Genomic DNA, 57,671 nt, shown 5'->3' on the forward strand with positions numbered 1-57,671 from the left:
GCTGGGAAGAAAAAGCCGAGCGTCGAGCCGATCAGCACCCAATAGAACACGTTGCCGAGGCAGCTGCCGAGCCAGTACCCGAAGGCAGAAAGGAAGCCCATATAGTCGCCGAAGCCGGCCTTGGCATAGGCGAAGACGCCGGAATCGATGTCCGGCCGCCGCTCGGCCAACGCCTGGAACACGCGCGCCAGCATATACATGCCGGTGCCGGCGATCGCCCAGGCGATGATGGCGCCGAAAGGCCCCGTCGCGGTGGCGAAGCGCCCGGGCAGGTTGAAGATGCCGGCCCCGACCATCGAGCCGACCACCATGGCGGTGAGCGAGAACAGGGAGAGTTTGCCGACCGGCTTGTCAGCCATGATGCGCCTCACGACGTGGGGATGATATTGGTTGGGGCAGGAAACAGTAATCTTTTGTCATCTCAATAAATTGACCCTATCCAATTGACGGCATGTAATCCCAAACGCTAACGCTTGTTAAGCCTCGAGGCGACAACAATTATGCTGCATATGCGAGATAGATTTATGTACACAGAAGTAACAGCGACCGAAAATGGCGGGTGATTTTGCGCCGCAGCATTTTCATGTCTCCAGCGCGCGCGCCGCTTGCGGAAGTCGCCCGCTGTAGCTCCCAGAGGTATGATTTACCGCCAGCCGCCAGCGCCCACCCCGCCGGACCGCGGCTCGCAAGGTGCGTCCTTGAGCGGCAAACCGGAGGCAACGGAACCCATTCTTTGCCGAGCCGTCGCGTCGCGCGCTTCGGCGGTGCACCCAGGTACTCAGCCTGCTGCACTGCCCTCATGCATGAGATTTGTGAGGAGGCCCGCCGAGGTCATCCATCCGTCGAACGAGCCCTACTGCCGCCGCATGGGACTCTCGGCATTTCTCTCCGGGAATGTCTCGACATTCCACACGCCCTGCCTGGCCGAGTTGCGAATGCCCGGCAGCGTCCGAACAGCCGAAGCGCCCGGTGGCCGGCTGCCTCAGGCCTTCAACTCAAGCCGATAGGCATAGCCGTCGCCGCGGAACAGGCTCTCGACATACTCCACCATGCGCTGCTGCCTGTCGAAGGAGCGGCATTTAATGAGAAGGCATGGCCGGGGTTCGGCGAAACCGAAGACCGCGCATTCCTCGGCGCTGGGCGAGGTGGCCTCGATCGACTTCTCGCAATGGCCGAGCGGCACGCCATTGTCGGCGAGATAACTGTAGATCGAGCCTGACACATCCGCCTCGGCGAGACTCGGGCAGCATTCGAGATCGTACCAGGCGACCTCGCGGGCGAGCGGCACATCGTCGCCATAGCGGATGCGGATGAGATTGAGGAACATCGTCGTCGAGGGACGTCCGAAGATCGAGGCGATGGATCGATTGGCTACGACCAAGCGCTCGACAACACGGCTCGACGGCTTGCGACCTAGTTCTTCCATCTCCTCGGTAAAACTTCTCAGCCGGTTCAGGGCCGGCCCCAGCACCGGATCCGCATCCTGAACAACATGGCCGAGCCGCCCATGCGCCGCCAGTAACTTCCGCTTGCGCAGGGCGTCGTAGGCACGCTGAATCGTGGTGCGGCTGACGCCCAGATCCGCCGAAAGCTGGCGTTCCGCCGGCATGGTGAAGCCGACCGGCAGGGTCCCCGCCGCGATCATCGCAGCGACCTGATCTTCGAGTTGTCGATAAATAGGCATGGCGGTATCGGTGTGCACGAAAAGGCTATCAACGAGCCGTGGCGCAATAATCATGTTAACCTTGATTAAAACGGAGACATATGAACCAGTCGAGCAGGCTCAAGCAGCAACCGCTAACGGCATAAACCAATCGCCCGATCAGCTGAAAACCAGGACCGGGCGAGCAATGTTTGGGTCTTGGAAAATTATTTGGTCGCAAATAAGGCTAGTGACAATACCATATGGGATACGAACCGGTATTGCCGGTCACTTCCCTGAAGCACGATAACAGACAAGCACCTTCCAACAGGCCTAGCTACGCAGAGCTGCCAGCGCCTGGCCAATACCGTTGAGAGGAACCTTCAACCGTACCGGTTGACCGTTCGTCATCATGAAGCCGACGAACGCCTCGGTGCCGCCGGCAAGTTCGCGGGAGAGAGCGGCGTCGAAGAGTCCCGCCGCCTCGCAACCATTGGCGTCGCACAATATATAGTCCACCTTGCGCGTCTTGCCCGCATCAATGGTAAGTTGCACCCCGTCCTTGATCATCACCCCGAGCGGGGTACGCAGGGCGAAGATGGGCTTGCCTGCCCCGTCATTGCCGATCTCCCAGATCAAGATGTTCTGACGGTTCTGGTTGCTGGTGATCCGTAGATTGGCCGAGCAGATTTTCTTCGCGCCCTTGGAGAGATTATCGCGGCAGGTCACCGTCCAGTTCTCATAGACGACGGTTTCGGTCCGGGGCGGGGCGGCGGGGCTCGGCTGCGCCGCAGGCGCCTGGGCGGAGGCCGGGGCGGCAATGGCCATCCCGGCCAGCGACAACACCATGCCGAGAAATCCGAGACGACGTGGAGAAGATTGGCGGGTCATGTAAGTGCTCCTCTCGGGCACACGCTTCCAGCACGGCAACTACCGTTGCGCACGGTCGCAACGAAACAGGCCGATCCGGCAGGATCGACCTGTCGCTCTGCGATCCTATGGTCAGATTACCACTTGTAGCGCACGCCGGTAAGCGCCGTTCCCGAGGTGAAGTCTCCGTTGAACTTGATGTTGGCGTTTACGAAACCGCTCCATCCGCTGTCCTTGGAGAACCAGTTGAGATTGCCCCCCACTTCCCCGAAGGCACCGTCGAAATCGTCCGCCACGTTGAACGGCGTGCCCGGATTGACGATGGTGACGGTGTTGTCGCCATCGAACTCGTACCACAGGCGACCAACGGCCGAGGCCTCCATCCAGTAGGTGTCGGTCTCATGCAGCCGGCCGCCAATGCGGGCGCCGAGAGCCCCGCGCAAGCTGTCCCCGTCATTGAACTGCACGCTGGTGTCGGACAGGCCGTTCAGATTGTCGATGCTGGTGTTGACATAGGCCAGCGTGGCGACGGGCTCGAAATAGAGCTTCTCCGTCCAGGCCATGCGATAGCCACTGTCGAGCACGAAGCCGACCGAGGTGACGTCGCTGCTCTCGTTGGAATAGCCGAAGCCGCCCAGCGTCGGCGCGCTGTAGTCGAGGTCGAGGAAGTCGGCCTTGAGCAGCGCGTCGAAGAAGAAGCCGCCATTGATATAGGTGCCGTACACGCCCACCGTTCCACCCGAATAGTCGCCGGAGGTCGGCGAATTGTCGAAGTCGAGCGAGGAGGTGACGTAGCCGCCCATGACGCCGAAGATCCACGCCGTGCTGTCGGTGGTCTTGCCGAAATCGGCACCGACGATGAAACCGTAGGTATCCTGGCTGTAGGAAGTGTCGAAGCTGTAATTGTTGCCGAGAGCGTTGTAGCTGGAGGTGTTGTCACGCGACATCCAGCTGCCGACCGCCTTCGCCCATACACCGGGCGTGACGCTCTGCGCCGCGACGGGTGGCGCCTTGGTGACCAGCCCGTGCTCCTTGGTCACGATGGCGGCGGCCGGACCAGCCGGCACCGGATTCAGCAGATAGGAGCGCAGGTCGGCCTGGCGATCGAGCCAGAGACCGGCGGTCTCGTGCCAGATCGTCTGCGCGCCGGTGATGAAGGACGGCAGTTCATAGGCCTCCTGATCCGGCACGCCGACCAGATATTGCCCGGTGCCGCCGCCCGCGACCGGCGCCACCGCGAGGTCGTAGATGAACAGGCCCTTGTCGATGACACCGCCAAACTTGTTCACGTAGTTGGCGGAGCCCGGATCGATCACGAAATTCGAGGCGTTGGTCGTGCCGTTCTGAGCGGTGACCACCAGGATGCCGTCCGGGTTGAAGCTTCCCGGCCCGGCATTGAGATCGTTCACGAAGATCTTCGTCGTGCCGAGCGTGGCGGCCCCCGCGATCGGGTTGCCGTTCACATCGAGCCCGCCGATCACCAGTCTGTCCGAGGTCGAGCCCGGGCCGCCGAGATAGGCGTCGACGCCCAGCCCGCTATTGCCCACCCCGGTGAAGGTGCCGCTGGTATAGGTGACGTCGCGCGTGGCATTGAAGGCGAGCGTGCCCGGTGCCTCGTCGACCATCGTCAGCAGGCCGGCGCCGGCATTCGCCGGGTCGCCGTTCACGAAGCTTTCCAGCGAGAGGAAGCTGGTCTGCTCGGCGACATTGCCCTGCAGCGCGGTGACGATGCGGCCGGGATTGGTCAGCGTGTCGGCGCCGGCGCCGAAGCCGCTGTTGCCGACTACCACCCAGCTGTTCGAGCTGAGATTGTTGACGCTGTCGGCATTGTCGGTGAGGCCGATGCGGCCGACGAGGGCGCCCGAATTGTTGATGGTGGTCGCGCCGCCATCGGTGTCGATGGCGATGCGGCTGGCGGCGGTGACGAGATCATTATTCGCCGGGACGCTGCCATCGAAGGCCCAGGCCGTCACCAGCGCGGCGTTGCCGATATTGATCACCGTGGCATCGTCGCTGGTGACCGAGATCACCGCATTGGGCCAGGTCTGGCCGGAGCCGGAGACGATGGAGTTCTGGCCGATAGTCACCGTCGCGACATCGGCATTGATGACGCGGATGGCGCTGCCGGTGCCGGTCGCATCGGAGTCGCCGCGGATGAAGCTGTTCTGGCCCGTCGTGACACCGACATCATCCCAGCTGCCGGCGACGATGGCGTCGGTGCCGGCGCTGACGGAACTGCCGAAACCGGCCGTCACCGATGCGTCGTTACCGCCGCCGCCGATATTGTTGAACGCCGAGATGCCGGTACCGCCGGAGACGATGCGGGACGTGTCGCCGGTGATCACCACCGCATCGCCCGATCCGCCCGAGAGTTTGGTCGCCGCAATGCCGGCATTGGTAGCGGATATGACCGTCCCCGAACCGGTGATGACCGCGGCATCGCCGTCCTGTGCCTCGCCATAGGCTGCCACGCCATCGCCGGCAGTGATGTTGCCCAGAACGAGGACGCCGATCTCTCCGGCGCCCGAGGTCTTGGCGACATTGATACCCGTCGCGCCGGCGTTGATGGTGCCGAAATTCACCACGGCAACATCGCCGTTGCCGACCTCATGGTCGATGTCGATACCGTCCTCGGCGGCGATGATGTCGCCGCCGGCGCTGACGACAACCGCCTCGGTGCCGTTGCCATCACTGGCGAACTTGTTCACCGAGATGCCATCGTCACCGGCGTTGATGGTGCCGAAGCTGTTGGTGGACACCGTGACGACGCCCGCCCCGCCACCATTCAGCACGAAGATGCCGTCATTGCCGGTCGCCGGCCCCGACAGCCCGCCAATGGCGCCGTTCACACTGATGGTGGTATCGCCATCGCCGCCCTTGAGGGCGAGCACGCCGACGCCGTCGGACTGGATGGAGCCGGCGCCATTGACGTTGATGTTGACGTTTCCGGTGCCGATATTGCCGCCGAGGATGCCGGCGGCCGTCGCCTGCACATTGGCGTTCACATTGACCGTGGCGTCGCCGGAACCGATCGTGAAGGCGCCGCCGCCCACCACCGGCGGATCGATCTCGGCATTGATGGTCGTGGTGGCGTTGCCGCTACCCGCCGCGAGTGCGAACACGCCGACATAGCCGCCGCCCGGCACCGAGACCTTGGCGTTGGTGGTGACGTTGGCATCGCCGCCGAGATTGAAGCCGACCACGCCGGCGATCGGCGCCGTGACCTCGCCAAACGTGGTGACATCCACCGTGCCGCCGCTGCCTATGGCACCACCGACCACGCCGACACCGGAGGTGGCGACAACGGTGCCATTAGTGACGAGGTCGACATCGGCATTATCGCCGATCTGCAAGGCACCGACGCCCAGCAGATTGCCGGTCACCGACGCCCCGGTGGTCACGCCGAGCACGCCATTTTCACCGATGCCCAGCCCGAGCACGCCGAGCCCATCACTCGAAGCGACCGCCGCCTGGGTGTTGATGAACAGCGAACTGTCGTCGCCAACCGCGATGCCACCGACGCCGAGATAGCGGCCCTGCACCGTGCCGCGCGTCAGCACCGTGACCTCGTTGCCGGAGGCCCCGATGGCCCCGCCAATGACACCCAGCCCATCGGTGGAGGTGACGGCGCCGTCGGTGGTGACCGACACCACATTGTCGCTGCCGAGCGTGAGGGCTCCGACGCCGAGATAGCGGCCGTCCACCGTACCGCCGGTGACGACTTCGATGACATTGCTGCCGAGACCGATGCCGGCCACGCCAAGCCCGTCGCTCGAGACGACCGGGCCCGCCGTCTCGACGGAGAGCGAGCCACCCGTTCCCGCGATAAGGCCGCCGACGCCGAGATAGCGGCCGTCCACCGCATCCCCGGCGAGAACGTTTACCGACGTGTTGTCGCCAAGGCCGATGCCGATGATGCCGAGCCCTTCGGTCGCAGTGACCGGACCTTGCGTCGTCACATCGAGGGTGCTGCCCGTGCCCGCCACGATGCCGCCGACGCCGAGATAGCGACCGGAGACCGCCGCCTCGGTGAGAATGGTGGCGGAGTTGCCGGACGCCCCCACCGCACCGCCGAGGACGCCGAGACCGTCGGCCGACGTGACCGCCTGCTCGGTGGTGACCACCACGGTGCTGTCGTCGCCGAGATTCAGCGCGCCGACGCCGAGATAGCGGCCGGACACGTCGCCCTGGGTCCGCACATCGATGGCGTTCGCGTTGCCGACGCCCAGTACCGCGACACCCAGGCCGCCGGCGGAGGTGACATCGTCGACCGCCGTCAGGCCGAGCGTGTTCTGGCTGCCGATCAGCAGGCCGCCGACACCGAGATATTCCCCTTCCACCGTATCGGACGTGAGGATCTGCACCTGGTTCTGGTTGCCGATGGCCCCGCCCAGCACGCCGAGGCCGCCTGTCGCGACCACCTCGCCGAGCGTATCGACCGTCACCGTGTTGCCGTTGCCGATCGCCAGCGCGCCGACGCCGAGATACTCGCCCTCGACATCGCCTAACGTGTCGACATCCACCACATTGCCGTCGCCGAACGACAGCGCGGCGACGCCAAGTCCATCTGCCGAAGCGACGTCGCTTTCGGTGAGGATCTTGAGGGAGCCATCGTCGGTGCCGAGCAGGCCGCCGACGCCGAGATAGCGGCCGGTGACCTCCTGCTCGGTGGTGATCGAGACATGGTTGTTGGCGTTGGTGCCGATCGCCCCGCCGAGCACGCCGAGACCGCCCGCCGCATGCACCTCGTCCTCGGTGAGGATGGTGACGGTGCTGTCGTCGCCGAGATTCAGCGCCCCCACACCCAGGAGATCGCCCTCGACGCGGTCGCGGGTGGTGACGTCCAGCAGGTTGTTGTTGCCGATGCCGAGCCCCGCGACGCCGAGACCATCCGAGGACGTCACGTCGGCGCGGGTCAGGATGGTGAGATCGCTGTCATTGCCGATGATCAGGCCGCCCACGCCGAGGAAATCGGCATCGACGGAGCCATAGGTTTCGATGTCGACGCTGCCATTGGCACCAATGGCGGCACCGACCACGCCCACCGCATCGGACATCACCGAGCCACTGCTGGTGGTGCCGATATCGACCGTTCCGTTGTCACCGACGACGATACCGGCAATGCCGACAATGCCGGCATCGACAGGACCGGTGGAGGAAATCGTGACGCCATTGCCGGCGCCGATAGCCGCGCCGACGACACCGAGGCCGTCGGTGAGGACAGGGCCGAGATTGGTCACGCTGACCGCGCCGGCTCCACCATTGTCGCCGACGAGCAGGCCGCCCACACCGAGAATGTCAGCATCGACCGGGCCGGTATTGACGACGGAAACCGTGTTGCCGGCTCCGATGGCGACGCCGATGACGCCGAGCCCGGCGGTGGCGACGACGCCCTGGTTGCCGACATCCACCGCGCCGTTGTCGCCGACGAGCAAGCCGCCGACCCCGACAATGCCGGCGTTGATCGGGCCGGCATTGTTCACATCGACGACGTTGTTGTCGCCGATCGCGGCACCGATGACGCCGAGGCCCGAGGTGGCAATCGCGCCGGTATTCGACACGGTAACGGCGTCGGCTCCGCCATTGTCACCGACCAGAACGCCACCGACACCGAGGAACTGCGCCTGCACCGACGCGGTGTTCTCGACATCGACCTCGTAATTGTCGCCGACGGCAAGGCCGAGCACGCCGAGGCCGCCATTGTTCTTGATGATGCCGCCATTGTCGACGACCACCGATTTGCCGCCGGCACCGCCGGCACCAAGCGCGACACCGGCCACACCGACCAAGCCACCATCGATGGTGCCGGTGTTCTCGACCAGAACGTCATTGCCGTCGCCGACGGCGAGGCCGAGCACGCCGACGGCGAAATCGGACACGTCGCCACGGTTGTCGACCACCACGTCCTGCGGACCGGCGGGATTGTCATCGCCGATCTTCACCGCGCCGACCCCGAGCAGCGGCGTGGCGCCGGTGCTGGAGAACACATCGGCACCGTTGTCCACCACGGCGTGGCCGTCACCCACATTGAGGGCGATGACGCCGATCAGATCGGCATCGATCGTGCCGGCTGCAGTGGTCGAAGCGGTGCTGTTGCCGATGGCGAGCGAGCCGGCGCCGATGAGCGGCGGATCGATGGTGCCGTTGAAATTGACCGTCGCATCGCCGCCATTGGAGATGGCGCCGACGCCGATCAAACCGCCCGGCGCCACTTCCACCAGGCCATTCACCGTCACGGTGGCATTGCCATTGGTGTTGAAGCCGAGCACGCCGCCGGCGGTGCCGGCGACGTCGTTGGTCTGCACGTCGACCGTCCCCGGCGTTCCGCCGGTGGCGAGCGAGCCGGCGAGCACGCCGAAGCCATCGCCACCGACCACGCGGCCGCCGCGCGTATCGACATCGACATCGTTGCCGCCATTGCCGATAGCCAGGGCAATGATGCCCGAGCCGTTGGTACCGGTGACGTCGCCACTGGTCGCTACATCGACAGTCGCCTTGCCCTGGCCGACCGGCCAGGTGAGCGGATCGCTCGGATCGAGGCCGGTAATGTCACCGCCGACGCTGCCGGCGATCGCCACCACACCGAGTTGGTCGCCGGTGATAGTGGCGCTGCCCGTCACCTGCGTGGTGGCATCGCCCTCATTGCCGCTCAGCGACCCGGAGGCCGACACCGCAAGAAGGCCGATCCCCGTCGTCCCCGTCACCGATGCGCCATTGGCGGCCACCGTGGTGGACGTATCGAGATCGAGGCCGGCGGACAAGGCGCTGATTCCGTTGACATTGCCGACGACGCCGGCGCCGGAGGTCGTGGTCACGGAGGTTGTTCCACCCAGGCCGAGCAGGCCGATCGAGGTGGCGCTGATGCCGTCGCCGCCCTGTCCGGTCACCACGCCGCCATTCACCAGCACCGTCGCCGGGCCGCCGAGGGTTGTGACATTGATGCCGTTGTCGCCGCCGAGCACGGTCGTGCCGGTGGTGGTGACGGATGTCGTGCCGCCGCTCACCACGATGCCATCGCCGGAAGTTCCGGTAACCACGCCCCCGATCAGATTGATGCCGGAGGAAGCCGAGGTGACGTCGATGCCGTCATCCGACCCCTGATATGTGGTGTTGATGCCGGAGATGCTCACCGTTCCGGCGGTAACGTTGAGCGCATCGCCACCGCCGCCGATGACGACGCCACCGGTGGTCGTCACGCTCGACGAGGCGGCAACGATGTTGATGCCGGTTCCAGCCGTCGAGGCGACGTTTCCAGTGCCGGAGTAATTGCCGGCACCAGGGGCCAGGATATCGACCGCGTTCACCGCGCCCGATCCGAAGGTGTTGCTGATGCTGCCCTGGTTATCGACGCCGCCGATCGAGCCGACGCCGCGTCCCGAAACCGCAACACCCGCCCCCACATTGGCCGGAGGCGAGAGGCAGTTGCGGCCTCCCAAGCCGAAGATGCCGGCATTGGTGGCGCCGGTGGCGAAGTTGCAGGCGGCTTGCGCCGGCGTAGCGCCCACAAGCGCCGCCGCGGAGATCATGGCGACCAGCGTGGTCGCCATCGCCGTGGAGCCAAGGAGCCCACCGCGCCGCGCCTCTGATTGACCGATGATGGCCGGCGACCTGCGCGCAAAGCCTGCGCGACGCGTCTCGAACGTCATATTGTTCCCCAACCCCACGCCGCTTTTCCGGACGGATTCCCCCGGATGCGACGAATCACAGCTGATTTTGTACTATCTGGCCTCATCTATCCGCGAATGGCCATAACCAAAATCAGTCCATGAATCGGGTATCAGCGAACTCTTGATGCAACAAGCCGGCAGATGTTCATTCGCTTGTCAGGCATTGGATTGGTTATGTTGCGTGGCGTTTGTGACACGCCCCGTTGCGTAAAAGGCCTTTAGCATCGACCGCCCGGCAAATTGCCCACAATAACGAGCCCGCCAGGCAATGTCGCGCCATGGCGCATTGCAACAATCCGACCGCACAATCAGGGGTGCCGATTTAAAGATGATTTTCACGGGACTTTTAGAGGGGATTATGGCCCGAGACACTTGCCATCAACTCCCTGTAGGGAATGGCGGTCAACGCTCAAACCACCCACTAACAATCAATGATGTTGCGGCGCATCATTGCGTGGGATCAGCGGTTGGCGAGGCGGTCTTCGGCGCCGGCGGAGCCTGATGCAGAGCCGGATTTTCTTGGCCTGGCTATCGATGGCCCTTGCCGTTCCAGAGACGGGGAGCGCGAACTCACATGGTGCCGCGCCTTGTGCTAAGGGATCATCGCGGTGCACTCGGCGACTGAAAATAACCAGATCGATCAATTTGATAGGACGAGAATATGGACGTCACACTGACGGCGAAGCTGTTCGCTGCCTTGTTCGCGATCATGAACCCGCTCAGCACCATTCCCGTGTTCCTCGCCCTGACCGCCGATCTTACGCCGGCACAGCGCCGCAGCGCTCTCATCGCCATGATCGTCACGGTGACGGCGGGGGCGCTGGTCTGCGCCCTCGCCGGACAGGCGGTGCTTTCCATGTTCGGCATCGACGTACCGCATTTTCGACTCGCCGGCGGCCTGATCGTGCTGATGATCGCGCTCTCCATGCTGAGCGGCGACGATCATTCCTCGCATCAGGGTACCGAGGCCGAGCAGCAGCATTTCGAGACCGTGGCCAATGTCGGCGTCTACCCGCTCGGCCTGCCCATCGCCCTCGGTCCAGGCACCATGGCGACGTTGATCGTGTTCGCGCAGGAGGCGAATGGAGCCGCCGGCGTTGCGGGCTACTATGCCGGTCTCATCGGATATCTGGTCTTTTTTGCCGCCGCGATGGCACTGGCGCCGGTGATCGGTGGCAAGCTCTCGCCCACGGCGCTGTCGATCTCCAAGCGGCTGATGGGCATCATCCTTGCCGCCATCGCCATGGAAATGATCACCGGCGCGCTCGGCGGCGTGTTTCCCGGTTGGCGTGGCTGAGACGCCTCTGCAATCGCGCCGGCTGGGGGTAAGATGCCCGGCATAGCGGTCGCCGAGTACGCAACGGGAAACGGCGTTATCCAGGCGCCGTTTCTTCGGCCCCTCGCCGGGCGCGACACGGAAGGCTCGGCAACCTCGCACGCACGTAATACCGCCCCTGAAGACGGCTCGGCGTGCGACTATTCGGCGGGCGCCGGCGCGTGCACCGGGGTCGGGGTCACCTCGACCGCCGGATGGGTGTGGATGCGCCCGATCAGCGAATAAACCGTCGGCACCACGAACAAAGTGAGCAGCGTGCCGAGCGTCATGCCGCCGACGATCACCCAGCCGATCTGCTGCCGGCTTTCGGCGCCGGCACCGGTGGCCAGCGCCAACGGCACCGCACCGAGCACCATGGCGCCGGTGGTCATCAGGATCGGCCGCAGGCGCAGCACCGCCGCCTCGATCACCGCCGAGCGGCGGTCGAGCCCGGCCTCCTGCTGCTGGTTGGCGAATTCGACGATCAGGATGCCGTGCTTGGTGATCAGGCCGACCAGCGTCACCAGGCCGATCTGCGAATAGACGTTCAAGGTGCCACCGGCATAGTAGAGCGCGGCGAGCGCCCCGGTCATCGACAGCGGCACGGTGAGCATGATGATCACCGGGTCGCGGAAGCTCTCGAACTGCGCCGCCAGCACCAGATAGATGAAGCCAAGCGCCAGCACGAAGACGACGGCGAGGCTTTGGCCGGCGGCGCGGAATTCACGGCTCTGGCCGGCGACGTCCGTGCGCACCGTATCGGGCAGCACCTCGCGCGCCGCCTGATCGAGGAACGCCAGCGCCTCGCCCTGCGAGAAGCCCGGTGCCAGATTGGCGGAGACGGTGGCCGAGCGCAGCTGGTTGAAGCGCTTGAGCTCCTGCGGCGCCACCGTCTCGCGGACCGAGACGAGGTTGGCGAGCTGCACCATCTGCCCGTTGGCCGAGCTCAGATAGATGGTGTCGAGCGTGGTCGGCGAGGCGCGGTCGCTGGCGTCGAGCTGGACATAGACATCGTATTGCTCGCCGCTGACCTCGAAACGCGTCACCTGCCGTCCGCCGAGCAGGCTCTCCAGCGTCCGACCGAGCACAGCGACATCGATGCCGAGATCCGCCGCCTTGGCACGGTCGATGGTGACCGAGATCTCCGGCTTGTTGAGCTTGAGATCGCTGTCGACACTGACGAGGCCGGGATAATCGGCGACGCGGGCCAGGAACTGGTTCACATACTCGTCCAGTTCCTCATAGGTGCCGGAGGTCTGCAGCACGAACTCGATCGGCCGGGAATTATTGGAGGCACCGAGCGAAGCCGGGTTGTTGGCATAGGCGTTGACGCCGGCGATGCGCCGGAGCTGCGGCGAGGTGGCGGCGACGATGTCCTGCTGGCGGCGCTCGCGATCGTCCCAATCCTTCAGCCGGCCCATGACCAGGAAGCGGTTCACCTCCGGCATGCCGTTGATGATCAGCACCGAATCCAGCTCGGGAATCTTGCCGAGTATGGTGTCGATCTGGCCGGTGTAGCGGGAGGTGTAGGACAGCGTCGAGCCTTCCGGCCCGCTGCCTGTCACGCGCACCGTGCCACGGTCCTCGACCGGCGACAGCTCGGAGGGCAGCACGACGAAGAAATAGGCGCTGGCGCCGGCGACGACGAGCGCCAGCAGCAGTACCAGTGCCCGCATCCTCAGCACGCCGCCGAGCATGCGCCGATAGCCTTCCTCCAGCCCGCGCAGCCCGCGTTCGACGAAGGCGGAAATCCGGCCGGGATTGGCCTCGTGCTTGAGCAGACGCGAGCACATCATCGGCGTGAGCGTCAGCGCCACGAAGCCGGAGACCAGCACCGCGCCGGCGAGGGTCAGCGCGAACTCGGTGAACAGTCGTCCGGTGCGGCCGGCGGCGAACGCGACCGGTGCATAGACGGCGGCCAGCGTCAGCGTCATGGCGATGACCGCGAAGCCGATCTCCCGGGCGCCTCGGATGGCGGCGGGGATGGGCTTCATGCCGTGCTCGATGTGGCGGAAGATGTTCTCCAGCACCACGATGGCGTCATCAACCACCAGCCCGATGGCCAGCACCATGGCGAGCAAGGTCAGCGTGTTGACGCTGAACCCCAGCGCATACATCAGCGCGAAGGTGGTGATCAGCGAGATCGGGATGGTGATCACCGGGATCAACGACGCCCGGAACGAGCGCAGGAAGATCACGATCACCAGCACCACCAGGATGACCGCCTCAAGGATGGTGTGGAACACCGCACGGATCGAGCGGTCGATGAACACCGAATTGTCCTGGCCGATGGTCGCGCTCATGCCTTCCGGCAGCGTGTCGTTGATCTCCGGAAGCACCGCGCGCACGCCGGACGACACGTCGAGCGGGTTCGCCACCGCCTGCTTGATGATGCCGACGATGATCGCCTGGCCGCCATTGAAACGGCTGGAACGGCGCTCGTCCGCCGCGCCAAGCTCGACACGCGCGACGTCGGCAAGCCGCACCTGGGCACCATTGGCCCGCTTGACGATGATGTCGTCGAACTGGTCGACGGTGGCGAGCGCGGTGCGCGAGAGCACGTTGAACTCGCGATCCGCGCTTTCGATGCGTCCGGACGGAATCTCGACGTTCTGGGCGCGCAGGGCATCCTCGACGTCCTGCACCGTCAGCTCATAGGCGGCGAGGCGCTCGCGGTCGATCCAGATGCGCATGGCGTAGCGCCGCTCGCCATAGATCTGCACATCGGCGACGCCGGTCAGATTCTTGAAGCGGTCAACGACGTAGCGATCGATATAGTCCGACAGTTCCAGCGCGTTCATGCGGCTGGAGCTGAACACGATGAACACCACCGGCTGGGCGTCGGCCTCAACCTTGGAGATCACCGGTTCGTCGATCTCGTCCGGCAGGCGCTGGCGCACGCGGCTCACCCGGTCCCGCACATCGCTGGCCGCCACGTCCGGGTTCACTTCGAGGCGGAAGCGCACGGTGATGCGGCTCGATTCCGAGCGGCTGGTGGATTCGAGGACGTCGATACCCTCGATACCAGCGATGGAACCTTCCAGCACCTGCGTGACCTGGCTCTCGACGATGCTCGCCGAGGCGCCGGGATAGCGGGTGACCACCGACACCACCGGCTCGTCGATATTGGGATATTCGCGCACGGTCAGGCGGCTGTAGGAGACGATGCCGACCAGCACCATCAGGAGGCTCAGCACCGTGGCGAAGACCGGGCGGCGGATGCACAGCTCCGATATACCCATTGCGCCGCCTCAGCTCTGCGTGGCCGGCGGGGTCGGCACGACCTCGACCGTGGCGCCATTGCGCAACCGGCCCTGCCCGGCGACCACGACGCTGGCATCGACGGCCACGCCCTTGAGGATCTCCACCTCGCCGGCGCGGCGCCGGCCGAGCTCGACCTTGGTTTCCTTGGCCTTGCCGTCGGCCACCAGCCAGACGAAACGCTCCTGTCCGCGTGGTACGATCGCGCTCTCGGGCACGAACACCGTCGGACGGCTGTCGAGCCCCTTCACCACCACCCGCACGAAGAGACCGGGCCGCAGCACCAGATCCGGATTGGGAAGGTTGGCGCGCACGCTGATCGAGCGACCGTTGACATCGACCATTGGATCAATGGCGTAGATCGTGCCGGTGAAGCTGCGGTCCGGCATCGCGTCGACGGCGATCTCGACATTCTGGCCGGGACCGATCTGGCGCAGAAATATCTCCGGCACCTTGAAGTCGACCTTGAGCACGTCAATCTTTTCGAGGTTCACCAAGGCGGTACCAATCGGGATGTAAGCGCCGACCGACACCGAACGCAGGCCGACGACGCCGTCGAACGGAGCGCTGATCGTGTGCTTGGAGATCTGTACGCGCTGGGAATCGATCAGCGCGGAAGCGGTGTTGAGCTCGGCCTTCGCTTCGTCGAGCGCGCGGGCGGTGCCAGAGCCCGACTGCTGCAGGCGCTGGGCGCGATCATAATTGGCCTTGGCGAGTTCGAGACGCGCTTCGCTCTCTTCCAGAGAGGCCTTGACCAGTGCGGCATCGAGCTGGACGAGCACAGCGCCGGTCTGTACCTGCTCGCCTTCCTTGAAGGCCAGCCGCTCGATCCGCCCGGCGACCTCGGAGGCGACCTTGACCGATTCGTCGGACTGCAGCGTACCGATGGAGCGGATATCGGAGGTAACCTGCTCCTGGCGGGCGACCGCCACCTCGACCGGAATGCGAGGAGCTTGACGCGCTTCCGGCGCGGCGCGCGCCTCGCCCTTCACGGCGGACAGGCCACCCGCGATCCAGCCCTGCCGATGGGCGAGCATTCCGGCCCCCGCCAGCACGGCCAGACATAGAAGCAGGCCCGTCACGCGTCGCATGCAAATTTCCTCGCCTATCGCCGCGCTGCACAAAAAGCGCCCCAGGATGCGACAGTGCAGAACTCGTAAAAAGTTCCAACTTAAAACTTTGTCATAAAGGCCAGTCGGCGATCACATCGGCGCTGGTCACGATCATTGTATCACAAGCGGCCGGTTCAATCCGGCAATGCCTTGAGGAAGGTACGCATCACCGCTACGGAATTATTCGCTGCGAGATCCATGAAAACATGCATTTCGTTCTCGCCCGGCCCGCCGCCGGCGAGATCCGACAGCGCCCGGAAGACGATGAACGGCACGTCATTGGTCGTCGCCACATGGGCGATGGCGGCGCTTTCCATGTCCAGCACCTGGGCCTTGAAGGTGTCGAAGGTGAAGCTGCGGAAGGCGGCATTGTCGACGAAGGCGGGGCCGGAGACGCCGTAGCCGCCGACCCGCACCCGCGGCGCCTTCAGCAGGCACACCTTGTCGGCGCTGCACCGCTGAAGTTCGCTGTCGGTCACGGCCTCGCTCCTGCGGGCCACCTCCAGCATGACGGGGTCGACATCGAACCAGAACTGCCGGGGCGAGGAAGCCCGGCCCTCGCGAAACACCCGCACGCCGCGCGGAAACATCATGCCGAAATTGGCGAATTCCGGCGTATCGTCGGAGGGTAGCCGAAAGCCCTGCGGCGTCTCGCGGGCCAGGATCACCTCGAGATACTGCCCCCAGCGCTCCGGCACCGCGATGTCGCCGATGTTCAGCGACGGATCGACGCCGCCAGCGATACCCGAGACCACGATGCGGGTCACATTATAGCGATCCAGCGTCATCTGGGTGGTCATCGCGGCGTTGACCATGCTCACCCCGGTCATCACCAGCACCACCGGCTTGCCCTCGATCTCGCCGGTGACGATGGGAACGCCCTTGTAGTCGCGCTCTTCCATATGAGTGGCGACGGCGCGCAAGGCCTTCCATTCGGGCTCGAAGGCACACAGCACGGCGATGCGGGGCGTCGCATCGACCGGCTCCGCCGCCGCCGGCAGCAGAGCGATCAGCAGAACCATGGCAGCGAGACAAAGGCGCAGCGGCGAGACGGCAGACGACATGATGCCCCCCAGGATCGAAACGGCGCGCCACGGCAACGGCGCGACGCAGCGATCCTACAGGGCGGCGGCACCGGCGCACCAGCCGGCTAAGCGTCCTCAGCCATTCTTCACCATCACATGGCGCACCACGGTGTAATCCTCCAGCGCATAGGCGGAGAGGTCCTTGCCGTAGCCGGACTGCTTGAGCCCGCCATGCGGCATCTCGCTCACCAGCATGAAATGGCAGTTCACCCAGGTGCAGCCATATTGCAGCCGGGCGGCGGTCGCCATGCCTCTGGAGATGTCCCGGGTCCAGACCGAGGAGGCAAGGCCGTAATCGCTGTCATTGGCCCAGGCCACCGCATCGTCGACATCGGAAAAGCGCGTCACCGACACCACCGGCCCGAACACCTCGCGCCGAACGATCTCATCCGACTGCAAGGCACCGGCGACCACCGTCGGTTCGTAGAAGAAGCCTCGGCCGGACGCCGGTTTGCCACCCGTCGCCACCTCGATGTGGTCGAGTTCCGAAGCCCTTTCGACAAAGGAGGCGACGCGGGCGCGCTGGCGGGCGGAGATCAGCGGGCCGATGTCGTTCTCCTCGTCATTCGCTGACGCGAATTTCAGCCCGGAGACCGCCGAGGCGAGGTCGGCGACGAGGTTGTCGTAGATCTTGTCCGCCGCATAGATGCGGCAGGCGGCGGTGCAGTCCTGCCCGGCATTATAGTAGCCGAAGCTCTTCACGCCCTCGACCACCTCGGCGAGATCAGCATCGTCGAACACGATCACCGGCGCCTTGCCGCCGAGTTCGAGATGCGTGCGCTTCACGCTCCTCGCAGCGGCAGTGAGCACCTTCTTGCCGGTGGCGATGTCGCCGGTGAGCGAGGCCATCGCCACCTTGGGATGGTTGATCAGCGCATTGCCGACGCTCTCGCCGCGCCCGACCACCACATTCACCACCCCTTCCGGGAAGATGTCGGCGATCAGCCTGGCGAGCTTCAGCGCGGTGAGCGGTGTCTGCTCGGAGGGCTTGATCACCACAGTGTTGCCGCCGGCAAGCGCCGGGGCGAGCTTCCACGCCGCCATCATCAGCGGGTAGTTCCACGGCGCGATGGAGGCGACGACTCCGATCGGGTCGCGGCGGATCATCGAGGTGTGACCGGCCAGATACTCGCCCGCTACCATGCCGTGCTGGATGCGCACCGCACCGGCGAAGAAGCGGAAGCAATCGACCACGCCGGGGATTTCGTCGCGCAGCACCGCGTGGCGCGGCTTGCCACAGTTCAACGCCTCCAGCGTCGCGAAGGCTTCCGCCTCGGCTTCGATGCGGTCCGCAAGCTTGAGCAGCAGAGTGGACCGCTCCACCGGCGTGGTGCGTGCCCAGGTCTTGAACGCCGTCGCAGCCGCATTCACCGCCGCGTCGATCTGGTCGACGGAGGCTTCCGGCAGCTCGATCAGCGTCTCTTCGGTCTTGGGGTTCAGCACCGTCTCCGGCGTCTCGGTACCGGCGACGAAACTGGGCCCGATCAGCATCTCGGTGTCGAAAGTGGCGGTCATATCGGGCTTCTCCCTATTTGCCGGTGCCGGCCGCACCCCTTGCCTGCCCTCCCTCGCGGGTGAGGTAGTAGGCGGCGAGGATCGGCAGGAAGGTGACGAGGATGACGAGGACGGCGACGACATTGGTGACCGGCCGTTGGCGCGGGCGGATCAGCTCGGACAGCATCCAGATCGGCAGGGTCGACTGTTGGCCGGCGGTGAAGGTGGTAACGATCACCTCGTCGAAGGACAGCGCGAAGGCGAGCATGCCGCCGGCGAGCAGCGCGGTGCCGATGTTCGGCAGCACGACGAGGCGGAAGGTCTGGAAGGCGTCCGCGCCGAGGTCCATCGACGCCTCGATCAGCGAGGGCGACAGCCGGCGCAGGCGCGCCACCGCATTATTGTAGACGACGACGATGCAGAAGGTCGCGTGGCCGAGCACGATGGTCCAGAAGGAGAAGGGGATCTCCATCAGCCCGAAGGCCTGGCGCAGCGCGATGCCGGTGACGATGCCCGGCAGCGCGATGGGCAGCACGAACAGCAGCGAGATCGGTTCGCGGCCGAAAAACTTCGCCCGCGCCAGCGCTCCGGCCGCCAGCGTGCCGAGCACGAGGGCGATGAGGGTGGCAATCGTCGCGACCTTCAGCGACAGCCCCACCGCCGCCCAGATATCCGCCCGCCCCCACACCACGCCGAACCATTTCAGCGTGTAGCCCGGCGGCGGGAAGGCGTAGCTCTTCTCCTCGGTGGTGAAGGCATAGAGCAGGATGAACAGCAGCGGGACATGCAGAAAGGCGAGGCCGCCGAGCGCCGCGATCTTGAGGCCGAGCGAGGGTCGGTTCATGGCGCGCCCCTCAAGGCGCCGTCATGGCCGGGCTTGGCTCGGCCATGCACGACTTTGAAGCGGGCACGTTGCGGGCAGGAAAGGCGTGGATGCCCGGCCCAAAGCCAGGCATGACGACGCTCCTGAATTAGGTTCGCCCTCGCCTCACATCGCATCGAACGCCCCCGTACGCTTGGCGAGCGTCAGGAACAGTGCCATCACCAGGATCGGCACCAGCGAGAAGGCGGCGGCGAGCGGGATGTTCCCGGCGGTTCCCTGCAGCGTGTAGACCGCCTGGCCGAGCACCAGTGCCGAGGTGCCGATGATCTGCGGCACGATGTAGTCACCAAGCGTCAGCGAGAAGGTGAACACCGCTCCGGCTACCACGCCGGGCATGGCGAGCGGCAGAATGACGCTTCGAAACGTATAGCCGGGGCCGGCGCCGAGATCGCCCGCGGCCTCGATGAGGCTTGCCGGCACCCGCTCCAGCGCGGCCTGCACCGGCAGGATCATGAAGGGTAGCCACAGATAGGTGAAGGTCAGCACCATACCGGTATAGGAGACCGACAGCGACGGCCCGCCCACCAGCGGCAGCGACAGCCAGGCATCGAGGGCGCCGTCGAGACCGAGCCTGCCGGCGAACCAGGAGATGGCGCCCTCCTTCGCCAGCAGCAGCTTCCAGCCATAGACCTTGACGAGATAGCTCGACCATAGCGGCATCATCACCGCGAGGTAGAACGCCGCCTTGGCGCGCGGCCCGGCATAGCGAGCGGCATAATAGGCGATCGGAAAGGCGATGACCGCGCAGAGCAGCGTCACCGCCGTGGCGATACCCACCGTGCGCATGAGAATGTCGAAATTGGCCGGGCGAAACAGTTCCAGCAGCGTCGCCGTGGTCGGCTCGCGCACGATGGTGCCGGAGAATTCGTCGATGGAGAAGATCGACTGGCCGAGGAAGACGAACAGGCTACCGAGATAGACCAGGCCGAGCCAGATGAGCGGTGGCGCGAGCAGCAGCAGCACGATCAGATGCCCGCGGCGCAGCAGCAGGTCGGAAAAGCGACGGAGAGCGCCCTCGCGTGGCGACGGCAGATCGAAGGTGGCGAGGCTCACGTCTCGGCCTCCATCGGCATCAGCGCGCCCAGCGGGATGGCTAGGCGCACGCTATCGCCGGACGCGGGCGCACGATGGGAAGCCGGCACGGCGGCAGTGAGCGCCACCCCGGCGGTAGTGCGGACCGCGAGGCGCCGCACCGCCCCCTGATAGGAGACGTCGACGACGCTCGCCTCGATCGCGGCGGCTCCGTCCGGCGCCGGCACGCCAGGAGCCAGCAGCGCGATCTTCTCCGGCCGCAGGCTGTAGAGGCCGCTGGCGGCGCCGAGGGCGACGGCCATGTCAGGCTCGATCACATTGGCCGCCCCGACGAAGGCCGCCACAAAGCGGTTGGCCGGGCGCTCATAGACCGTTTCCGGCGGTCCGACCTGGACGATGCGGCCTTCGTTGAACACCGCCACCCGATCGGCCATGGAAAGCGCCTCGCCCTGATCATGGGTGACGAACACGAAAGACAGGCCCAGCGCCCGCTGCAGGCTCTTCAGTTCGACCTGCATCTCCTCGCGCAGCTTGAGATCGAGCGCGCCCAGCGGCTCGTCGAGGAGCAGCACCTTGGGCCGCACCACCAGGGCACGGGCGAGCGCCACGCGCTGGCGCTGGCCGCCGGAGAGCTGCGCCGGACGGCGCGCCTCCAACCCCGCGAGCTTCACCAGCGCCAGTGCCTCGCGCGCCAGCTTCTCGCGCTCGGCACGGGCAACGCCGCGTACTTTCAGCCCATAGGCGACGTTCTCGCCAACCGAGAGATGCGGAAACAGCGCGTAGTCCTGAAACACGGTGTTCACCGGCCGGCGATAGGGCGGCAGGCCCTCCACCGTCTCGCCGAAGATCTCGATATGGCCGGCATCGGGCTGCTCGAAGCCGGCGATGAGGCGCAGGCAGGTGGTCTTGCCGGAGCCGGAGGGGCCGAGCATGGCAAAGAACTCGCCCGGCGCGATGGAGAGATCGACGCCATCCACCGCCCTTACCGCCCCGAAATGCCGGGCTACCCCGGCAAAGCGGACGGCGGGAACGGCGGATGTCGGGGCGGGAGCGTGCATCGATGTCTCAATGGTTCGGCGGTGGCGCGCCGCCGTGGGAGTTCAGGCCGGACGACGTGCAGCCTCGCCGGCGTGGCGCATCACGCGCGCGGTATCACCCGGGAAGCGGCGCGCCCGGCTTGTGCCGGACGCGCGGAATCGGGGGCTCAGCGGCCGCCGAGCACGGCGATGTAGTCCGACACCCAGCGATAATAGGGCACGCAGCCCTCGGCCTGGGTCGCGCACTTGGCGACCGGCGTGCGCCAGAAATGCGTCTTCTCGAAATTGCCGGCGCCATTGGTGGCGCAGCCCTCGGCGCCCAGCAAGTCGCTGCCCTTGCAGGCGGCGGGCACCGCCGGCACCGAGCCGAACCAGGCGGCCAGATCGCCCTGAACCTTCGGCGCGATCGAATGCTCCATCCACATATAGGCGCAGTTGGGATGCGCGGCGTCGACATGCATCATGGTCGTGTCGGCCCAGCCGGTGGCGCCCTCGGCAGGAATGGTCGAGGCGATCGGCTTCTTCTGGCTCACCAACAGGTTGACCTGGAACGGCCAGGAGGAGGAGGCGACGACGCCCTCATTGGTGAAGTCGTCGACCTGGATCATGGCGTCGTGCCAGTAGCGCTGCACGATCTTGCGCTGCTGGCGCAGCAGGTCGAGAGCCGCCTTGTACTGCGCCTCGGTCAGTTCATAGGGATCCTTGATGCCGAGCTCGGGCTTGTGCGCCATGAGATAGAGCGCGGCATCGGCGATGTAGATCGGCCCGTCAAAGGCCTGGATGCGACCCTTGTTGGACTTGCCGTCCGGCAGGGTCTGCTCCTCGAAGACGACGTTCCAGCTCTTCGGCGCCTCGCCCTTGAAGGCTTCCGTGTTGTACATCAATACGTTGGAGCCCCACTGATAGGGGACGCCGTAATGCACGCCGTTCACCGTGTGCCAGGGCGCGCTCTGCAGGCGGTCATCGACGCTGCCCCAGCTCGGGATCAGCTTGGTGTTGATCGGGGCGACCTTCTTGCCGGCGATCAGGCGCAGCGAGGCGTCCCCGGAGGCGGTGACGAGGTCGAAGCCACCTTCGTTCATCAGCGCCACCATCTCGTCGGAGGTGCCGGCGGTCTTCACATTGACCTTGCAGCCGCTCTTGGTCTCGAAATCGGTGACCCAATCATAGGCCTTGTCGGTCTCGCCGCGCTCGATGTAGCCGGCCCAGGCGACGATATCCACCTGCCCCTCGCCCTTGCCGAGCTCCTTTAATTCAGCTGCGACAAGGGGTTGCATGGTGAGCGAGGCGCAGGCGACCAGCGCCGGCAGCTGCAGAAAACGGGTGTGCGTGCGCATGCTTGTTCCCTCTGCTCTGCGGGCCGTGCAGACCCTTTGAGGGAAGTGTGCCGCTGCGTCCGCCTGCTCGCCACACCAAAGAAAAGAACGCAGGCATCGGAAAAACCGATGAGTGATATTGTGGCATTATAGGCCTGACGCACGCGTCAGGCGATGGCGCCGCCATGGCGGATGCGGGCCGGCTGGCGGGTGCCGGCGACCGACAGGAAGCCGGCGGCGGCGGGCGAGAGCGGCGAACCGCGCCGCCAGGCGGTGGCGACCTCGATGGCCGGCAGTTCCTCGGCAAGCTGGCGCGCCTCGATCTTGTCGCCCTCCAGCGACCAGGGGCGGTAGGCGAGGTCCGGCAGCACCGCGACGCCGGCGCCGGTCGCCACCAGCGAGCGCACCGCCTCCACCGAGCGGGTGCGGAAGGCGACCGGCGGGCGGATGCCGAGCCGGCGCCAGACGATCTCGGAGGCCTCGGCGATTTCATCAATGGTGAGAAGCACATGCGGCTCCTCGGCGAGATCGCGCAGACTGACCCTCTCCTCGGCCAGCGCCGGATGGCCGAGCGGCATCCACACCCGGTAGGGCGAGACCTGCACCGGCTCGGTCTGCAAGGCGGCGGAGCGGCGGCCGGGCGGCAGCACCATCACCGCGACATCCAGTTCGCCGCCGACGAGGAGATGTTCGAGATAATCGCCGGCATCCTCCACCGCCTCCACCGCCACGCCGGGAAAGGCACGGCGGAAGCGGGCGAGCAGATCGGAGAACACGTAGCCGGCGACCAGCGGCGTCACCCCGAGCGCCAGCCGCCCTTCCAGCGCCGCGCCTTCCGAGCCGGAAAGCGCGCGCCGCGCATCGGCGACGTCGCCGAGGATCTTTCGCGCATGGCGCAGGAAGTGATGGCCCTTCAGCGTCAAGTCGGCGCCGCGGGCGTGGCGCTCCAGCAGCTTGAAGCCGAGGTCGAGCTCCAGCTCGCGCAGCGCCTCGGTAACGGTCGATTGCGAGATGGACAGGATATGCGCCGCCGAGGACACCGAGCCATTCTCGGCGACGGCGACGAAATATTGCAGCTGGCGCAGCGAGAATGCCATCGGAAATCCCGATATGCGTGGTGATAGCCGATGGTAACATCGGCTCCCGGCGGCTGGATAGGCCTGCCGGACAGACCGAAAAGCCAGTATGATGCGGTGTATGATGGGAACGAAAACGACCGACCAAGGCCGATGAGGCCAGACATCGCCCCGCCATCGCGGCGATGCGGCCAATAATACGGCCCGAGCGTGGAAGTCCTACCGCCCCCTGCCCGCCCGAAAGGCCGCTCCGTCGAATTGATTGACAAGGAAACCATCTCGAGATAGTTTCCTTGTCAATTAAAGGAGAGGCCATGACCCCGACGCCTCCGGTTTCAGAGCTCACCACCCATCTCGGCTTCTGGTTGCGGATGGTATCCAACCATGTCTCGCACGCCTTCGCCGCCCGGCTGGCCGACAAGGGGGTGACGGTCGCCGAGTGGAGCCTGATGCGCGCGCTCTACGACCGCGAGCCGACGCCGCCGAGCCGCCTCGCCGATGCGATGGGGCTGACGCGCGGCGCGGTCACCAAGCTCGCCGACCGGCTGATCGGCAAGGCGCTGCTCGCCCGGCGGCCGAGCGAGGCGGACGGGCGGGCGCAGACGCTCGCCCTGACGGCGGCGGGGGTTGCGCTGGTGCCGGAGCTCGCCGCGCTCGCCGACCGCAACGATGCCGCGTTCTTCGACCTGCTGACGGCCGAGGAGCGGCAGACGCTGAGAGACCTGCTGATGCGCATGGTCGAGCGCGGCCGCATGACAACGCCGCCGCTCGACTGACCCGAAGCAAACCTGTCGCGGAGCGATTCCATGACCGACCACCAGACGGAGACGGCCCGCGCCTGTCTTGCGGCATCTTGGAACGACGCCAAGAGCTTCCCGCAGATCGTTGGCGCGCTGAGCGCGGCCGGCTTCGAGGGCTATGCCGTCGATTTCCGGCGGGCGACTGCGACCTACTACCTGCCGGACGGCGACAGCCTGGAACTGCCGGCGCACCGGCCCGCGACCCCGGTCGCGCCCGCCTTCGATGCCCGCATGCTGCAGGCGGCGATCCGCGAGGCGCAGCAGCAGGTGCCGGGCTATAGCTATAAAGGCTTCTGCGAGAAGGCGGCGGCCGCCGGCTGCGCCTTCTATGTCGTCTCGTTCTCCGGCCGACGGGCGCTCTATATCGGGCGCACCGCCGAGACCCATGTCGAGGCGTTCCCGGATTAGCGCGGGCGGCTCACCGCGCCAGCAGACGCTTCAGCTCGAAGCCCTCGTCGCCGGCCTGTTCCGGGGTCAGCGTCGGGATGCCGGCGAGCAGGCGGCGGCCGAGCATGTGGTCGGCGGGCCGATTGAGGCTCTCGATCGCCACCAGCCGCCCCTCGCGGAAGCGGAACACCGAGAAGCGCCGCGTCGCCGGATCGCCACGCACCACCTCCTCGTCGCCCGGCCGGGCGAGGCCGACCATCTGCAATTTGAGGTCGGCCTGGTCGCTCCAGAACCACGGCACCGCCTCATAGGCATGCGGCTTGCCGGTGAGCCGGGCGGCGACGCAGCGGCCGTGATCGGCGGCGTTCTGCACCGATTCCAGCCGTACCCGTACATTATCGGCATGATGGCTCGGATAGGAGGCGACGTCGCCAATGGCCGAGACCGCGTCGTCCTCGGTGAGGAGATGCGCATCGACGGCGATGCCGTTATCGACCTCAAGGCCCGAGGCGGCGGCAAGCTCGACATTCGGCACCACGCCGATGCCGACCATCACCAGATCGGCGGCGATGCGCTCGCCCTCGGCGGTCTCCACCGCCACCACCCGCCCGCCCTCGCCGACCAGCCGGGCGACGCCGGCGCCGAGGGTCAGCGTGGTGCCCATGGCGCGGTGTTCCGCCGCGAAGAATTCCGACATCGCGGCGCCGACGGCGCGGCCGAGCACGCGCGGAGCGGCCTCGATGACGGTCACCTCATGGCCGAGCTTGCGGACCACGGCGGCGAACTCCAGCCCGATGAAGCCGGCGCCGACCACCACCACCCGCCCGGCCGCCGGCAGCGCCGCCTTGACGGCATCGGCATCGGCGAGGCCGCGCAGATAGAACACGCCGTCGAGCTCGGCCCCCGGCACCGGCAGCACGCGGTTGCGGGCGCCGGTGGCGAAGACGAGATGGCCATAAGGCAGGGTGCCGTCGCCCTCCAGCGTCACCCGCCGCGCGACGCGGTCCACCGCGACGATACGGCCATGGGCAAGGCCGATGCGATGATCGGCGAAGAAGGCGGCCGGGCGCAACTCGAGGTGATCGGCGCCGACCTCGCCCTTGAGATAGGCCTTGGACAGCGGCGGGCGCTGATAGGGCAGGCCCGGCTCGTCGCCGACCAGGGTGATCGGCTCCTCATAGCCAGCCTCGCGCAGGCTGGCGGCAAGCTGGAACCCCGCCTGCCCGCTGCCGATGACGACGACGCTCATCGATGTGCCTCCACCTCAGCCACCAATCTGTCGCGCTCGGCATAGATCGCCTCGGGAGCGCGGCGCAGGAATTCCGCATCCGGCAGCCCCGGCGGCAGCGCCGGCAGGTAGCTGACGGTAACCATGCCGGGGTTCAGGGTGAAGCTGCGGCCCTTCCAGAACAGCCCGGCATTATGGGCGACCGGCACCGCCGGCAGGCCGAGCGCCTTGTAGAGCAGGACGACGCCGCGCTGGAACTCGGCGCGCTCGCCCGGCCCGCGCCGGGTGCCCTCCGGGAAGATCAGCAGGCTGCGCCCCTGCGCCACCGCCTCGCGGCCCTCGCGCAGCATCTTCTTGAGCGAGGAGGCGCCGCCGGCGCGGTCGATGGCGATCATCGGCGAATGGCGCAGGAACCAGCCGAATACCGGGATGCGGTACAGCTCCTCCTTCAGCACGATGGCGACATCCGGCACCAGCACGGCGAAGGCGATGGTCTCCCAGGCGGACTGGTGATTGGCGACATAGAGCGCCGGCCCGGACGGACGGTTGGCGCGGCCGATCTCGCGATAGCCGAGTCCGCCGGCACCGCGCAGGATGGCCAGCACCCCCCGCGCCCAGAAGCGGGAGAAGTTGCGCACCCTTTCGGGGCTTTTCATCAGCGCCAGCACCGGCGCGGCGGGCGCCAGGAGCAGCGTCCACAGGACGAGCAGCGGCAGGAACAGGATCGACATGCGGCTTCCGGTGGGCAGGTATCGGCGGAGCTAGTAGCAGAAGCCGGCGGGGCGCGCGATCCTCTAGCCCTCGATCAGCTCGAAGCGATTGACGTCGAACATGCCGAAATCGGTGATCTTCAAATGCGGGATCACCGGCAACGGCAGGAACGCCACCTGCAGGAACGGCTCGGGCAGCACGACGCCGAGCACCTTGGCGGCGGCGCGCAGATCGATCAGCGCGTCGTGCACCTCCTCGAAGGCGCGGTCGGACATCAGCCCGGCCACCGGCAAAGCGAGCTCGGCGGTGATGGCGCCGCCCTCGGCCACCGCGAAGCCGCCATGCAGCTCGATCAGGCGGTTCACCGCCACCGCCATGTCGGCATCGTCGACGCCGACGACGCAGATATTGTGGCTGTCATGGCCGACCGAGGAGGCGATGGCGCCGCGCTTCATGCCGAAGCCGTGCACGAAGCCGCGGCCGATATTGCCGATGCCGTTCTCGCCCGAGCGGCCATGGCGCTCGACGACGCAGACCTTCACCGCGTCCTGCGCCAGGTCCACCTGCTTGGCGCCGCCTTCGATGGGCAGCTCCATGGCAAGGTCCTCGGTGATGATGCGGCCGGGCACCACGCCGATCACCCGCGTGGCGGCGCGATTGGCGGGAATGCGGAAGCTGTCGGCGGTCGTTGGCGCCAGCTTCACCGAGTCGAGACCGACCGGCGCCACCGTACCGCGCGCGGCGAACAGTTCCGGCGTCACCAGGCGGCCGGCGGAGATGACGTGGCGCACGGTGCATTGCGCGAGGTCGTCCACCAGCACGATGTCGGCCCGCCGCCCCGGCGCGATCAGCCCGCGATCGGTCAGCCCGAAGGCGTTGGCGGCCGACAGGCTGGCGACGCGATAGACATGGTGCAGCGGCGCGCCATGGGCGATGGCGGTGCGGATCATGTAGTCGAGATGGCCTTCCTCGGCGATGTCGAGCGGGTTGCGGTCGTCGGTGCAGAAGGCGAGATAGGCGGAGGTATCGGGCGAGATCAGCGGGATCAGCGCGTGCAGGTCCTTGGACACCGAGCCCTCGCGGATGAGGACGTTCATGCCCTTCATCAGCTTCTCGCGCGCCTCCTCCAGCGTCGTCGCCTCGTGCTCGGTGCGGATGCCGGCGGCGATGTAGCCATTGAGGTCGCGGCCGGAGAGCAGCGGTGCGTGGCCGTCTATGTGCCCGCCGGAGAAGGCGGCGAGCTTGTCGAGGCAGCCCTCGTCCTTGAACAGCACGCCGGGGAAATTCATGAACTCGGCAAGGCCGATGCCGGACGGCTCGCCCCGGAGCGCCACCAGATCGGCGGCGGTGAGCTCGGCACCGGCGGTCTCGAAGCGAGTGGCCGGCACGCAGGAGGACAGTTGCACCCGCAGGTCCATCAGGGTGTGGCGGGCGCAAGCCTGGAAGTAGCGGATGCCCTCGGCGCCCAGCACGTTGGCGATCTCGTGCGGATCGCAGATCGCGGTGGTCACGCCATGCGGCAGCACGCAGCGGTCGAATTCCAGCGGCGTCACCAGCGAGGATTCGACATGCAGATGCGTATCGATGAAACCCGGCACCGCGGTGAGGCCGGCGCCGTCGATCACCGCGGCCCCCTCATAGCTGGCATAGGTGCCGACGATGCGGTCGCCGCAGATGGCGATGTCGGTCTCGGTCACCGCGCCGGTGATGACGTCGAGCAGCCCGACGCCCTTGATCACCAGATCGGCCGGCGCCACCCCGCGGCCCTGGTCGATGAAGCGGGCGAGGGCCTCGCGGTCGGCACGGGTCATGTGGTTCTCCTCAAGAGCTTTCTCTTAGATTCCCTCCCCCATTGGGGAGAGGTGGCCCGCGCAGCGGGTCGGTGAGGGGAGACAATATTGGGAAGCGTCGAAGACCCCTCACCCCAGCCCTCTCCCCGACCGGGAGAGGGGAAATCGCTCATGCCTCCCCATGGCATGGGAGGTGAAATCCCTCACGCGCTGGCGGCATTCAGCCGCTCGATGTCACCCGCCGTCAAGCCAAGCTCGGCGGCGGCGATCAGGTCGCCGAGCTGCTCGGGCTTCGAGGCGCTGGCGATGGCGGCGGTGACGGAGGGCCGCGCCATCACCCAGGCGAGTGCCACCTGAGTCGGGTTGGCGCCGTGCGCGGCAGCCACCGCGTCGAGGGCGGCGAGAATGCCGAGGCCGCGCGGATTGAGGTATTTGCGGACGTTGTCGCCGCCGCGCACGCTCTTGCCGGCATCCTCCGGCGAACGGTACTTGCCGGTGAGGAAGCCGGCGGCCAGCGAGAAATAGGTGATGACGCCGAGGCCGTTGGCGCGGGCCACCGGCTCGATGTCGGTCTCATAGGCGGCGCGTTCGCAGAGGTTGTATTCCGGCTGGATGGTCTCGTAGCGCGGCAGGTGCTCGCGGGTGCTCACCGCCAGCGCGTCGAACAGGCGCTGGCCGGTGAGGTTGGAGGCGCCGATCAGCCGGACCTTGCCGGCCTTGATCAGCGTGTCATAGGCGTGGAGCACCTCCTCGAAGGGGGTCTCGGCATCGTCCCAATGCGACTGGTAAAGGTCGATGCGGTCGGTCTGCAGCCGCTTCAGCGAGGCCTCCACCGCCTCGGCGATATATTCCGCCGTCAGACAAACCTTGCCGCGCCCCATATCGGCGCCGACCTTGGTGGCCAGAACGATCTTGTCGCGATTGCCGCGCGCCTTCATCCACTTGCCGATGATGGTCTCGGATTCGCCGCCGACATGGCCGGGCGCCCAGCGGGAATAGACGTCGGCGGTATCGATGAAGTTGAAGCCGGCAGCCAGGAGCTCGTCGAGCAGGCGGAAGCTCGTCGCCTCGTCGGCGGTCCAGCCGAACACATTGCCGCCGAAGCATAGCGGCGGCACGAGGAGGTCGGAGCGACCGAGACGGCGAAGTTCCATGGGTGTTCTCCTGCGGACGCGGCAATGACGGCTTTGCGGCGCGAATCCGGCGGCGGATTCATCCCCGGAGTTTAGACAAGACGCGCGGATGCGCGAACCACCTGCCGATTGTTCTTTAGACGGCGGAACATCGCGGGAGGATGCCGGGAGCCGATGCCGCCGATGCCTTCCGGCCGGGACGCGGACCGGGACGCCGGCGACGGGTCAGAACACCTCTTCCTCGGCGCCGCCGACCTCGATCAGCTCGACCTGATCGCGGGCGCAGACCTCGCGCAGCAGCGGCGAGGAGACGGCATCGGTGACGAAGGTGTCGATCTCGTTCATCTCGCCGATGCGCACCGGCGCCGAACGCTCCAGCTTGGAGCGGTCGGCGACCAGGATCACCTGCCGGGCATTGTCGATGATGGCGCGGGCCACCTGCACCTCGCGATAGTCGAAGTCGAGCAGCGTGCCGTCCTCCTCGATGGCGGAGGCACCGATCACCGCGTAGTCGACGCGGAACTGGCGGACGAAATCCACCGCCGAGGAGCCGATCACCGCGCCGTCGGCATGGCGCACCGGGCCGCCGGCCATGATCAGCTCGATGGTCGGATGGCGGTAGAGCTCGGTGGCGACATTGAGGTTGTTGGTGATCACCAGCAGGTCCTCGTGATTGCCGAGCGCGCGGGCGACCTCCTCGGTGGTGGTGCCGATATTGATGAACAGCGAGGCGCGGTTCGGCACGATGTTGGCCGCCGCCTCGGCGATGGCGCGCTTGGCGCCCTGCGCCATCACCCGACGCGCCTCATAGGCGAGATTCTCGACCCCCGAGGCGACCACGGCGCCGCCATGCACGCGCGACATCAGCCGCCGGATGCACAGATCGTTGAGATCCTTGCGGATGGTCTGCGGCGACACCTCGTAGCGGGAGGAAAGGTCCTCGACGCTGACCCGCCCCTGGGCGCGGGCAAGCATCAATATGTCCTGCTGACGGGAGGAGATGTTCATTGTCGTTGGCCCCGCGTCGTCGTCCCGCTCGCCGCCGGAGCGGCGAAAGACGCCCGGTGAGGATTCGCGGTGATCCTGCACCATCGGGCGCCCCGACCGCAAACAAACCCTTAGCTGCGCTGCAACATTTGCCCGCGCCCCGCGGCGCCCCCGGCGGCGATGCGGGCCTCCAGCGCCAGCAGGTCCACCTTGCCGCTCGCGGTGCGCGGCCAGTCGTCGAGGACGACGAAGCGGCGCGGCAGCTTGCCGGCCGGCAGCAGGCGGCGGCAATGCGCCCTGAGGCCGGCATGGTCGCCGGCTCCCGGCCCGCGCAGCACCGCCACCAGCTCGACGCCGCGCAACGGGTCCGGCAGGCCGAATACCGCCGCCTCGGCGATGCCGGGCGCGCTTACCAGCACCGCCTCGATCTCCTCCGGATAGACGTTGAGGCCGGAGGTCACCAGCATCCGCTTCTCGCGCCCGGCAAGGGTGAGATAGCCGCCGGCGTCGAGCCGGCCATGATCGCCGATGGTGAGATAGCCGTGCTCGCGACGGGTCTCCTCGCCGCCGCCGCAGGCATAGCCATCGAACAGCATCGCGCTCGCCACCCAGATGGTGCCGGTGGTGCCGGGCGGCAGGTCGCGGCCGGCGGCGTCGCGGATGACGAGATCGACGCCCGGCGCGGCGCGGCCGACCGAGCCCGGCGGCACCGCCTCGCCCGGACGGGTGAGGCTGATGAAGCTGGTTTCCGACGCGCCGTAGAACTCGGCGATGCCGGCATGGGGAAAGGCGGCGGCCACCGCCGCGCGGGTCTGCGGCCGCCATTTGGCGCCGCTGATCAGGATCAGCCGCACGCTGGGAAGCGCAACGCCCTGCTCGGCGGCGGCGCGGGCCAGCATCTGCAATTGGGTCGGCGTGGCGTAGAGCGCGGTGACGCCGTGCCGCGCGATCACTTCCAGCGCGCGCTGCGGGTGGAACAGGCGCAGCATCACCGCCGCAGCGCCGATATGCAGCGCGTGCACCACGCCATAGAGATGCAGCGAGGCGGACAGCCCGCCCGGCGCCAGGATCACGTCGTCGGCGGTGAGGCCGAAGGCCTGCTCGCTGACCGCGAAGCTGTCGATCCACGAGCGGTGGCCGCGCCGGTAGCCCTTGGGCAGGCCGGTGGAGCCGGAGGTGAAGCCGACATAGAAGGGCGCATCGGGGTGCGGCGGGGACAGCGCCGGATGAGGCAGCACGTCCTGCGGCGGCGTCTCGTCCGCCAGCGTCAGCGCCGGCGACAGCGCAGCATCGACGGCGGCGCGGTAGCCGGCCGGCCAGGCGGGATCATAGACCAGCGCCTGCCGGTCGCTCACCGCGCAGGCGAAGAAGGCCGCGACCAGCGCCGGGCTGTTGCCCATGGCAAGGGCGATGCCGGCACCTTGCGGGGTCTGCCGGGCGAGGACGGCGGCACGCCGCGCCACCGCCGCGGCGAAGGCGGCGCGGCTCAGCTGATCCTCGCCGCAGACCAGCGCCAGCCGGTCCGGCGCCAGCCGCGCCAGCTCCTCGAGGCGGTCACCGATGGTGCGGATCACCTGGTCTTCGCTTTTGCGCATTTTCTTCACGCGAACCGGAAGCCACTTCGCTTGAAAATGCTTTAGCGGGTGCGCGAGAGCAGCGCCTCCGGCATGCCGCGCGCCACCGTCTGGGCGACCAACGCGGTGAGCACCGCCTTGATGGCGTCGCCGGGGATGAAGATCAGGCACGCCTTGGCGGCGTCGATGAGCGACAGGTCGGTCTTCAGCGCCATGCCGGCGATGCCGAAGGCGTAGAGCACGACGATGCCGCCAACGACCGAGGCGATCAGCGCCGAGGCGAACACCGCCTGCCGGCGCAGCAGGCTCATCAGGCCGCCGGCGACGAAGGCCGCCGCCACCCAGCCGAAGATGAAGCCGGCCGAGGGGGTGAAGAACACGCCGAGGCCGCCACGCCCGCCAGCGAGGATCGGCGCGCCGAGGGCGACGACGAACAGCACCAGCAGCATGGCGAGCGCGCCGCGCTTCGCCCCCAGCATCACCCCGGCCAGCATCGCGCCCATGCTCTGGGCGGTGATCGGCACGCCGCCGGCGATCGGCAGGTCGAATTTCGGCATCAGGCCGAGCACGGCGAAGATCGCGGCATAGAGGGCGATCTGCACGAGCGAGCGATCCTTCATCGGCGGGTTCCTCGGTTCATCGGCGGGGTTTTCATCGGCGCGGTTTTCATCGACGCTTGCCTCTCGGGGCGCCGCCGCGGGCGGTGAGCGCCTCGGCGGTATGGTGCGACAGTCTGAGCGTCTGAATACAGAAGGGGGCGAGCAGGCGCCAGCCGCCGCGCTTGCCGGTACGGGCGCGGTAGCTCTCGCCCAGCGCCTCCCACAGCGCGAACAGCAGCGGTACGAAGCGCAGCATCATCGCCACCATCAGCGCCACCGCCCGCGGCGACAGGCCGAACAGGGCCAGCGGGCGCAGGATCGGCTCGACGGCATCCATCATGTCGTCCATGCGGGTGGTCATGGTCACCGCATTGGCCAGCAGGATCATCGCCAGCAGGCGCAGCACCATGGCGATGCCGGCGGTGAGGCTGCCGGTCCACCAATGCAGGCCGAGCAGGATCACCAACAGCGGCAGCAGCGGGCGCAGGAGCGCGACCTGCCGCAGCGCCGCCCGACCAAGGCTGACATAGAGCACCAGCACCGCCGCCAGCAGCCCGCCCATCAGCGCCACGCTGTCGAACGGCGTGATGGCAAGGCTGATCAGCGCCAGCGCCAGCAGCTTCCAGCCGGCGGGGACGCCGTGCGCCCAGGTGCGCTCGGCGAGATAGAGCGAGATCACGGCGTGTCCCCGCCCTCCGCCGCCCCGGCGGCCGCCTCGGCGAAGCGACGATAGGCGGCGACCACCGCCTCCGGCGCGCCGTCCATCCGCACCCGGCCCTCATGCAGCCAGACCACCCGGTCGTAGCCGGAAAAGGCGTCGAGCTCGTGCGCGACCAGGATCACCTGCTGCGGCAGCGAGGCGATCATCGCCTCCAGCCGCCGGCGGGTGGTGAGATCGAGGCTGGAGAACGGTTCGTCGAGCACCAGCACCGCCGGCTGCATCACCAGCACGGCAATGATGCACAACAACTGCTTCTCGCCCTCGGAGAGCGCGTGCACCGGCCGCTCCGCCCAATGCGCGCGGCCATGGCGGGCGAGCACCGCCTTGGCCTCCTCGCGCGCCGCGCGCCGCGGGCGCCCGGCCTGTTCGAGGCTGAAGCCGATCTCCTCGGCCACGGTGGGGAAGATGATCTGGTGATCGGGGTTCTGGAAGATGAAGCCGACCTTGCGCGGCAGCTCGGCGGCGTGTTCGCGCGTGTCGAGGCCGTGCACCTCCACCCGGCCCTCGTCGGGCATCAGCAGGCCGTTAAGCAGGCGGGCCAGCGAGCTCTTGCCGGAGCCGTTGGCGCCGATCAGCCCGATGCGCCGCTCGGCAAGCGCGAGGGTGACGTCGGACAGCACCGGCCGGCCGCCACGGTTGAGCGTGACCTTGTCGAGGCGGATCGCCGGCGCCCCGGCCGCAGCCGCGTCGACGGCAACCGGCAGCTCGACGTGTCTCACAACATTTCCAGCGAGCGCCTGCGGCTCGGCGGCGGGAAGGCGGCGTCGAGCGCGGCGAGGTCGTCGGCATCGAGCTTGATGTCGCGGGCAGCGGCGTTCTCGCGCATGTGCTCGGGGCGCGACGCCTTGGGGATGACGATGTTGCCGGGATCGCGCAGTGCCCAGGCGAGCGCGACCTGGAACGGCTTCGCCCCATGCTTGGCGGCGATCCCGGCGAGCGCCCCGGCGGTCTTGATGCGGCCCTGCTCGATCGGGCTATAGGCCATCACCGGCATCTCGTGCTGCTGCAACCACGGCAGCAGGTCCCATTCCGGACCGCGGCGGGTGAGGTTGTAGAGCACCTGGTTGGTGACGCAGCCCTCGCCGCCCGGCGTCTCATAGAGCTCGTTCATGTCGTCGGTATCGAAGTTCGACACCCCCCAATGGCGGATCTTGCCCTGGCTCTTCAGGTGCTCGAAGCCGATGATGGTCTCGGCCAGCGGCACGCCCCCGCGCCAGTGCAGCAGATAGAGATCGAGCCGGTCGGTGTTCAGCCGCTTGAGGCTGCGTTCGCAGGCGGCGATCACGCCGGCGCGGCTGGCATTGTGCGGATAGACCTTCGAGACCAGGAACACCTTGTCACGCAGCCCGGCCAGCGCCTCGCCGAGGAAGCTCTCGCAGGCGCCTTCGCCGTACATCTCGGCAGTGTCGACCAGCTTCATGCCGAGCTCGACGCCGAGGCGCACCGATTCAGTCTCGTCTTTGCGGGCCGCCGGGCGCTCGCCCATCATCCAGGTGCCGATGCCGAGCGCGGGGACCTTCTCGCCGTCGGGAAGCTGAACCGTCTTCATCGCGACTTTCCTTACCTTTGCCTCACCTTTTGCGTCCGGACCGGCATGCCATCGCCGCCGCCGACGCGCAAGCATGCTATTCATAGCGGCGCCGTCGGTTTCTTTCGGAGTCCCATGTCCAGCGCGCCGTCCCAGAGCCTTGCCCCGCCGCCCGCCGCCGAGCAGGACAACGAGCTCGGCATCGAGCTGAGCGCGGTGATCTTCGCGGTCACCGGCGACGACCCCAAGGTACTCGCCATCCGCCACGGCGAAGCGCGCGACAGCGAGGGCGAGGGGCGCGAAGGCGAGTCACGCGACAAGCAGGGGCGCGAGGGGCTGCCTTCCGGCCCGCTGGAGCGCGGCCATCGCACGCTGGAGATCGGCCTGCGCTCCTGGGTGGAACGGCAGACCTTGCAGCATCTCGGCCATGTCGAGCAACTCTACACCTTCGGCGACCGCGCGCGCGGCGAGGACGGGCGACGCTCGCTGTCCCTCGCCTATCTCGCCCTGGTACGCGAGGCGCGCCCGGCCGGCGACGCCGACGCCTCCTGGCAGAGCTGGTACCGCTATTTCCCTTGGGAGGACTGGCGCGGCGGGCGGCCGGCGGTGCTCGACGTGCTGCTGCACGGGCTGCGCGCCTGGGCGGCGGCGGCCGAACGGCGCCTCGCCGACATCCGGGCCGACCGCATCACCCTGTGCTTCGGCGGCCCGCAGGAGGCCGGCTGGAACGAGGAACGGGTTCTGGAGCGCTACGAGCTGCTCTATGAGGCCGGGCTGGTGCAAGAGTCGCTGCGCGAAAACGGGGCGCTGCGCGGGCGCGGCGCCGAACGCGGCACCCACGCCGCCCCGCCCGCCGCCGGCAGCGAGATGACGGTGGATCACCGGCGCATGCTGGCGCTGGCCATCGCCCGGCTGCGCGGCAAGATCAAATACCGCCCGGTGGTGTTCGAGCTGATGCCGCCGAGCTTCACCCTGCTGCAATTGCAGCGCACGGTGGAGGCATTGTCGGGCGTGCGGCTGCACAAGGGCAATTTCCGCCGGCTGATCGAACAGCAGCGCCTGGTCGAGGAGACCGGCGAGGCCACCTCCGAGACCGGAGGCCGGCCGGCGCGGCTGGTGCGCTTCCGCCGCGAAGTGCTGCTGGAGCGCCCGGCACCGGGCGTGCGCCTGCCGAGCGGCGTGCGGCGCTGACGCGCGGTTCCGTCGCGGGAATGTAGCGCGGCAGCTTCTTCTCTCTTCCCAATGGGAGCGCGCCGGGGTGGCGAGGCTTCGACGATTCCCAATGTTGCCTCCCCTCACCGACCCGCTTCGCGGGCCATCTCTCCCCGACGGGGAGAGGAAAACGAAGAGGCCGGCTCCACCGCTATCATCCCGGACGACCATAAGGCCGATCCGGGATCGCGTGGACGTGCGGGGGCCTCAGCGCAACCTCGGCTCTCTGCTATGGCTGCGGCCGAGATGACGGCATTTGGAGGGAGCCAGCGTTCAGTCGCGCCCGTCGAGCCATTTCGACATGACGGTGCGCGGCGCCACCTCGAAGCCGAGATGCTGGTAGAAGCCGACCACCCTTGTATTGGTCTCGCGCACCAGCAACTGCACCTTCACGATGCCGCGCATGCGCAGCCAATGCTCCGCCGCCTCGACCATGAGCCGGCCGATGCCCTCGCCCTGCCGCGAGGGCGCGGCGGCAAGATAATAGAGCCAGCCGCGATGACCGTCATGGCCGACCATGACGGTGCCGGCCACCGCCCCGTCCGCTGCCCGCGCCACCAGCACATCCGAGGCCGCGCCGGCGCGGGCGAAGCGGAAATCCGTCGCCGGGTCATTATAGGGCACGGTGAGGCCGCAGGCCTGCCACAGCGCCACCACCCCGGCCTCGTCCGTTTCCTGCGCCGCCTCGATGGTGACACTCACCCGCCGCTACTCCCGTCTTTCCGCACCGTCCGGCACCGGCCGCACAGGCGGACGCGGGCATCTGCTCGCCGGCACCCGATCACGAGCGCCCGCGCAGCCGCCGCCACCGTTTCCGCCACCACGCCCGAAAGCCGATCTTCGCCAGCCGCGCCTCGATGGCGTCGAGGCGGCGCTCCAGCTGGACCTGCCCCTCCGCCTGCTGCGCGATGGCGGGGCCGAGGGCCTCGACACGCGCGGCGAGCGCCGACTGGGCTTCGGCGATTTCCCGCAACGCCGTCATGACCGAGCCGTCGGGCGGGACGGTTCCGAGCCTGCCGGCCAGCGCCGCCTGTCCCTCGGCCATCTCCTGCAACCGGGCCAGGGTCGGCGCCGCCGCCTCGATGGCGTCCAGCCGGCGCGACACCATTTCGCGGTAGTCGGCAATGACGTGCAGCAGGGTCATGATCGACCCGCCGGCGCCGGGATCCGCATTGAGATGCGTGCGCAGCAGCGCATTGCGGTAGAGCACGTTGTAGCGCGCGTGCAACCGGCGGCCGGCCTCGACCGAATTACCGTAGGAGCCGGTCGCCTCAGGCCGCAGGTGATAATAGGCCAGCGGCTGATCGAGAGTGCCGATATCGCCCACCGCGAAGACGCGCAGATTGTAGTCCCAGTCGCCTATCACCGGCAGCGTGTCGTTATAGAGGCCGATCTGCCGCACCACCGCCATGCGGATGACGAAGGCGATGGGACAGAAGACGTTCCGCGACAGCAGCTGGATGCCGTCGAGATCGGGCTGCCAGTCGTGCCAGGGCTCGCGGCTCAGCTCGACCACCCGGTCCGGCTCCAGCCGCTCATAGACGCGGATCATGCGGGTGAGGACGGCGGCGTAACTGCGGTTTTCCTCGCGCTGGAGGAAGCCGACCGTCTCCTTGAGGAAATCCGGGTGCCAGGCATCGTCGTCATCATGCACGACCATGAAATCGCCGGTGGCATGGGTCTGGGCCTGCGCCATCACCAGCGCACGGTTGGAGGCCGCCTCCATGCCGAGGCTGACCGGATTGTGGATCACGGTGAGCCGTCCGGCGAAGGCCTCGCGATGCGGCGCCAGCGTCGCCTCCACCGCCTCGGCATCGCCGCCGTCATTGACGAGATAGAGATGCCAGTCGGCGTGGCTCTGGCCGAGCACGCTCGAAAGCGCCCGCCCGAGCAGCAGATTGCGGTTGCGGGTGCGGGTGATGACCGCCACCCGGTTCCCCGCCGGCGCGGCCGACATCCAGTCGCTCCGCGACGGAAAAGGCGGTGTGAAGCTAGGCATGCGTGGTTCCCCGGAGCTCCCCTGCCCCGTTCCTAGAGCCTGCCGCGCGCCGGCAAGTCAAGCCTGCGCCTGAGGTTTTGCGGGTGGCCGCCGCAGCCGCCGGGCGAACCCGAATGAATTGTCGCGACGATAGGGAAGTTCCATCGTCCGATCTGTGACGAAGTGTTGACAGCGACTTATACTCAGTCCTAGCATAAGCCAGCTTAGGAATGGATGCCGGGCCTTTGGCCCGGTTCTTCTTGACCCTAATTATACTCAATCCGAGCATAAGGGAGGTCGCGATGCTCGACGCCGCTATCGCCGCCCGTGAGGAAGCCGCCATCGCCCCCCCCGATCTGCCGCGCCGCGACAGCGGGACGGCAGGACTGCCGCTGCCGGATCTCTATGCGCGGGTCGCCCGCCACATCACCCCGGCGGAATGGCCGCTCCATGCCCGCGAGGTCGAGGCGATCCAGCGGCTGAAGCGCGAGCGCAACGCGGTGATCCTCGGCCACAATTACCAGGCGCCGGAGATCTTCAACACCGTGGCCGACATCGTCGGCGACAGTCTGGCGCTCGCCCGCGAGGCGGTGAATGTCGAGGCCGACGTCATCGTCATGGCCGGCGTGCATTTCATGGCCGAGACGGCGAAGCTGCTCAACCCTTCCAAGACCGTGCTGATGCCGGACATGGGCGCGGGATGCTCGCTGGCGGATTCCATCACCGGCGCCGACATCCGCCTGCTGCGGCAGCATTATCCCGGCGTGCCGGTGGTCACCTACGTCAACACCTCCGCCGAGGTGAAGGCCGAGAGCGACTATTGCTGCACCTCCGGCAACGCGGTGAAGGTGGTGCGCCACGTCGCCAAGGAATGGGGCGTCAACCGCATCCTGATGCTGCCGGACGAGTATCTCGCCCAGAACGTGCAGAAGCAGGTGCCGGAGATCGAGCTGATCGCCTGGAAGGGCCATTGCGAGGTGCATGAGCGCTTCACGCCGCAGGACATACGCGACCTGCGCGACAACCATCCCGGCGTGGTGGTGCTGGCGCATCCCGAATGCCCGCCGGAGGTGGTGGCGGAGGCCGACTATGCCGGCTCCACCGCCGACATGGCCAATTATGTCGGCAGCCACAAGCCGGGCCGGGTGGTGCTGATCACCGAATGCTCGATGGCCGACAATGTCGCGGTGAACCATCCCGACATCGAGTTCGTGCGGCCGTGCAACCTGTGCCCGCACATGCGCCGCATCACCTTAGCCAACATCCGCCGGGCGCTGGAAACCATGCAGGGCGCGGTGGAGATCGACCCGGCGCTGGCCGAGCGCGCCCGCGCCGCGGTCGAGCGCATGATCGCCATCCGCTAACCGCTCGCCCCGGGCGAGCCGCATCAGGACCAACGTCATGACGCATACCGACCGGGCGCGGACCGATGGCGCCATCGTCATCGGCGGCGGCATTGCCGGGCTGGCCACCGCCCTGCACCTCGCCGCCGGACGGCTGCCGGTGACGCTGCTGGTCGCCGGGCCGCTCGGGGCGGGAGCGGCGACCTTCTGGGCGCAGGGCGGCATCGCCGCCGCGCTCGGCGCCGACGACCGGCCGGACCTGCACGCCATCGACACGCTGACCGCCGGCGCCGGGCTCGCAGAGCCCGAGGCGGCGCGGCGCGTCGCCGGCGCGGCGCCGGCGGCGATCGACTGGCTGGTCTCGATCGGCGCGCCGTTCGACCGCGCGGCCGGCGGCGCCCTGGCACTGGGGCTGGAGGCAGCGCATTCGCGCCGGCGCATCGTCCATGCCGAGGGCGACGGCACCGGCCGGGTGGTGTTGCAGACGCTGATCGCCGCCGTCCGCGCCAACCCTCTGGTGACCCTGCTGGAAGGCACAAGCGCCACCGCGCTGCTCACCGACGCGCAAGGCGGCATCGCCGGCGTCGCGGTGCGGGACATGGAAGGCCATGCCGCCGAGCTGACCGGCCGGGCGGTGGTGCTGGCCACCGGCGGGCTCGGCGCGCTCTACGCCTCCACCACCAATCCGCTCGGCGCCACCGGCTCCGGGCTGGCATTGGCGGCTCGCGCCGGCGCGGTGATGCGCGACATGGAGTTCGTGCAGTTCCATCCCACCGCCATCGCCTGTGGCGCCGACCCGATGCCGCTCGCCACCGAAGCGCTGCGCGGCGAAGGCGCCCGCCTGTTCAACGATCGCGGCGACCGCTTCATGGCCGATATTCCCGGCGCCGAGCTCGCGCCGCGCGACGTGGTGGCCCGCGCCATCTTCGCCGAACTGGCAGCCGGCCGCCGCGTGGTGCTGGACGCGCGGCTGAAGCATGTCGAGCGCCGTTTCCCCGGCGTGGTGGCGCTGTGCCGCGCCAATGGGCTCGATCCGCTGCGCGACCCGATCCCGGTGCGGCCGGCGGCGCATTACCACATGGGCGGCGTCGAGGTGGATGCCACCGGCCGCAGCGGCCTCCCCGGCCTGTGGGCGTGCGGCGAGGTCGCCTCCACCGGCCTGCACGGCGCCAACCGGCTGGCGAGCAACTCGCTGCTGGAAGCGCTTGCCTATGCCGGCTGGATCGCCGCCGATATCGCCGCCGCCATTCCCGCCGGCACGCCGCCGCCGGCCGCGGTACCGGCGCTCCCCGCCCCGCCCGCCCCGGCGCTGCGGCAGCTGATGGACCGGCAGGTCGGCGTGGTACGCGACAAGGCCGGCCTCGCCGAGGCGGTCGCCACGCTCGCCGGTGCCGGCGACGAGGACGCGACGCGGGTGGCGCTCATGGTCGCCAGCGCCGCGCTGGCCCGCAGCGAAAGCCGCGGCGGGCATTTCCGCGCCGACCATCCGCATCCGGCCACCCCGACATGGCACAGCCGCCTGACGCTCGGCCAGGTGGCCGAACCGGGGACCGAACCGGAGCCCGACCGTGTGCGGCGCGCGGCGATGACTGACGATGCCGAGCGGCAGGTTGCCTGAGAACCACCGCCCTAAGCGGCATTGCCCGACGCCGACCGCCCGGGGCGGCCGCCCGACAAGCACGCCGCCCGACGAGACCCGCCTGATCCCTTCCTGCCTCGAGACCGTGCCATGTCCCTGTCCCCGCTTCCGCGCCTGATGATCGAGCCACTGGTCCGCGCCGCCTTCCTGGAGGATCTCGGCCGCGCCGGCGACATCACCACCGACGCGGTGATCCCGGCCGAGCTGCGGTTTTCGGCGGTGATCGGCAGCCGCCAGCCCGGCGTGCTCGCCGGCATCGACGTCGCGGCGCTGGCCTTCGAACTGATCGACCCGGCGCTGCGGATCGAGATCGTGCGCGGCGACGGCACGCCGGTGGCGCCCGGCGACGTGGTGCTGAAGGTGGAAGGCGCCGCGCGCTCCATCCTCACCGGCGAACGGGTGGCGCTCAATTTCGCCAGCCACCTCTCCGGTATCGCCACCGCCACCGCCTCGCTGGTCAGCGTGGCGCGCGCTCATGGCAAGGCGCAGGTGGTGTGCACCCGCAAGACCACGCCGGGGCTGCGGGCGCTGGAGAAGCACGCGGTGAAGGCCGGCGGCGGCTCCAACCACCGCTTCGGCCTCGACGATGCGGTGCTGATCAAGGACAACCACATCGCAGTGGCCGGCGGCGTCGCCACCGCCATCGCCCGTGCCCGCGCCCATGCCGGCCACATGGTGAAGATCGAGGTGGAGGTCGACACCCTCGCCCAGCTCGACGAGGCGATGGCGGCCGGGGTCGATGCGGTGCTGCTCGACAATATGGACCCGGCGACGCTGACGGAAGCGGTGCGGATCGTCGGCGGCCGCGCCCTCACCGAGGCGTCGGGGCGCATCAATCGCGAGACCATCGGCGCGGTGGCGGCGAGCGGGGTCGACCTGATCTCGGTCGGCTGGATCACCCACAGCGCCCCGGTCCTCGACCTCGGGCTCGACGCGCTGGAGGTGGTAGCGGTCTCCTGATCCGTTGATTTTAGTGGGATTGCCGCTGCTCTGCCCTTGAAACGGGCATGCTTTTGTGCGATGCATATAAGGGTCTGCTAATGACCATGCGGGAGAGATCGACCCTCCCTTCATGGATGCGTGCCGGCGCCGACGGAGCAACCCCCCAGGAAACTCTCAGGCAAAAGGACCGCGTGGTCAGGACGATCTGGAGAGAGGCGGCGGCGCCGTTCTAGCGCTCGTCGTCCACCGAAGGGGAAGCCCGGGAAGGCGACGGTCTGTCCGTCCATCTCGGGGCGAGCTCTCAGGTATCCGCGACAGATTGGGGACAGTCGGCTGAAACGCCAAACATGCCTAGCGGCATGGGCGAGGCAGCTTCGTCGTCCTCAAGCGCGGGAGAGCCCCATGCGCAGCTTCGCCGTCATCGGTGCCGGCATTACCGGTATCACCACAGCCTATTCCCTCATTCGCAAGGGTTATGACGTCACCGTCATCGACCGCCAGCGCTATCCGGCGATGGAGACCTCCTTCGCCAATGGCGGCCAGCTCTCGGCCTCCAATGCCGAGGTGTGGAACTCCTGGGCGACCGTGTTCAAGGGCATCAAATGGATGCTCACCCCGGACGCGCCGCTGCTGATGAACCCCAAGCCCTCCTGGCACAAATACAGCTGGATGGCCGAGTTCCTCGCCAATATCCCGAACTACCGCGCCAATACGGTGGAGACCACCCGCCTCGCCATCGCCTCGCGCAAATACATGTTCGAGATCGCCGAGCGCGAGAAGATCGACTTCAACCTGGAAAAGCGCGGCATCCTGCACATCTACCGCGACAAGGCGAGCTTCGAGGGCGCCGGCCGCGTCAGCCAGATGTATGCCGAAGGCGGATTGTCGCGCCGGCCGGTGACGCCGGACGAGATGCGCGGCCTCGAGCCGACGCTGCACGGCCATTACTACGGCGGCTACTTCACCGAATCCGATTCCACCGGCGACATCCATAAATTCACCCGCGGCCTCGCCGATGCGTGCAAGCGGCTCGGCGTCAGCTTCGTCAACGAAGCCACGGTGGAGAGCGTGACCCATACCGGCAAGGGCCGGGACGGCACCGGGATCGATATCGCCTTTTCCGTCGCCGCCAGCGACGAGAGCGGCCTCGCCACCCATGAGACCCGCTCCTTCGACGGCGTCGTGGTCTGCGCCGGCGTCGGCTCGCGCGACCTCGCCGCCAAGCTCGGCGACCGGGTGAACATCTACCCGGTGAAGGGCTACTCGATCACCGTGATGCTCGACGACGAGAAGAGCCAGAACGGCGCGCCCTGGGTGAGCCTGCTCGACGACAAGACCAAGATCGTCACCTCGCGCCTCGGCAAGGATCGCTTCCGCGTCGCCGGCACCGCCGAGTTCAACGGCGAGAACCGCGACATCCGCGACGACCGCGTGCGGCCGCTGATCGACTGGACCCGCCGGCTGTTCCCGGACGTGAACACCAGCCGCTGCGTGCCGTGGGCCGGCCTGCGGCCGATGCTGCCGAGCATGCTGCCGCGCGTCGGCGCCGGCAAGCTGCCGGGGGTGTTCTACAATACCGGCCACGGCCATCTCGGCTGGACGCTGTCGGCGGTCACCGCCGAGATGGTCGGCGAGAAGATCGCCGCCGCCCTGCCGGTGGAAGCGCCGGTTGCGGTGCCGTTCGCCATCGCGGCGGAGTGAGGATGGGCCGACCGTAGTAGAATCACAATTGCGGGCGAGACGCCCGCAATTGTGACAAATTGGCCTCACTCCGATCGACTTAACACGACAGTCAATCCTGCAAAGACAACGGCAGCAGCCAACGCCCAAATGCCATGGGTCAGCCCCCCGTTCTCAAACAAGTTGATCGCCATATCGGAGAAAGCGGCCGCAAGCACAGCAAAAGCTATGTGGGACTTGGCGCGCATATCGAGCACCTGTATCTTGGGTTGAGGTGCCGTGAGTTTGACTGCACCGAAGCGCAATTGGCATGCAAGCGGGCGCAACATCGCGAAGCGCGGCGCAAGGGAGCGAAACGTGTCGGCGCTGCTACGTTTCGCTTCACTTCTTGATCGTCACTTGAGCAATGGCTCGCGCCCGGGGAAGACCAGCGCGGAACCGTGGACCAATGTCGACTTTGCAAAGAACGTGACTGGTACCCACGATAAGGGTAGCGATTTTGTCTCGGATCGGAGTGTAGCGAACTGGCGTAAGGGCCAAGCCCTGCCATCGGCAATCGAACCAATTCTCAATGCGCTTTTCGGAACAAAGGGGTTCAATCCTTCCGAACGTGAAGAACTGCGACAAAGCTACCTCGATGCAAAGCGTGAGCGGGCCAACAAGATTCTCGCGCAGACAGAACCTGATCCTGCGGGAGCGACATGGGTCGCTCGCGATGATCAGTTCATTATCGATCGCTCCGCACAATCATCGGACGTGCAGGCTGCTGCGGATCCGCTCATCCAGCAGCAGCAGATGATGCTCCGTATCTTCACGGCAGATTTGGTGGAGGAAACTAGAAGGCTGGGAAACTCCCCTACGTGGTCAAGATTGCATCCGGCCGCCTATGCATTTCTAGCAATCGTGAACGAAAATCCGCAGCAAGTGCCGCAGCACCTCGGATCGGCATACGGCTGGATGCTGCGGCTGGGTCGCTGCTTGGAGACCCACAAGGAACTCGAAACGACCCCTGATTTCACCCATAGCCCACTCGACCCCGTGATTAGTGCGTCGCTTCGCGACGTTGTTCGCATAGGTGCGCCCTGGTTACGGAATTTTCCGACAGCCGCGAAGTGGGACGATGAAGCCGGCAAAATGCTGGGACGGCCCGACATGTATAAGCCTGCACTCAATTTTACACGAATTGCCCGGGCTAAACTTGCGATTTCGGAAGATGACGCGCGTGAGATAGACCATCTCGCGGAAACTGCGGCTTCTGGCGGCGTTCTTGGTGGAAAATCCAACGCCCGAACTGTTGCGACCGCCAATAACCTGCTTATCGCCGGAGCGGCAGTTGTTGAACCTCAAGCGGCATCGACACTCGCCAAGCGGGCACTGGAAACACTCGTAGCGGCTGAAAAAGACGTAGCCGCGCTTGCTGCCGATCAACCCGCAGAATTACGAGATGTACTTTTATCTGTCATAGAATCTGAGACAACACAGAATATAATAAAAATTAATGATTATCAATCAACCAAAATTGATTATACAGATGAAATTTCGGAAAATAATTTTTATATAAACACTTTCCATTGGAATATTTTGAAATCAAATACAAATTGCTTCCTACCAAATCTCGTAAATATACTCGACCGAGAAGACATAAGAAGTCATTATATATCCGAATCTGCTATTAGAGCAGGAATTAAGAAAATTTCTACTCGCATGATAGATGGAGTCAGAAATTTTACAGCGATATCGTATTCAAAAGCTCAAGAAATAATATTTGCGTACATGAAAATTCGAGAAGAATATGCTATGATTCGTGAAGAATTTTCTTCTCTTCCCATTATTTATGAAAGAGACATCGTAATTGCTCCATTTATGCTGGTTAATTTGTCTAAATATCTTGAAGTTGCCAACATGACACCGGCCATCCTAGCAGCTTCAAGTGGCGTTTCTCGAGGCGCCATCTCGCATGCGTTGGAGAATACCAAGGGAGTATGTGGTCGCGTTTCAGGCGGAATTGCCCATGCGATCCACAACACTCTGCTGCCGTTGTGTCCGGGTCTGCCGGCCCTTGCGGTGTTCGCAGACACAAGTCCGTTTGGCATCAAGCATGTTCCGGGCACGCCCTTTACGTTAAACGATCTGCTGCTGCCGCTGCCTAGGCCGTTGCCGGCAGAATGGAGGAGGTGAGGACAAAGACGCCCCCCTCACACCCTTGCCGCCCTGAGCCGCAGCGCATTGGCGATGACGCTGACCGAGGACAGCGACATGGCGAGCGCCGCCACCATCGGCGACAGCAGAAGGCCGAAGATCGGGTAGAGCACGCCCGCCGCGATCGGCACGCCGCCGGCATTGTAGACGAAGGCGAAGAACAGGTTCTGCCGGATGTTGGCCATCGTCGCCGCCGAAAGGCGCCGCGCCTTGACGATGCCCATCAGGTCGCCCTTGAGCAGCGTCACCCCGGCACTCTCGATGGCGACATCGGTGCCGTGGCCCATGGCGATGCCGACATCGGCCGCCGCCAGCGCCGGCGCGTCGTTCACCCCGTCGCCGGCCATGGCGACGACGCGGCCCTCGCGCTTCAGCCGGGCGACCACATTCGCCTTGTCCTCCGGCGACACCTCCGCCTCGACATCCTTGATGCCGAGGCGCGCCGCCACCGCCTGCGCAGTGGTGCGGTTGTCGCCGGTGAGCATGACGACGCGCACGCCATCCGCCGCCAGCGCCTTGAGCGCGGCGGGCGTGGTGTCCTTCACCTTGTCGGCGATGGCGAGGATGGCGGCCGGCTTGCCGTTCACCGCCAGATAGATGGCGCTGGCGCCGTCCTTGCGCAGCACGTCGGCGCGGGCGGCCAGCGACGACACGTCGATGCCGAGGCCCGACAGGAAGCCGGCCGAGCCGATCATCACCCGCTTGCCCTCGACCAGGCCATAGGCGCCCTTGCCGACCGGCGAATCGAAGCCGCGCACCTTGGGCAGATCGAGGCCGCGCGCCTTCGCCGCCTCGACGATCGCATGGGCGAGCGGATGCTCCGAGGGTGCCTCGACAGCGGCGGCGAGCCGCAGCGCGCCGGCCTCGTCGAAGCCATCAGCCGGCTCGATGACTATGAGGCTGGGCCGCCCTTCGGTGAGCGTGCCGGTCTTGTCGACGACGAGGGTATCCACCGAAGCCAACCGTTCCAGTGCCTCGGCGTTCTTGATCAGCACGCCCATCTGCGCGCCGCGCCCCACCCCGACCATGATCGACATCGGCGTCGCCAGCCCCAGCGCGCAGGGGCAGGCGATGATCAGCACCGCCACCGCGGCGATCAGGCCATGGGCGAATTTCGGATCCGGCCCGAACAGCGCCCAGGCGGCGAAGGCGATGAGCGCGCACAGCACCACCAGCGGCACGAACCAGCCGGCGACGCGGTCGGCGAGGCGCTGGATCGGCGCGCGCGAGCGCTGCGCCTCGGCCACCATCTGCACGATGCGGGCGAGCATGGTGTCGCGGCCGACCTTCTGGGCGATCATGACGAGGCCGCCGGAGCGGTTCAGCGTGCCGCCGATCAGCTTGTCGCCGGTGCTCTTGGTGACCGGCATGGATTCGCCGGTGACCAGGCTCTCGTCGAGCGCCGAGCGGCCCTCTTCCACCGTGCCGTCGACCGGCACCTTCTCGCCGGGGCGCACGCGCAGACGGTCGCCGACGGCGATGGCGTCGAGCGGCACCTCCTCCTCCGAGCCGTCTTCGTTCAGGCGGCGGGCGGTCTTGGGGGCGAGATCGAGCAGCGCCTTCAGGGCGCCGGAGGTCTGCTCGCGGGCGCGCAGTTCCAGCACCTGCCCGAGCAGCACCAGCACGGTGATGACGGCGGCGGCCTCGAAATACACCGCCACCGTGCCATCGGCGGCGCGGAAGGCGGCGGGGAACACGCTCGGCGCCAGCACGGCGACGAGGCTGTAGATGTAAGCGACGCCGGTGCCCAGCGCGATCAGCGTGAACATGTTGAGGTTGCGGGTGACCAGCGAATCCCAGCCGCGCTGGAAGAACGGCCAGCCGGCCCACAGCACCACCGGAGTCGCTAGCGCCAGCTGGATCCAGTTTGAGAATTCCGGGGGCACCAGATGGTGCAGCGCCGGCACCAGATGCGCGCCCATCTCCAGCGCGAAGACCGGCACGGCCAGCGCGAGGCCGACCCAGAAGCGCCGGGTCATGTCGATCAGTTCATGGTTCGGCCCGTCATCGAGGCTGACCAGCATGGGTTCGAGCGCCATGCCGCAGATCGGGCAGGAACCGGGCCCGATCTGGCGGATCTCCGGGTGCATCGGGCAGGTATATTCGGTGCCTTCGGGCACCGGCGCGGCCGGCGCCTTGTCGCCAAGGTATTTTTGCGGGTCGGCGATGAACTTCGTCCGGCAGCCGGCCGAGCAGAAATAATAGGTGAGGCCGTTATGGTCGGCCTTCAGCGTCGCGGTGTGCGGATCGACATCCATGCCGCAGACCGGGTCCTTGGCCATGTGGGATGCCTCGCCGGTGGCACCCGCCGGAGCGGCATGGCTATGGCCGTGCAGGTGGTCGTGGCTGTGGCCGTGAGTGTGTCCGTGAGTGTGTCCGTGCGGATGTCCGTGATCGTGCGAATGGGCATGAGCCTGCGCATCGTCATGATCATGATGCCCGCCGCAGCAGGAGCCGGACGTGTCCGCCTTCTCCGCAGCCGGCGCGGAAGCGTGCCCGCCACAGCAGGCGGACGCCTGCTCTTTCGGCTTCGGGGCGGCATGTCCGCCGCAGCACGACGCGCCCTCGCCCGGCGCGCGGGCCGCATGATCGTGATCGCCGTGAGCCATCGCTATCCTCCTTATACCCCACCCGGGTATCAGACACTTGCGATATATACCCCCTTAGGGTATATGACAAGCATGCAGAACGACGCGCGCAGTTCCTGTCTGAAACGCCTTAGCCGCATCGAGGGCCAGGTGCGGGGGATCTCCCGCATGGTGGAGGACAACCGCTATTGCATCGACATCGTCACCCAGGTGGCGGCGGTGCGGGCGGCGCTGAAACGGGTGGAGGAGGAGGTGCTGCGCGACCATGTCGCGCATTGCGTCGAGCACGCCATTGCCTCCGGCGACCCGGACGAGCAGCGCCGCAAGATCACCGAACTGGTGGAGACGCTCGGCAAGGTGAACGGGTGAGCGGCAGCCTTCGCTCTCGTGCGGCACTATCCGTCCAAGGCCAGGTCATCGCCGGACTTGATCCGAGGCGTGGATGCCCGGGCCGAGCCCGGGCATGACGGAGTTCCGGCGGCGCCCCTTTTAGGAAGACCGTCAGGGGCGCTCTATTCCGGCGCCTTCAGCCCCAGCGAGGCGACATAGCCGCGATTGATCGTTGTCTTGGCGAAGCGGGCATTGTCGAGATAGGCACGCAGCGTCGCCACCACCTGCTCGCGCGGCGGTTTTTGCATCCTGTCCCACTCCGAGCGCGGCGCCGAGCCGAAGGCGGCGATGGCGTCCCAGCCCTCCGGCTTGGCGATGGAGGCCACGGTGGAACGGGAATCAAGGTTCTTGTAGGTCCAGAAGCTCCAGCCGATGCCGAACTTCTCGTTCATCGCCCGATACTTGGCGTTCCACTCGTCGGTGAGCTCGCCGGTCTCGCCGAGGAAGATCGGCACGCCCCAGCGATTGGCGAAATTGACGTAATCCTGCACCTCGCGCCGCTCCGGGCTGGCCCAGAACTTGTGGTAGGTGTAGCCGACATTCCCGGCGAAGGGCGGGCCGAACACGCCGAAATTGGTGCTCCACTGCGCCGCCGCCAGGATCACCGGGTGGTTGGGATCGACCTGCCGGATCGCCGCGGTGATCTCGGCATAAAGCGGCTCCAGCCGCGGATTGAGATAATCCATGTCGTGATAGGGCGAGATCGGCTCGTTGAGCAGATCATAGGCGAGCACCGCCGTCTCGTCCTTGTAGCGCTCGGCGATCGCCCGCCACATGGTGATGGTGCGGCGCTTGAACTCCGGCACGTAGAAGGTCAGCGGATAGCCGACACCGTCGTCATGGTTCACCCCGGTCTGGCCGCCCGGCGCGGCGTGGATGTCGAGGATCACCTTGATATCGTGCGCCTTCGCCCAGCCGACGGCGCGATCGATCAGCGCCCAGCCCTCGCCCTGCGGATCGACCCGCGCGGGATCGGCCGGATCGAGGAAGAACTTCCAATGCAGCGGAATGCGCACGGTGGTGAAGCCGGCGGCGGAGAGGAAGGCGAAGTCGTCCTCGCGGATATAGACGTCGCGGAAGTCCCTCCAGAAGCGCGCCGCCTCCTCCGGGCCGGCGAGATACTGGATCACGTCCTCGATCTCGCGCGGCGAGCGCTGGACCTTGAACTTGAACATGTAGCCTTCCGGCAGCAGCCAGTTGCCGAAGCTCATGCCGCGGACCGGGAAGGTCGAGCCGTCCGGCCGGACGAAGCGGGTGCCCTCGGCGCGCACGAAGCCGGGTACCGCCTCGTTCGGCGAGGCCGGGACGGGTGCGGGGGCGGCCTGCTGCGCCGAGGCCGGCGCGGCAAAAGCGACGGCGAAAGCGACAAGGGCGGCGGAAATGCAGAGGCAGGAGCGGGGGCGAGCGATCATGGCGCGCCAAGCTAGCGCATGTCCGGCACGCGGGAAATCTCCCGCCGCGCCGGATTTGCTGCGTTGCGGCGCGGCGGGGTGACAGCGCTGCCCGCTCGGGCTAATCCATTGCGGGTACCGCCTTTCCCGCCCTGCTGCCCAGCGCAACGTCACGGTTCTTCCCGTTCATGTCGCTTTACCAGGCCGCCTTCTTCCTCCTCGCCCTGCTTTTCGTGCTTGTCGTTACCGCCCGTGGCCGGGTGCTGCCGCTGCTGGCGCTGCTCGTCGGCGCCGCCGGCTTCGGCTACGCGGCGGGCATGTCGACCAGCCACTTCACCAAGGCGTTCGGGCTCGGCTTCGCGCAAAGCGTGAACGGGCTCGGCCTCACCGTGCTGGCGGCGGCGTTCCTCGCCGCCATCGCCGATGCCGCCGGCGCCACCGCCTGGCTGAAGGAGAAGGCGCGGGGCTGGCGCAGCCGCTCGCTGCCGCTGGCGGTGGTCGGCCTGGTCTCCGGCGTCGCCTCGACGCCGGCCGCCGCCTTCGCCGTACTCACCCCGTTGTTGCGGGCGCTGGGTGGCGGGGCGCCGCGTCCGGCGCTCACTCTCGGCCTGTCGCTCTCCGGCGCACACGGCCTGCTCATCCCCGCGCCGGTGATGCTGGCGAACGCCACCATCCTCGCCGCCGACTGGGCGCTCACCCTCGCCTATGGTGTGCCGGTGGCGGTGCTGACGGTGCTGGTCGGGCTCGGCTTCGCCCGTGCCGCCGCCTCCGGCCGGCCGGTCGAGGCTGACACCAGCGTCGTGATGGACGGCGACAGCCTGCACGCGCCGAAGCGGGCGGCGCTGGCGCTGGTGCTGGTGAGCGTCGGACTGATCGCGCTGCTGATCACTCAGTCGCTCGGCGACATCGCTTCCGAGCCGTTGGGCGGCGGGTCCAACCGCGAATTCCTGCTGGCGCTCGGCCGGCCGCCGGTGCTGCTGCTGGCCGGCGTGGCGCTGATGCTGCTGGTGAGCTGGCATCGCGAGGCCGGCGGCCTCGGCGAACAGGGCTGGGTCGGGCGCGGCCTTGCCGGCGCCGCCGGGCTGATCCTGCTGATCGGCATCGCCGGTGGCCTCGCCAAGATGGCGCAGGAGACCGGCATGGCGGAGATGAACGCCGAGCGGCTGCTGGGCTGCCATCCGGCCGGCGCGCTGGCGCTGCTGCTGCCCTTCGCGCTCGCGGCGGTGATGAAGACGCTGCAAGGCTCCTCGCTGGTCGCCGCCATCACCGCGGCCGGCATGATGATGGAGCTCGCCGCACCGCTGGGCCTCGGCGATCCGGCCGGCCGGGCGCTCGCCGCGCTGGCCATCGGTGCCGGGGCGATGACAGTCTCGCACCTCAATGACGGGCTGTTCTGGCTGGTGGCCAGCGCCGGCCGCCTGTCGCCCACCGCGGCGGTGGCACGGTTCTCGCTGGGCACGGCGTTGCAGGGGGCGGTGGCGCTCGCTGCCCTGATCCTGCTGCGTTTGCTGTTTAGCTGAGCCTCGGGGAGAGCTTCCATGATCCGACGCCGCGACCTTCTGCTCGCCATGCCCGCCGGGCTGGCCGCCAGCGCGCTGCCGCGCGACCTCGTGCTGGCCCAGGCCGCACCGGCCGCCCCGGGACCGGAGCCGAAGCTCCCCGCCGGCTTCACCTTCGGTGCCTCGACCTCGTCCTACCAGATCGAGGGCGCGGTGAACGAGGACGGGCGCGGCCCCTCGGTCTGGGACACGTTCTCCCACACGCCCGGCCGCATCAAGGACGGCTCCAACGGCGATATCGCCTGCGACCACTATCGCCGCTTCGCCGAGGATGTGGAGCTGATGGCGCAGGCCGGGCTCGGCTCCTACCGCTTCTCCGTCGCCTGGCCGCGGGTGCAGCCAACCGGCGCCGGCGCCCCCAATGTGCCGGGCCTCGATTTCTACGACCGCCTCGTCGACCGGCTGCTGGCGCGCGGGGTGAAGCCGTTCGCCTGCCTCTACCACTGGGACCTGCCGCAGGCCTTGCAGGACAAGGGAGGCTGGACCAATCGCGACATCGTCCCGCGCTTCACGGAGTACGCGCAGCTGGTGGTCGCGCGGCTCGGCGACCGGGTGCCGCGCTGGGCGATGCTGAACGAGCCCTCGGTGCACGCCATCTTCGGCCACGCCTTCGGCAACCACGCGCCCGGCCTCACCGGCTGGAAGAACTACCTCGCCGCGCAGCACCACATGAACCTAGCGCAGGGCACGGCGATCCGGACGCTGCGGGCGGCGCACCCCAGGCTCGGCCTCGGCACGGTGTTCTCGCTGCAGCCGGTGCTGCCGGCGACCGGCAAGCCGGAGGACGCGCAGGCGGCGGTGCGCTTCGACGCCGCGTGGAACGGCAACAATCTCGACCCGCTGTTCCATGGCCGCTACCCGCAGATCAGCGCCGCCGACTTCGCGCCGTGGATCCGGGACGGCGACCTCGAGGCCATCAAGGTGCCGGTCGACTTCCTGGGGGTGAACTATTACGGCCGCGCCCATGTGGTCGACGATCCGAACGGCGTCATTGCCGGCGCCGGCTGGGGGCCGCACCCGCCGGGCACCCGCACCACCGCCATGGGCTGGCCGATCGAGCCGCACGGGCTCGTCGAGGTGCTGGCCCGGTTGCGCGACGACTATGGCAACCCGGCCAGCTTCGTCACCGAGAACGGCGCCGCCTATGACGACCCGGCACCGAAGCGCGGCACGGTGGACGATCCCGCCCGCACCGCTTTCATCCGCGAGCATCTGATCGCCTGCCAGCAGGCGATCGCGGAGGGCTGCGCGCTGAAGGGCTATTATGTCTGGTCGCTGCTCGACAATTTCGAATGGGCGGAGGGCTACAGCCGCCGCTTCGGCGTCATCCATGTCGATTTCGCCACGCTTCAGCGCACGCCGAAGGCCTCCTTCGCCTATCTGGCGGCGGTGGCGCGCGGCGCGCCGGCGGGCGGTATCGTCAGCGGCCCCTGAGGGCGGCGGGGGGCCTCGACATGCAACCGACACATATCTCGGTCAATTGACGCGTATTGATCGAACCGCCCAACTTCGTGCTACCTAACACCCTCCCGAGCCCCGCTTCGCGCGGAGCGTCACAGACCGAGCCGTGGCATGCGTACAGACGACCCCGCCGTTGCCGAGATCATCGATTTCATCTCCGCCGAGGTAGGGGTCGATTCGTCCCTGCTCACCCCGGACACGCCGGTGTCGGAGCTCGGCATTTCCTCGCTCGATCTCATCGAGACCATCTTCAAGCTCGAGGGCCGCTTCGGCATCGAAATTCCCAATGACGGCCCGCTCAACGGCACCGACGTCACCGTCGGCACGCTGGCCGATCATGTCGCGACGCTGATTCACGCCAAGCAGGCTGGCAGCGCCTGATGCGCCGCGTCGCGATCACCGGCCTCGGCTCGCTCTCCGCGCTCGGCAACGACGTCGCGGCGCATCTCGCCGGACTGAAGGCAGGCACGGTCGGCATCGGCCAGACCCAAGGCGTCGACGTCTCCTCGATGAAGACCCGCATCTCCGCCGAGGTGAAGGGCTTCAAGCCGGAAGAGCATTTCGAGCCGCGCCAGCTCGGCCTCATCGACCGCACCTCGCAATTCGCCGTCACCGTCGCCCGCCAGGCGCTGGCCGATGCCGGCCCGGCGCTGGAAGGCGCGGCGCGCCACCGCGTCGGCGCCATCTTCGCCGCCTCGGTCGGCTTCCATGCCGTCGACGACAGCTATCACAAGCTGTATTTCGACAAGGCGCCGCGGCCGCACCCCTTCACCGTGCCGCGCGCCATGCCGAGCGGGCAGGTGAGCCATGTCACCATGGATCTCGGCATTCACGGCCCGTCCTTCTCCATCGCCTCGGCCTGCTCCTCGGCGTCGCACTCGATCGGCACCGCCTTCCACATGATTCGCTCCGGCATGCTGGATGTGGCGGTGGCCGGCGGCGGGGAATCGCAGCTCACCTACGGCATGCTGAAGAGCTGGGAAGCCCTGCGGGTGCTGTCGGCCGACGGCTGCCGGCCGTTCTCCAAGGATCGCAACGGCCTCGTCATCGGCGAGGGCGCAGGCGCGATCGTGCTGGAGGAGATGGACCGCGCCATCGCCCGCGGCGCCCGCATCCATGCCGAACTGATCGGCTTCGGCATGAGCGCCGACGGCATGGACATCACCGCGCCGGACATGGCGAGCGCGGCGGCCTCGATGCGTTTCGCGCTGGAGGATGCCGGGCTGGCGCCGGAAGCGGTCGACTATGTCAGCGCCCACGGTACCGCCACCGCGCTCAACGACAAGACCGAGACGGCGGCGCTGCGGCTGGTCTTCGGCGCGCATCTCGGCAAGCTGCCGGTGTCCTCATCGAAGTCGCAATACGGCCACACGATGAACGCCTCGGGTGCGCTGGACTGCGTCACCACGGTGCTGGCGCTGCGCGAGGGCTTCCTGCCGCCGACCATGGGCTTCACCACGCCCGACCCCGATTGCGACCTCGACTGCGTGCCGAACGAAGCCCGCGCCGCCGCGCCGCAGATCGCGCTGTCGTCGAGCTTCGCCTTTGGCGGGCTCAATGCGGTGCTGGCGCTGAAGCGCTACCAGGGCTGAAGACTGCGGCCGCGTCGCTAGGCGGGCTGGACCTCCGCCCCCTCGACCTGGAAGGTGGCGGCGATCTCGTGCCCGACCAGCCGGTCGAACGCTTCCGCCAGCCCGGCGAGATGCGTGCGGCAGAAGCCGGCGATCTCGCGCGGCAGGCGGCCGAGCTCCTGCCGCCTAGCGATCAGCGTCAGATGGCGGGTGAAGGCCGGGCCGGGCAGCGGCCGGCAGGCGAGCCCGTCCAGCGCCACCGCCGCCTCCAGAATGCAGAGCGGGGTAGTGATGGCGAAGCCGCCGCTGGCGGCGACGCTCGCCGTCACTCCATAGGGGGTGTCGAATTCCAGCCGCCGCGGCAGATCGAGCCGCAGCCGCCGCAAATGCCGCTCCACCTCCATGCCGGTCTTGGAGCGGGCGGAGAAGCGCACCAGCGGCAGCGCCGCCGCCAGTTGCGCCAGATCGGCGGGCCGCGCCGGGACCGGCAGGGCGGCCGGCATCAGCAGCACATAGGGTTCGGTGAGCAGCGGCCAGCGCTCCAGCCCCTCGATCTCGTCGAGATCGTCGGCGCCGACCAGCAGATCGAGCTGGCGGGTGAGCAGCGCCCCGGCATGCGAGGCCGTGAGACCGGACAGGATCGACGCCTGCTCGGCCATCTCGCCGAGCTTGCCGGCCAGCGGCGCCATCAGCGCCCGCGACAGCGAATCGACGAGCCCGGCGCGCAGCAGCGGCAGGCGGGCATGCTCGGCCTCGCGCAGCAGCGGCGCGATCTGCCGGGCTTCCGAGAGCAGCGCGCTGGCCCGCTGGCGCAGCGCGCCGCCGGCGGCGGTGAGCGCCAGCGGCCGGGCGCCGCGATCGAACAGCGCAATACCGATGCGGCGCTCCAGCTCGGCAACGGCCTGCGAGACCGCCGGCTGGGTGAGCGCGAGGCGCCGCGCCGCCGCCGCCATGGAGCCGGCGTCGCAGACGGCGAGGAACATCTCCAGGGAGCGCAGATCGAAAGGCAGCGTATCGGCGGGCATGGGAGTCTCTCGAAGGGCGTCAGACGGACTGATCGTGAATGATTAGGCGGACCCAGCTCCCTCTCTCCGTCGGGGAGAGGGACAGCAAAGAAGCCGGCTTCGATGGTGGGACACGGAACACGATGAACCTCCGGCTGGTACTATAAGTAAAACTTATGTTATCACCGACATCGCCACGCTCTATAGCTCTATCGATAGAGTGAGCGAGCCGCCCGATGCGCTATTCCTTCCTCAGCCTTCTCAAGAACGGCCTCACCGGCCAGGCCGGGTGGAAACCCGCCTGGCGCGATGCCGCGCCGAAGCCGGCCTATGACGTGATCATCGTCGGCGGCGGCGGCCACGGCCTTGCCACCGCCTTCTACCTCGCCAGCGAGCACGGCATCCGCAACATCGCGGTGATCGAGAAGGGCCATATCGGCTCCGGCAATGCCGGGCGCAACACCACCATCATCCGCTCCAACTACCTGCTGCCGGGCAACGAGCCGTTCTACGAATGGTCGATGAAGCTGTGGGAGGGGCTGGAGCAGGCGCTGAACTACAACGCCATGGTCAGCCAGCGCGGCATCCTCAACCTCTACCATTCCGACGCCCAGCGCGACGCCTATGCGCGGCGCGGCAACGCCATGCGCCTCGCCGGCGCCGACAGCGAATTGCTGGACCGCGAGGGGGTGCGGGCCATGTACCCCTTCCTCGACTTCGACAATGCCCGCTTCCCGATCCAGGGCGGGCTGGCGCAGCGCCGTGGCGGCACCGCGCGCCACGACGCGGTGGTGTGGGGCTATGCCCGCGCCGCCGACCAGCTCGGCGTCGACATCGTGCAGAATTGCGAGGTGACGGGGTTCATCTCCGAAGGCGACGCCATCGTCGGGGTGGAGACGTCGCGCGGGGCCATCCGCGCCAAGAAGGTCGGGCTGGCGGTGGCCGGCTCCTCCTCGCGGGTGGCGAAGCAGGCCGGCCTCAGGCTGCCGATGGAGAGCCATGTACTGCAGGCCTTCGTCTCCGAGGGGCTGAAGCCGGTGGTCGACGGCGTCATCACCTTCGGCGCCGGGCATTTCTATATCAGCCAGTCCGACAAGGGCGGCCTGGTCTTCGGCGGCGATATCGACGGCTACAATTCCTATGCCCAGCGCGGCAACCTCCCGGTGGTCGAGGACGTCGCCGAGAGCGGCATGGCGCTGATGCCGCGCATCGGCCGGCTCAGGCTGCTGCGCATGTGGGGCGGCATCATGGACATGTCGATGGACGGCTCGCCGATCATCGACCGCACGCCGCGGCCGGGGCTCTACCTCAATTCCGGCTGGTGCTATGGCGGCTTCAAGGCGACGCCGGCCTCGGGCTGGTGCTTCGCGCACCTGCTCGCCACCGACGCCCCGCATGCGACCGGCACCGCCTTCAAGCTCGACCGCTTCCGCACCGGCCATCTCATCGACGAGAAGGGAGTCGGC

The 57,671-nt window shown here is 67.4% G+C and carries 44 protein-coding genes and 2 riboswitches (2 of these 46 cut by a window edge); of the genes, 15 read left to right on the forward strand and 29 right to left on the reverse strand.

Annotated features, from left to right (window positions below; all coding sequences use genetic code 11):
• The 4 genes from KHC24_RS19160 to KHC24_RS19175 all read right to left on the reverse strand — a co-directional run.
• On the reverse strand, positions 1–359 hold the 5' end (the start) of the coding sequence (locus KHC24_RS19160; protein ID WP_213364894.1) for a basic amino acid/polyamine antiporter. The gene continues 1,075 nt to the left of window position 1, outside the view; 359 of the gene's 1,434 nt are visible here — the first part of the coding sequence; its start codon is at positions 357–359; the stop codon falls past the left edge of the window.
• 623 nt (positions 360–982) lie between these two features.
• Positions 983–1,684, reverse strand: coding sequence for a GntR family transcriptional regulator (locus tag KHC24_RS19165; protein WP_213364895.1), 702 nt, complete (start codon positions 1,682–1,684; stop codon positions 983–985).
• Between the two features lie 291 nt (positions 1,685–1,975).
• A complete protein-coding gene (locus KHC24_RS19170) occupies positions 1,976–2,533 on the reverse strand; it encodes an invasion associated locus B family protein (RefSeq protein WP_213364896.1) in 558 nt (185 codons plus the stop codon).
• A gap of 116 nt (positions 2,534–2,649) precedes the next feature.
• On the reverse strand, positions 2,650–10,059 hold the full coding sequence (locus KHC24_RS19175) for an autotransporter outer membrane beta-barrel domain-containing protein (protein ID WP_213364897.1): 7,410 nt from the start codon (positions 10,057–10,059) through the stop codon (positions 2,650–2,652).
• 781 nt (positions 10,060–10,840) lie between these two features.
• On the opposite strand from KHC24_RS19175, the gene KHC24_RS19180 reads away from it, so the two are divergent.
• On the forward strand, positions 10,841–11,476 hold the full coding sequence (locus KHC24_RS19180; RefSeq protein ID WP_213364898.1) for a MarC family protein: 636 nt from the start codon (positions 10,841–10,843) through the stop codon (positions 11,474–11,476).
• A 179-nt stretch (positions 11,477–11,655) separates the two neighbouring features.
• Here the strand turns inward: KHC24_RS19180 and KHC24_RS19185 are convergent, their stop codons facing one another.
• The 9 genes from KHC24_RS19185 to KHC24_RS19225 all read right to left on the reverse strand — a co-directional run bounded on the left by KHC24_RS19185 (position 11,656) and on the right by KHC24_RS19225 (position 23,811).
• A complete protein-coding gene (locus tag KHC24_RS19185; protein ID WP_213364899.1) occupies positions 11,656–14,736 on the reverse strand; it encodes an efflux RND transporter permease subunit in 3,081 nt (1,026 codons plus the stop codon).
• 9 nt (positions 14,737–14,745) lie between these two features.
• Positions 14,746–15,846: an efflux RND transporter periplasmic adaptor subunit gene (locus KHC24_RS19190; RefSeq protein WP_213364900.1), complete on the reverse strand. Its 1,101-nt coding sequence runs from the start codon at positions 15,844–15,846 to the stop codon at positions 14,746–14,748.
• A gap of 155 nt (positions 15,847–16,001) precedes the next feature.
• The gene (locus tag KHC24_RS19195; protein ID WP_213364901.1) at positions 16,002–16,931 is read right to left on the reverse strand and encodes a 5'-methylthioadenosine/S-adenosylhomocysteine nucleosidase; all 930 of its coding nucleotides are present in this window, start codon (positions 16,929–16,931) and stop codon (positions 16,002–16,004) included.
• A 96-nt stretch (positions 16,932–17,027) separates the two neighbouring features.
• Positions 17,028–18,467, reverse strand: a complete 1,440-nt coding sequence (locus KHC24_RS19200) for a gamma-aminobutyraldehyde dehydrogenase (RefSeq protein ID WP_213364902.1) — start codon at positions 18,465–18,467, stop codon at positions 17,028–17,030.
• A 13-nt stretch (positions 18,468–18,480) separates the two neighbouring features.
• Positions 18,481–19,290: an ABC transporter permease gene (locus KHC24_RS19205; protein WP_213364903.1), complete on the reverse strand. Its 810-nt coding sequence runs from the start codon at positions 19,288–19,290 to the stop codon at positions 18,481–18,483.
• A 144-nt stretch (positions 19,291–19,434) separates the two neighbouring features.
• On the reverse strand, positions 19,435–20,382 hold the full coding sequence (locus tag KHC24_RS19210) for an ABC transporter permease (protein ID WP_213364904.1): 948 nt from the start codon (positions 20,380–20,382) through the stop codon (positions 19,435–19,437).
• Positions 20,379–21,419, reverse strand: coding sequence for an ABC transporter ATP-binding protein (locus tag KHC24_RS19215; protein ID WP_213364905.1), 1,041 nt, complete (start codon positions 21,417–21,419; stop codon positions 20,379–20,381). The genes KHC24_RS19210 and KHC24_RS19215 overlap by 4 nt, the downstream gene beginning before the upstream one ends.
• 146 nt (positions 21,420–21,565) lie before the next feature.
• Positions 21,566–22,675: an ABC transporter substrate-binding protein gene (locus KHC24_RS19220; protein WP_246547306.1), complete on the reverse strand. Its 1,110-nt coding sequence runs from the start codon at positions 22,673–22,675 to the stop codon at positions 21,566–21,568.
• A gap of 206 nt (positions 22,676–22,881) precedes the next feature.
• Complete coding sequence (locus tag KHC24_RS19225) at positions 22,882–23,811, reverse strand: LysR family transcriptional regulator (RefSeq protein WP_213364907.1); 930 nt, start codon at positions 23,809–23,811, stop codon at positions 22,882–22,884.
• 293 nt (positions 23,812–24,104) lie between these two features.
• Between KHC24_RS19225 and KHC24_RS19230 the strand changes: the two genes are divergently transcribed.
• The gene (locus tag KHC24_RS19230) at positions 24,105–24,566 is read left to right on the forward strand and encodes a MarR family winged helix-turn-helix transcriptional regulator (protein WP_213364908.1); all 462 of its coding nucleotides are present in this window, start codon (positions 24,105–24,107) and stop codon (positions 24,564–24,566) included.
• A 30-nt stretch (positions 24,567–24,596) separates the two neighbouring features.
• Positions 24,597–24,998, forward strand: a complete 402-nt coding sequence (locus KHC24_RS19235; RefSeq protein ID WP_213364909.1) for a DUF1398 domain-containing protein — start codon at positions 24,597–24,599, stop codon at positions 24,996–24,998.
• 10 nt (positions 24,999–25,008) lie between these two features.
• Here KHC24_RS19235 and KHC24_RS19240 read toward each other — a convergent pair whose 3' ends face one another.
• From KHC24_RS19240 to KHC24_RS19285, 10 genes are all read right to left on the reverse strand, one after another.
• On the reverse strand, positions 25,009–26,226 hold the full coding sequence (locus KHC24_RS19240; RefSeq protein WP_213364910.1) for an NAD(P)/FAD-dependent oxidoreductase: 1,218 nt from the start codon (positions 26,224–26,226) through the stop codon (positions 25,009–25,011).
• Entirely contained in the window at positions 26,223–26,936 is a 714-nt protein-coding gene (locus KHC24_RS19245; protein ID WP_213364911.1) for a lysophospholipid acyltransferase family protein, read from the reverse strand. Before KHC24_RS19245 ends, KHC24_RS19240 begins: the two co-directional genes overlap by 4 nt.
• 63 nt (positions 26,937–26,999) lie before the next feature.
• Entirely contained in the window at positions 27,000–28,727 is a 1,728-nt protein-coding gene (gene ade, locus KHC24_RS19250) for an adenine deaminase (RefSeq protein ID WP_213364912.1), read from the reverse strand.
• A gap of 182 nt (positions 28,728–28,909) precedes the next feature.
• Positions 28,910–29,860, reverse strand: coding sequence for an aldo/keto reductase (locus KHC24_RS19255; RefSeq protein ID WP_213364913.1), 951 nt, complete (start codon positions 29,858–29,860; stop codon positions 28,910–28,912).
• Positions 29,861–30,064: 204 nt separating this feature from the next.
• Positions 30,065–30,847, reverse strand: a complete 783-nt coding sequence (locus tag KHC24_RS19260; RefSeq protein WP_213364914.1) for a DeoR/GlpR family DNA-binding transcription regulator — start codon at positions 30,845–30,847, stop codon at positions 30,065–30,067.
• Positions 30,848–30,957: 110 nt separating this feature from the next.
• On the reverse strand, positions 30,958–32,421 hold the full coding sequence (locus tag KHC24_RS19265; protein WP_246547158.1) for a class I adenylate-forming enzyme family protein: 1,464 nt from the start codon (positions 32,419–32,421) through the stop codon (positions 30,958–30,960).
• Between the two features lie 41 nt (positions 32,422–32,462).
• A complete protein-coding gene (locus KHC24_RS19270; protein ID WP_213364915.1) occupies positions 32,463–33,020 on the reverse strand; it encodes a biotin transporter BioY in 558 nt (185 codons plus the stop codon).
• 46 nt (positions 33,021–33,066) lie between these two features.
• Positions 33,067–33,678 carry an energy-coupling factor transporter transmembrane component T family protein gene (locus KHC24_RS19275; RefSeq protein ID WP_213364916.1) on the reverse strand — a complete coding sequence of 204 codons (612 nt, stop codon included), beginning with the start codon at positions 33,676–33,678 and terminating at the stop codon, positions 33,067–33,069.
• Positions 33,675–34,439 carry an energy-coupling factor ABC transporter ATP-binding protein gene (locus KHC24_RS19280; protein ID WP_271180614.1) on the reverse strand — a complete coding sequence of 255 codons (765 nt, stop codon included), beginning with the start codon at positions 34,437–34,439 and terminating at the stop codon, positions 33,675–33,677. The genes KHC24_RS19275 and KHC24_RS19280 overlap by 4 nt, the downstream gene beginning before the upstream one ends.
• The gene (locus KHC24_RS19285; RefSeq protein ID WP_213364917.1) at positions 34,436–35,269 is read right to left on the reverse strand and encodes an aldo/keto reductase; all 834 of its coding nucleotides are present in this window, start codon (positions 35,267–35,269) and stop codon (positions 34,436–34,438) included. Before KHC24_RS19285 ends, KHC24_RS19280 begins: the two co-directional genes overlap by 4 nt.
• A 114-nt stretch (positions 35,270–35,383) precedes the next feature.
• Between KHC24_RS19285 and KHC24_RS19290 the strand changes: the two genes are divergently transcribed.
• Positions 35,384–36,439: an NUDIX hydrolase gene (locus KHC24_RS19290; protein ID WP_213364918.1), complete on the forward strand. Its 1,056-nt coding sequence runs from the start codon at positions 35,384–35,386 to the stop codon at positions 36,437–36,439.
• Between the two features lie 294 nt (positions 36,440–36,733).
• Here KHC24_RS19290 and KHC24_RS19295 read toward each other — a convergent pair whose 3' ends face one another.
• A complete protein-coding gene (locus tag KHC24_RS19295) occupies positions 36,734–37,162 on the reverse strand; it encodes a GNAT family acetyltransferase (protein ID WP_213364919.1) in 429 nt (142 codons plus the stop codon).
• Positions 37,163–37,241: 79 nt separating this feature from the next.
• Positions 37,242–38,417 (reverse strand): glycosyltransferase family 2 protein, encoded by a 1,176-nt coding sequence (locus KHC24_RS19300; RefSeq protein ID WP_213364920.1) that lies wholly within the window; start codon positions 38,415–38,417, stop codon positions 37,242–37,244.
• 323 nt (positions 38,418–38,740) lie between these two features.
• On the opposite strand from KHC24_RS19300, the gene nadA reads away from it, so the two are divergent.
• The 4 genes from nadA to KHC24_RS19320 all read left to right on the forward strand — a co-directional run bounded on the left by nadA (position 38,741) and on the right by KHC24_RS19320 (position 44,063).
• Positions 38,741–39,802 (forward strand): quinolinate synthase NadA, encoded by a 1,062-nt coding sequence (gene nadA / locus KHC24_RS19305; RefSeq protein WP_213364921.1) that lies wholly within the window; start codon positions 38,741–38,743, stop codon positions 39,800–39,802.
• Positions 39,803–39,839: 37 nt separating this feature from the next.
• Positions 39,840–41,399 carry an L-aspartate oxidase gene (locus tag KHC24_RS19310; RefSeq protein ID WP_213364922.1) on the forward strand — a complete coding sequence of 520 codons (1,560 nt, stop codon included), beginning with the start codon at positions 39,840–39,842 and terminating at the stop codon, positions 41,397–41,399.
• A gap of 111 nt (positions 41,400–41,510) precedes the next feature.
• The gene (gene nadC, locus KHC24_RS19315) at positions 41,511–42,380 is read left to right on the forward strand and encodes a carboxylating nicotinate-nucleotide diphosphorylase (protein WP_213364923.1); all 870 of its coding nucleotides are present in this window, start codon (positions 41,511–41,513) and stop codon (positions 42,378–42,380) included.
• A 79-nt stretch (positions 42,381–42,459) separates the two neighbouring features.
• A riboswitch (glycine riboswitch) is annotated at positions 42,460–42,562 on the forward strand.
• A riboswitch (glycine riboswitch) is annotated at positions 42,563–42,688 on the forward strand.
• A gap of 76 nt (positions 42,689–42,764) precedes the next feature.
• Complete coding sequence (locus KHC24_RS19320) at positions 42,765–44,063, forward strand: D-amino acid dehydrogenase (protein ID WP_213364924.1); 1,299 nt, start codon at positions 42,765–42,767, stop codon at positions 44,061–44,063.
• A 65-nt stretch (positions 44,064–44,128) separates the two neighbouring features.
• Here the strand turns inward: KHC24_RS19320 and KHC24_RS19325 are convergent, their stop codons facing one another.
• Positions 44,129–44,290: a hypothetical protein gene (locus KHC24_RS19325; protein ID WP_213364925.1), complete on the reverse strand. Its 162-nt coding sequence runs from the start codon at positions 44,288–44,290 to the stop codon at positions 44,129–44,131.
• A gap of 31 nt (positions 44,291–44,321) precedes the next feature.
• Between KHC24_RS19325 and KHC24_RS19330 the strand changes: the two genes are divergently transcribed.
• Positions 44,322–46,220, forward strand: coding sequence for a hypothetical protein (locus KHC24_RS19330; RefSeq protein ID WP_213364926.1), 1,899 nt, complete (start codon positions 44,322–44,324; stop codon positions 46,218–46,220).
• A 17-nt stretch (positions 46,221–46,237) separates the two neighbouring features.
• Here the strand turns inward: KHC24_RS19330 and KHC24_RS19335 are convergent, their stop codons facing one another.
• On the reverse strand, positions 46,238–48,850 hold the full coding sequence (locus tag KHC24_RS19335) for a heavy metal translocating P-type ATPase (protein WP_213364927.1): 2,613 nt from the start codon (positions 48,848–48,850) through the stop codon (positions 46,238–46,240).
• A 72-nt stretch (positions 48,851–48,922) separates the two neighbouring features.
• Here KHC24_RS19335 and KHC24_RS19340 point away from each other — a divergent pair, with 72 nt between their 5' ends.
• Positions 48,923–49,198, forward strand: a complete 276-nt coding sequence (locus KHC24_RS19340; RefSeq protein WP_213364928.1) for a metal-sensitive transcriptional regulator — start codon at positions 48,923–48,925, stop codon at positions 49,196–49,198.
• Between the two features lie 143 nt (positions 49,199–49,341).
• Here the strand turns inward: KHC24_RS19340 and KHC24_RS19345 are convergent, their stop codons facing one another.
• The gene (locus tag KHC24_RS19345) at positions 49,342–50,631 is read right to left on the reverse strand and encodes a glycoside hydrolase family 5 protein (RefSeq protein WP_213364929.1); all 1,290 of its coding nucleotides are present in this window, start codon (positions 50,629–50,631) and stop codon (positions 49,342–49,344) included.
• A 167-nt stretch (positions 50,632–50,798) separates the two neighbouring features.
• On the opposite strand from KHC24_RS19345, the gene KHC24_RS19350 reads away from it, so the two are divergent.
• The 4 genes from KHC24_RS19350 to KHC24_RS19365 all read left to right on the forward strand — a co-directional run bounded on the left by KHC24_RS19350 (position 50,799) and on the right by KHC24_RS19365 (position 55,222).
• Positions 50,799–52,130, forward strand: a complete 1,332-nt coding sequence (locus KHC24_RS19350) for a GntT/GntP/DsdX family permease (RefSeq protein WP_213364930.1) — start codon at positions 50,799–50,801, stop codon at positions 52,128–52,130.
• Positions 52,131–52,148: 18 nt separating this feature from the next.
• On the forward strand, positions 52,149–53,603 hold the full coding sequence (locus tag KHC24_RS19355) for a GH1 family beta-glucosidase (RefSeq protein WP_213364931.1): 1,455 nt from the start codon (positions 52,149–52,151) through the stop codon (positions 53,601–53,603).
• A 138-nt stretch (positions 53,604–53,741) separates the two neighbouring features.
• Positions 53,742–54,011, forward strand: coding sequence for an acyl carrier protein (locus KHC24_RS19360; RefSeq protein WP_213364932.1), 270 nt, complete (start codon positions 53,742–53,744; stop codon positions 54,009–54,011).
• Positions 54,011–55,222 carry a beta-ketoacyl-[acyl-carrier-protein] synthase family protein gene (locus KHC24_RS19365; RefSeq protein WP_246547160.1) on the forward strand — a complete coding sequence of 404 codons (1,212 nt, stop codon included), beginning with the start codon at positions 54,011–54,013 and terminating at the stop codon, positions 55,220–55,222. Before KHC24_RS19360 ends, KHC24_RS19365 begins: the two co-directional genes overlap by 1 nt.
• A 17-nt stretch (positions 55,223–55,239) precedes the next feature.
• Here the strand turns inward: KHC24_RS19365 and KHC24_RS19370 are convergent, their stop codons facing one another.
• On the reverse strand, positions 55,240–56,226 hold the full coding sequence (locus KHC24_RS19370) for a LysR family transcriptional regulator (RefSeq protein WP_213364933.1): 987 nt from the start codon (positions 56,224–56,226) through the stop codon (positions 55,240–55,242).
• A gap of 215 nt (positions 56,227–56,441) precedes the next feature.
• Between KHC24_RS19370 and KHC24_RS19375 the strand changes: the two genes are divergently transcribed.
• Positions 56,442–57,671 carry the 5' portion of a sarcosine oxidase subunit beta family protein gene (locus KHC24_RS19375; RefSeq protein WP_213364934.1) on the forward strand. The gene runs 21 nt beyond the window's last position, so 1,230 of the gene's 1,251 nt are visible here — the first part of the coding sequence; it begins with the start codon at positions 56,442–56,444; the stop codon falls past the right edge of the window.

Origin of the sequence: Ancylobacter defluvii (assembly GCF_018390605.1) — a bacterium.
GTDB lineage: Bacteria > Pseudomonadota > Alphaproteobacteria > Rhizobiales > Xanthobacteraceae > Ancylobacter > Ancylobacter defluvii.

Bases quoted from the DNA above. Each gene is read 5' to 3' on its own strand.
- KHC24_RS19180 (WP_213364898.1), top strand. From the start codon at position 10,841: ATGGACGTCACACTGACGGCGAAGCTGTTCGCTGCCTTGTTCGCGATC.
- KHC24_RS19255 (WP_213364913.1), bottom strand. From the start codon at position 29,860: ATGGAACTTCGCCGTCTCGGTCGCTCCGACCTCCTCGTGCCGCCGCTA.
- KHC24_RS19320 (WP_213364924.1), top strand. From the start codon at position 42,765: ATGCGCAGCTTCGCCGTCATCGGTGCCGGCATTACCGGTATCACCACA.
- KHC24_RS19165 (WP_213364895.1), bottom strand. From the start codon at position 1,684: ATGCCTATTTATCGACAACTCGAAGATCAGGTCGCTGCGATGATCGCG.
- KHC24_RS19215 (WP_213364905.1), bottom strand. From the start codon at position 21,419: ATGCACGCTCCCGCCCCGACATCCGCCGTTCCCGCCGTCCGCTTTGCC.
- KHC24_RS19190 (WP_213364900.1), bottom strand. From the start codon at position 15,846: ATGCGACGCGTGACGGGCCTGCTTCTATGTCTGGCCGTGCTGGCGGGG.
- KHC24_RS19300 (WP_213364920.1), bottom strand. From the start codon at position 38,417: ATGTCGGCCGCGCCGGCGGGGAACCGGGTGGCGGTCATCACCCGCACC.
- nadC (WP_213364923.1), top strand. From the start codon at position 41,511: ATGTCCCTGTCCCCGCTTCCGCGCCTGATGATCGAGCCACTGGTCCGC.
- KHC24_RS19240 (WP_213364910.1), bottom strand. From the start codon at position 26,226: ATGAGCGTCGTCGTCATCGGCAGCGGGCAGGCGGGGTTCCAGCTTGCC.
- KHC24_RS19310 (WP_213364922.1), top strand. From the start codon at position 39,840: ATGACGCATACCGACCGGGCGCGGACCGATGGCGCCATCGTCATCGGC.
- KHC24_RS19355 (WP_213364931.1), top strand. From the start codon at position 52,149: ATGATCCGACGCCGCGACCTTCTGCTCGCCATGCCCGCCGGGCTGGCC.
- KHC24_RS19340 (WP_213364928.1), top strand. From the start codon at position 48,923: ATGCAGAACGACGCGCGCAGTTCCTGTCTGAAACGCCTTAGCCGCATC.
- KHC24_RS19195 (WP_213364901.1), bottom strand. From the start codon at position 16,931: ATGTCGTCTGCCGTCTCGCCGCTGCGCCTTTGTCTCGCTGCCATGGTT.
- KHC24_RS19350 (WP_213364930.1), top strand. From the start codon at position 50,799: ATGTCGCTTTACCAGGCCGCCTTCTTCCTCCTCGCCCTGCTTTTCGTG.
- KHC24_RS19170 (WP_213364896.1), bottom strand. From the start codon at position 2,533: ATGACCCGCCAATCTTCTCCACGTCGTCTCGGATTTCTCGGCATGGTG.
- KHC24_RS19360 (WP_213364932.1), top strand. From the start codon at position 53,742: ATGCGTACAGACGACCCCGCCGTTGCCGAGATCATCGATTTCATCTCC.
- KHC24_RS19370 (WP_213364933.1), bottom strand. From the start codon at position 56,226: ATGCCCGCCGATACGCTGCCTTTCGATCTGCGCTCCCTGGAGATGTTC.
- KHC24_RS19245 (WP_213364911.1), bottom strand. From the start codon at position 26,936: ATGTCGATCCTGTTCCTGCCGCTGCTCGTCCTGTGGACGCTGCTCCTG.
- KHC24_RS19230 (WP_213364908.1), top strand. From the start codon at position 24,105: ATGACCCCGACGCCTCCGGTTTCAGAGCTCACCACCCATCTCGGCTTC.
- KHC24_RS19270 (WP_213364915.1), bottom strand. From the start codon at position 33,020: ATGAAGGATCGCTCGCTCGTGCAGATCGCCCTCTATGCCGCGATCTTC.
- KHC24_RS19325 (WP_213364925.1), bottom strand. From the start codon at position 44,290: ATGCGCGCCAAGTCCCACATAGCTTTTGCTGTGCTTGCGGCCGCTTTC.
- KHC24_RS19220 (WP_246547306.1), bottom strand. From the start codon at position 22,675: ATGCAACCCCTTGTCGCAGCTGAATTAAAGGAGCTCGGCAAGGGCGAG.
- KHC24_RS19225 (WP_213364907.1), bottom strand. From the start codon at position 23,811: ATGGCATTCTCGCTGCGCCAGCTGCAATATTTCGTCGCCGTCGCCGAG.
- KHC24_RS19365 (WP_246547160.1), top strand. From the start codon at position 54,011: ATGCGCCGCGTCGCGATCACCGGCCTCGGCTCGCTCTCCGCGCTCGGC.
- nadA (WP_213364921.1), top strand. From the start codon at position 38,741: ATGCTCGACGCCGCTATCGCCGCCCGTGAGGAAGCCGCCATCGCCCCC.
- KHC24_RS19285 (WP_213364917.1), bottom strand. From the start codon at position 35,269: ATGAAGACGGTTCAGCTTCCCGACGGCGAGAAGGTCCCCGCGCTCGGC.
- KHC24_RS19205 (WP_213364903.1), bottom strand. From the start codon at position 19,290: ATGAACCGACCCTCGCTCGGCCTCAAGATCGCGGCGCTCGGCGGCCTC.
- KHC24_RS19235 (WP_213364909.1), top strand. From the start codon at position 24,597: ATGACCGACCACCAGACGGAGACGGCCCGCGCCTGTCTTGCGGCATCT.
- ade (WP_213364912.1), bottom strand. From the start codon at position 28,727: ATGACCCGTGCCGACCGCGAGGCCCTCGCCCGCTTCATCGACCAGGGC.
- KHC24_RS19290 (WP_213364918.1), top strand. From the start codon at position 35,384: ATGTCCAGCGCGCCGTCCCAGAGCCTTGCCCCGCCGCCCGCCGCCGAG.
- KHC24_RS19265 (WP_246547158.1), bottom strand. From the start codon at position 32,421: ATGCGCAAAAGCGAAGACCAGGTGATCCGCACCATCGGTGACCGCCTC.
- KHC24_RS19335 (WP_213364927.1), bottom strand. From the start codon at position 48,850: ATGGCTCACGGCGATCACGATCATGCGGCCCGCGCGCCGGGCGAGGGC.
- KHC24_RS19175 (WP_213364897.1), bottom strand. From the start codon at position 10,059: ATGGCGACCACGCTGGTCGCCATGATCTCCGCGGCGGCGCTTGTGGGC.
- KHC24_RS19185 (WP_213364899.1), bottom strand. From the start codon at position 14,736: ATGGGTATATCGGAGCTGTGCATCCGCCGCCCGGTCTTCGCCACGGTG.
- KHC24_RS19345 (WP_213364929.1), bottom strand. From the start codon at position 50,631: ATGATCGCTCGCCCCCGCTCCTGCCTCTGCATTTCCGCCGCCCTTGTC.
- KHC24_RS19260 (WP_213364914.1), bottom strand. From the start codon at position 30,847: ATGAACATCTCCTCCCGTCAGCAGGACATATTGATGCTTGCCCGCGCC.
- KHC24_RS19200 (WP_213364902.1), bottom strand. From the start codon at position 18,467: ATGACCGCCACTTTCGACACCGAGATGCTGATCGGGCCCAGTTTCGTC.